Annotated in this window: 54 protein-coding genes (1 of these 54 cut by a window edge); 21 read left to right on the top strand and 33 right to left on the bottom strand. The window is 63.9% G+C overall.

The window, feature by feature from the left end; translation table 11 throughout:
• Positions 1–60: 60 nt before the first annotated feature.
• Both AC25Y4_RS09610 and AC25Y4_RS09605 read left to right on the top strand, forming a co-directional pair.
• Positions 61–387: a hypothetical protein gene (locus AC25Y4_RS09610; protein ID WP_488120165.1), complete on the top strand. Its 327-nt coding sequence runs from the start codon at positions 61–63 to the stop codon at positions 385–387.
• A 9-nt stretch (positions 388–396) separates the two neighbouring features.
• A complete protein-coding gene (locus AC25Y4_RS09605) occupies positions 397–1,362 on the top strand; it encodes an ROK family protein (protein WP_488120164.1) in 966 nt (321 codons plus the stop codon).
• Between the two features lie 152 nt (positions 1,363–1,514).
• On the opposite strand, the gene AC25Y4_RS09600 is transcribed toward AC25Y4_RS09605, so the two are convergent.
• On the bottom strand, positions 1,515–2,297 hold the full coding sequence (locus tag AC25Y4_RS09600) for an alpha/beta fold hydrolase (RefSeq protein WP_488120163.1): 783 nt from the start codon (positions 2,295–2,297) through the stop codon (positions 1,515–1,517).
• Positions 2,298–2,453: 156 nt separating this feature from the next.
• On the bottom strand, positions 2,454–3,677 hold the full coding sequence (locus AC25Y4_RS09595) for a CynX/NimT family MFS transporter (RefSeq protein WP_488120162.1): 1,224 nt from the start codon (positions 3,675–3,677) through the stop codon (positions 2,454–2,456).
• A gap of 22 nt (positions 3,678–3,699) precedes the next feature.
• Between AC25Y4_RS09595 and AC25Y4_RS09590 the strand changes: the two genes are divergently transcribed.
• Positions 3,700–4,362 carry a maleylpyruvate isomerase family mycothiol-dependent enzyme gene (locus AC25Y4_RS09590; RefSeq protein ID WP_488120161.1) on the top strand — a complete coding sequence of 221 codons (663 nt, stop codon included), beginning with the start codon at positions 3,700–3,702 and terminating at the stop codon, positions 4,360–4,362.
• 232 nt (positions 4,363–4,594) lie between these two features.
• On the opposite strand, the gene AC25Y4_RS09585 is transcribed toward AC25Y4_RS09590, so the two are convergent.
• Genes AC25Y4_RS09585 through AC25Y4_RS09565 form a run of 5 tightly spaced genes read right to left on the bottom strand, consistent with a single transcriptional unit; the run spans position 4,595 to position 8,064 of the window.
• The gene (locus tag AC25Y4_RS09585; RefSeq protein WP_488120160.1) at positions 4,595–5,527 is read right to left on the bottom strand and encodes a bifunctional riboflavin kinase/FAD synthetase; all 933 of its coding nucleotides are present in this window, start codon (positions 5,525–5,527) and stop codon (positions 4,595–4,597) included.
• The gene (locus tag AC25Y4_RS09580; RefSeq protein ID WP_488120159.1) at positions 5,527–5,970 is read right to left on the bottom strand and encodes a hypothetical protein; all 444 of its coding nucleotides are present in this window, start codon (positions 5,968–5,970) and stop codon (positions 5,527–5,529) included. The genes AC25Y4_RS09585 and AC25Y4_RS09580 overlap by 1 nt, the downstream gene beginning before the upstream one ends.
• Before the next feature lie 38 nt (positions 5,971–6,008).
• Entirely contained in the window at positions 6,009–6,377 is a 369-nt protein-coding gene (locus AC25Y4_RS09575; RefSeq protein ID WP_488120158.1) for a hypothetical protein, read from the bottom strand.
• A complete protein-coding gene (gene truB, locus AC25Y4_RS09570) occupies positions 6,374–7,426 on the bottom strand; it encodes a tRNA pseudouridine(55) synthase TruB (RefSeq protein WP_488120157.1) in 1,053 nt (350 codons plus the stop codon). Before truB ends, AC25Y4_RS09575 begins: the two co-directional genes overlap by 4 nt.
• Entirely contained in the window at positions 7,423–8,064 is a 642-nt protein-coding gene (locus AC25Y4_RS09565) for a TetR/AcrR family transcriptional regulator (RefSeq protein ID WP_488120156.1), read from the bottom strand. The genes truB and AC25Y4_RS09565 overlap by 4 nt, the downstream gene beginning before the upstream one ends.
• 70 nt (positions 8,065–8,134) lie before the next feature.
• Between AC25Y4_RS09565 and AC25Y4_RS09560 the strand changes: the two genes are divergently transcribed.
• Complete coding sequence (locus tag AC25Y4_RS09560) at positions 8,135–9,586, top strand: DHA2 family efflux MFS transporter permease subunit (protein ID WP_488120155.1); 1,452 nt, start codon at positions 8,135–8,137, stop codon at positions 9,584–9,586.
• Here the strand turns inward: AC25Y4_RS09560 and AC25Y4_RS09555 are convergent.
• Together AC25Y4_RS09555 and AC25Y4_RS09550 are read right to left on the bottom strand one after the other, a co-directional pair.
• Complete coding sequence (locus AC25Y4_RS09555) at positions 9,583–9,939, bottom strand: TraR/DksA family transcriptional regulator (RefSeq protein WP_488120154.1); 357 nt, start codon at positions 9,937–9,939, stop codon at positions 9,583–9,585. The two genes, AC25Y4_RS09560 and AC25Y4_RS09555, sit on opposite strands and share 4 nt — an antisense overlap.
• A gap of 168 nt (positions 9,940–10,107) precedes the next feature.
• A complete protein-coding gene (locus tag AC25Y4_RS09550; protein WP_488120153.1) occupies positions 10,108–10,971 on the bottom strand; it encodes a helix-turn-helix domain-containing protein in 864 nt (287 codons plus the stop codon).
• A gap of 102 nt (positions 10,972–11,073) precedes the next feature.
• On the opposite strand from AC25Y4_RS09550, the gene AC25Y4_RS09545 reads away from it, so the two are divergent.
• Positions 11,074–11,766 (top strand): SDR family NAD(P)-dependent oxidoreductase, encoded by a 693-nt coding sequence (locus AC25Y4_RS09545; protein WP_488120152.1) that lies wholly within the window; start codon positions 11,074–11,076, stop codon positions 11,764–11,766.
• Between the two features lie 74 nt (positions 11,767–11,840).
• On the opposite strand, the gene AC25Y4_RS09540 is transcribed toward AC25Y4_RS09545, so the two are convergent.
• Positions 11,841–12,449 carry a GNAT family N-acetyltransferase gene (locus tag AC25Y4_RS09540; RefSeq protein ID WP_488120151.1) on the bottom strand — a complete coding sequence of 203 codons (609 nt, stop codon included), beginning with the start codon at positions 12,447–12,449 and terminating at the stop codon, positions 11,841–11,843.
• 221 nt (positions 12,450–12,670) lie between these two features.
• On the opposite strand from AC25Y4_RS09540, the gene AC25Y4_RS09535 reads away from it, so the two are divergent.
• The 5 genes from AC25Y4_RS09535 (at position 12,671) to AC25Y4_RS09515 (ending at position 16,325) form a co-directional block, all read left to right on the top strand.
• Complete coding sequence (locus AC25Y4_RS09535; protein WP_488120150.1) at positions 12,671–13,294, top strand: YdeI/OmpD-associated family protein; 624 nt, start codon at positions 12,671–12,673, stop codon at positions 13,292–13,294.
• Between the two features lie 70 nt (positions 13,295–13,364).
• Positions 13,365–13,892: a GNAT family N-acetyltransferase gene (locus tag AC25Y4_RS09530; RefSeq protein ID WP_488120149.1), complete on the top strand. Its 528-nt coding sequence runs from the start codon at positions 13,365–13,367 to the stop codon at positions 13,890–13,892.
• A gap of 136 nt (positions 13,893–14,028) precedes the next feature.
• Positions 14,029–14,727, top strand: a complete 699-nt coding sequence (locus AC25Y4_RS09525; RefSeq protein ID WP_488120148.1) for a helix-turn-helix transcriptional regulator — start codon at positions 14,029–14,031, stop codon at positions 14,725–14,727.
• A 100-nt stretch (positions 14,728–14,827) separates the two neighbouring features.
• Entirely contained in the window at positions 14,828–15,235 is a 408-nt protein-coding gene (locus tag AC25Y4_RS09520) for a VOC family protein (protein WP_488120147.1), read from the top strand.
• A 91-nt stretch (positions 15,236–15,326) separates the two neighbouring features.
• Positions 15,327–16,325 (top strand): ketopantoate reductase family protein, encoded by a 999-nt coding sequence (locus AC25Y4_RS09515; RefSeq protein ID WP_488120146.1) that lies wholly within the window; start codon positions 15,327–15,329, stop codon positions 16,323–16,325.
• Between the two features lie 110 nt (positions 16,326–16,435).
• Here the strand turns inward: AC25Y4_RS09515 and AC25Y4_RS09510 are convergent, their stop codons facing one another.
• Entirely contained in the window at positions 16,436–17,038 is a 603-nt protein-coding gene (locus AC25Y4_RS09510) for a nucleoside/nucleotide kinase family protein (RefSeq protein WP_488120145.1), read from the bottom strand.
• Between the two features lie 50 nt (positions 17,039–17,088).
• Here AC25Y4_RS09510 and AC25Y4_RS09505 point away from each other — a divergent pair, with 50 nt between their 5' ends.
• On the top strand, positions 17,089–18,000 hold the full coding sequence (locus AC25Y4_RS09505) for an HhH-GPD family protein (RefSeq protein WP_488120466.1): 912 nt from the start codon (positions 17,089–17,091) through the stop codon (positions 17,998–18,000).
• A gap of 252 nt (positions 18,001–18,252) precedes the next feature.
• Positions 18,253–18,540, top strand: a complete 288-nt coding sequence (locus tag AC25Y4_RS09500; RefSeq protein ID WP_488120144.1) for a hypothetical protein — start codon at positions 18,253–18,255, stop codon at positions 18,538–18,540.
• Between the two features lie 85 nt (positions 18,541–18,625).
• Here AC25Y4_RS09500 and rbfA read toward each other — a convergent pair whose 3' ends face one another.
• From rbfA to nusA, 4 genes are all read right to left on the bottom strand, one after another.
• A complete protein-coding gene (gene rbfA / locus AC25Y4_RS09495; RefSeq protein ID WP_488120143.1) occupies positions 18,626–19,138 on the bottom strand; it encodes a 30S ribosome-binding factor RbfA in 513 nt (170 codons plus the stop codon).
• 244 nt (positions 19,139–19,382) lie between these two features.
• Positions 19,383–22,238: a translation initiation factor IF-2 gene (gene infB / locus AC25Y4_RS09490; RefSeq protein WP_488120142.1), complete on the bottom strand. Its 2,856-nt coding sequence runs from the start codon at positions 22,236–22,238 to the stop codon at positions 19,383–19,385.
• 76 nt (positions 22,239–22,314) lie between these two features.
• Positions 22,315–22,572, bottom strand: a complete 258-nt coding sequence (locus AC25Y4_RS09485; protein WP_488120141.1) for a YlxR family protein — start codon at positions 22,570–22,572, stop codon at positions 22,315–22,317.
• Between the two features lie 8 nt (positions 22,573–22,580).
• The gene (nusA, locus tag AC25Y4_RS09480; protein WP_488120140.1) at positions 22,581–23,591 is read right to left on the bottom strand and encodes a transcription termination factor NusA; all 1,011 of its coding nucleotides are present in this window, start codon (positions 23,589–23,591) and stop codon (positions 22,581–22,583) included.
• 208 nt (positions 23,592–23,799) lie between these two features.
• On the opposite strand from nusA, the gene AC25Y4_RS09475 reads away from it, so the two are divergent.
• Entirely contained in the window at positions 23,800–24,726 is a 927-nt protein-coding gene (locus tag AC25Y4_RS09475) for an SPFH domain-containing protein (RefSeq protein ID WP_488120139.1), read from the top strand.
• 381 nt (positions 24,727–25,107) lie between these two features.
• A complete protein-coding gene (locus AC25Y4_RS09470) occupies positions 25,108–25,863 on the top strand; it encodes a DUF1206 domain-containing protein (protein WP_488120138.1) in 756 nt (251 codons plus the stop codon).
• Between the two features lie 82 nt (positions 25,864–25,945).
• Here AC25Y4_RS09470 and AC25Y4_RS09465 read toward each other — a convergent pair whose 3' ends face one another.
• The 6 genes from AC25Y4_RS09465 to AC25Y4_RS09440 form a co-directional block, all read right to left on the bottom strand.
• Positions 25,946–27,727 carry a proline--tRNA ligase gene (locus tag AC25Y4_RS09465; RefSeq protein ID WP_488120137.1) on the bottom strand — a complete coding sequence of 594 codons (1,782 nt, stop codon included), beginning with the start codon at positions 27,725–27,727 and terminating at the stop codon, positions 25,946–25,948.
• 182 nt (positions 27,728–27,909) lie between these two features.
• Complete coding sequence (locus AC25Y4_RS09460) at positions 27,910–29,532, bottom strand: M28 family peptidase (protein ID WP_488120136.1); 1,623 nt, start codon at positions 29,530–29,532, stop codon at positions 27,910–27,912.
• A gap of 221 nt (positions 29,533–29,753) precedes the next feature.
• Positions 29,754–30,914 carry a flavodoxin-dependent (E)-4-hydroxy-3-methylbut-2-enyl-diphosphate synthase gene (gene ispG / locus AC25Y4_RS09455; RefSeq protein ID WP_488120135.1) on the bottom strand — a complete coding sequence of 387 codons (1,161 nt, stop codon included), beginning with the start codon at positions 30,912–30,914 and terminating at the stop codon, positions 29,754–29,756.
• Positions 30,915–30,997: 83 nt separating this feature from the next.
• The gene (locus tag AC25Y4_RS09450; RefSeq protein WP_488120134.1) at positions 30,998–32,098 is read right to left on the bottom strand and encodes an alpha/beta fold hydrolase; all 1,101 of its coding nucleotides are present in this window, start codon (positions 32,096–32,098) and stop codon (positions 30,998–31,000) included.
• Positions 32,095–33,027 (bottom strand): alpha/beta fold hydrolase, encoded by a 933-nt coding sequence (locus AC25Y4_RS09445; RefSeq protein WP_488120133.1) that lies wholly within the window; start codon positions 33,025–33,027, stop codon positions 32,095–32,097. Before AC25Y4_RS09445 ends, AC25Y4_RS09450 begins: the two co-directional genes overlap by 4 nt.
• Complete coding sequence (locus AC25Y4_RS09440) at positions 33,024–33,770, bottom strand: 3-hydroxybutyrate dehydrogenase (protein WP_488120132.1); 747 nt, start codon at positions 33,768–33,770, stop codon at positions 33,024–33,026. The genes AC25Y4_RS09445 and AC25Y4_RS09440 overlap by 4 nt, the downstream gene beginning before the upstream one ends.
• A gap of 204 nt (positions 33,771–33,974) precedes the next feature.
• Between AC25Y4_RS09440 and AC25Y4_RS09435 the strand changes: the two genes are divergently transcribed.
• Together AC25Y4_RS09435 and AC25Y4_RS09430 are read left to right on the top strand one after the other, a co-directional pair.
• Positions 33,975–35,159, top strand: coding sequence for an acetyl-CoA C-acetyltransferase (locus AC25Y4_RS09435; protein ID WP_488120131.1), 1,185 nt, complete (start codon positions 33,975–33,977; stop codon positions 35,157–35,159).
• Between the two features lie 285 nt (positions 35,160–35,444).
• The gene (locus AC25Y4_RS09430; RefSeq protein WP_488120130.1) at positions 35,445–36,995 is read left to right on the top strand and encodes a Mur ligase family protein; all 1,551 of its coding nucleotides are present in this window, start codon (positions 35,445–35,447) and stop codon (positions 36,993–36,995) included.
• A 78-nt stretch (positions 36,996–37,073) separates the two neighbouring features.
• Here the strand turns inward: AC25Y4_RS09430 and AC25Y4_RS09425 are convergent, their stop codons facing one another.
• Entirely contained in the window at positions 37,074–38,066 is a 993-nt protein-coding gene (locus AC25Y4_RS09425; RefSeq protein ID WP_488120129.1) for a DUF1648 domain-containing protein, read from the bottom strand.
• Positions 38,063–38,413: a GntR family transcriptional regulator gene (locus AC25Y4_RS09420; RefSeq protein WP_488120128.1), complete on the bottom strand. Its 351-nt coding sequence runs from the start codon at positions 38,411–38,413 to the stop codon at positions 38,063–38,065. Before AC25Y4_RS09420 ends, AC25Y4_RS09425 begins: the two co-directional genes overlap by 4 nt.
• A gap of 74 nt (positions 38,414–38,487) precedes the next feature.
• On the opposite strand from AC25Y4_RS09420, the gene AC25Y4_RS09415 reads away from it, so the two are divergent.
• The 3 genes from AC25Y4_RS09415 to AC25Y4_RS09405 all read left to right on the top strand — a co-directional run bounded on the left by AC25Y4_RS09415 (position 38,488) and on the right by AC25Y4_RS09405 (position 42,456).
• Positions 38,488–39,006, top strand: coding sequence for a hypothetical protein (locus tag AC25Y4_RS09415; protein WP_488120127.1), 519 nt, complete (start codon positions 38,488–38,490; stop codon positions 39,004–39,006).
• A gap of 51 nt (positions 39,007–39,057) precedes the next feature.
• Positions 39,058–40,653, top strand: coding sequence for an ABC-F family ATP-binding cassette domain-containing protein (locus AC25Y4_RS09410; RefSeq protein WP_488120126.1), 1,596 nt, complete (start codon positions 39,058–39,060; stop codon positions 40,651–40,653).
• A 198-nt stretch (positions 40,654–40,851) separates the two neighbouring features.
• Entirely contained in the window at positions 40,852–42,456 is a 1,605-nt protein-coding gene (locus AC25Y4_RS09405; RefSeq protein ID WP_488120125.1) for an HNH endonuclease signature motif containing protein, read from the top strand.
• 116 nt (positions 42,457–42,572) lie between these two features.
• On the opposite strand, the gene AC25Y4_RS09400 is transcribed toward AC25Y4_RS09405, so the two are convergent.
• The 9 genes from AC25Y4_RS09400 to AC25Y4_RS09360 all read right to left on the bottom strand — a co-directional run bounded on the left by AC25Y4_RS09400 (position 42,573) and on the right by AC25Y4_RS09360 (position 51,031).
• Entirely contained in the window at positions 42,573–43,238 is a 666-nt protein-coding gene (locus AC25Y4_RS09400; RefSeq protein WP_488120124.1) for a response regulator, read from the bottom strand.
• On the bottom strand, positions 43,231–44,490 hold the full coding sequence (locus AC25Y4_RS09395; protein ID WP_488120123.1) for a sensor histidine kinase: 1,260 nt from the start codon (positions 44,488–44,490) through the stop codon (positions 43,231–43,233). The genes AC25Y4_RS09400 and AC25Y4_RS09395 overlap by 8 nt, the downstream gene beginning before the upstream one ends.
• A 167-nt stretch (positions 44,491–44,657) precedes the next feature.
• Positions 44,658–44,795: a hypothetical protein gene (locus AC25Y4_RS09390; protein WP_488120122.1), complete on the bottom strand. Its 138-nt coding sequence runs from the start codon at positions 44,793–44,795 to the stop codon at positions 44,658–44,660.
• Positions 44,796–44,899: 104 nt separating this feature from the next.
• Positions 44,900–45,253: an SHOCT domain-containing protein gene (locus AC25Y4_RS09385; protein ID WP_488120121.1), complete on the bottom strand. Its 354-nt coding sequence runs from the start codon at positions 45,251–45,253 to the stop codon at positions 44,900–44,902.
• 166 nt (positions 45,254–45,419) lie between these two features.
• Entirely contained in the window at positions 45,420–46,160 is a 741-nt protein-coding gene (locus AC25Y4_RS09380; protein WP_488120120.1) for a response regulator, read from the bottom strand.
• Positions 46,157–47,626 carry a sensor histidine kinase gene (locus AC25Y4_RS09375; RefSeq protein WP_488120119.1) on the bottom strand — a complete coding sequence of 490 codons (1,470 nt, stop codon included), beginning with the start codon at positions 47,624–47,626 and terminating at the stop codon, positions 46,157–46,159. The genes AC25Y4_RS09380 and AC25Y4_RS09375 overlap by 4 nt, the downstream gene beginning before the upstream one ends.
• Positions 47,627–47,761: 135 nt before the next feature.
• On the bottom strand, positions 47,762–49,150 hold the full coding sequence (locus AC25Y4_RS09370) for a M50 family metallopeptidase (protein ID WP_488120118.1): 1,389 nt from the start codon (positions 49,148–49,150) through the stop codon (positions 47,762–47,764).
• A gap of 133 nt (positions 49,151–49,283) precedes the next feature.
• Positions 49,284–50,123, bottom strand: coding sequence for an ABC transporter permease subunit (locus AC25Y4_RS09365; RefSeq protein WP_488120117.1), 840 nt, complete (start codon positions 50,121–50,123; stop codon positions 49,284–49,286).
• Positions 50,120–51,031 carry an ABC transporter ATP-binding protein gene (locus AC25Y4_RS09360; RefSeq protein WP_488120116.1) on the bottom strand — a complete coding sequence of 304 codons (912 nt, stop codon included), beginning with the start codon at positions 51,029–51,031 and terminating at the stop codon, positions 50,120–50,122. Before AC25Y4_RS09360 ends, AC25Y4_RS09365 begins: the two co-directional genes overlap by 4 nt.
• A 176-nt stretch (positions 51,032–51,207) precedes the next feature.
• Here AC25Y4_RS09360 and AC25Y4_RS09355 point away from each other — a divergent pair, with 176 nt between their 5' ends.
• Complete coding sequence (locus tag AC25Y4_RS09355) at positions 51,208–52,131, top strand: NAD-dependent epimerase/dehydratase family protein (RefSeq protein WP_488120115.1); 924 nt, start codon at positions 51,208–51,210, stop codon at positions 52,129–52,131.
• Here the strand turns inward: AC25Y4_RS09355 and dxr are convergent.
• Positions 52,128–53,213: a 1-deoxy-D-xylulose-5-phosphate reductoisomerase gene (dxr, locus tag AC25Y4_RS09350; protein ID WP_488120114.1), complete on the bottom strand. Its 1,086-nt coding sequence runs from the start codon at positions 53,211–53,213 to the stop codon at positions 52,128–52,130. The two genes, AC25Y4_RS09355 and dxr, sit on opposite strands and share 4 nt — an antisense overlap.
• A 369-nt stretch (positions 53,214–53,582) precedes the next feature.
• Between dxr and AC25Y4_RS09345 the strand changes: the two genes are divergently transcribed.
• On the top strand, positions 53,583–56,280 hold the 5' portion of the coding sequence (locus AC25Y4_RS09345; RefSeq protein ID WP_488120113.1) for a Pls/PosA family non-ribosomal peptide synthetase. It continues 1,328 nt past the right edge of the window; only the first 2,698 of its 4,026 coding nucleotides appear in the window; its start codon is at positions 53,583–53,585; the stop codon falls past the right edge of the window.

The raw sequence follows: 56,280 nt of genomic DNA, 5'->3' as shown, positions 1-56,280 counted from the left end.
TGGCAAGCAGGGCCGACAACGAAGGTGGTGCTTTCCACGCACGTGCATGACCATGGGGACATGCACATCGAGGACGTAGACGAACGAGACAGCACCTGGGAAATGTGGGAATCAACCTTTCGGGTGTATTTCGCCACCGGACCCTCCCGATCGATCCGCACAGTCGACGTGACAGACGCCACCTTCAGCGAGGTGCATGCCTGGGCGAAAGAATCGGCAGCTGCAGGCGTACTCATCGCAATCGCACTCGTCGGCCGCGACGACCGCGGATTGAAAGGGCTGACCTGGCTTCTCGGGATGGATCCGAATGACTACCCTGAGACGCCGTATCGAGAGCGGATGTTTGCGGAGCTACACGCAAACACGTCGCCGCCGACCACGCCCTAAACTCTGGGGATGCAGACCGAAGCCCCAGCACAGCAGCCAGCGACAACCCGTGGCGCGCTCGCCATTGCCATCGATCTCGGTGGCACCAAGGTCGAGTCCGCCCTCGTCGATGACACTGGTGCGCTGCTTCCGGGAACCCGGGCGCGCGCGGCAACCGGCCCTGCAGCGTCGAGCGCCGACCTGGCTGCGAGCGTGGCATCCGTTGTCAGGAGCGCGCTCAGTGCGCTGCCGGCCAATGCGACACTCGCCGGGATCGGCATCGGCACCGCCGGCCCGATCACCGTGGCCACCGGTGCGGTCTCACCCCTCAACCTTCCCGTCTGGCGCGGCTACCCGCTGCGCGACCTGGTGCAGGAGCTGGCACCGGAGACCACGGTGCGCCTCCGCATGGACGGCCTCTGCATCACGCTCGCCGAGCACTGGGTGGGCGCCGGCATCGGCGTTCAGAACCTCATGGGCATGGTGATCTCTACGGGCATCGGCGGTGGACTCATCCTGAACGGCCAGACTGTCGCTGGCCCGAGCGGCAACGCCGGGCACATCGGACACGTCGAGGTGGGCGGCTTCGACGATGCGTGCGCGTGCGGGGGCCGCGGCTGCCTCGAAGCCGTCGCATCCGGCCCGAATACGGTCGCCTGGGCCAAGCGTCAGGGTTGGGCTGGTCACACCGGCGAAGACCTCGCGGCGGCCTACGCGGCTGGTGACGAGATCGCCCGCGCGGCTGTTCGGCGGAGCGGCACGGCCATCGGCCAGGCCATCTCGTCAGCGACCAACCTGGTCGACCTCGATCGGGTGGCCATTGGCGGCGGCTTCTCACACGTGACGCCCGACCTGTTCGACTTCATCCGGGAGGCGATCGAGCGGCGAACGGAATTCGAGTTCGCGCGTCGCGTGGAGGTAGTACCGTCGTCGCTCTCAGGCGAAGGCCCGCTCATCGGGGCCGCGGCGCTGATTCATCGCGCAGCGCTCGTATAGGTCAACGGCTGCGCGACGCGGATACAGGATGCGCGGTCTAAAACCGGCCGATTCTTCCTGTTTTCGGTGACAATCCGCCGATTCATCCTGTATTCGAGACACGGCAGCAGACTGCCGATGCGGATGCGCACGCCGACTGCCGAGGCAGGTGCCTAAACCTCCTGGCCGAACCACTGGGCCAGCACCGGGGCCAGCACGTCATCTGACACATTGTGGTCCTGGCCCTGCAGGATGACGTAGGTCGCCTCCGGAACATACTGCGCGATGGTGCGCGCGGCATTGCCCGCCCAGGCTGGACTCGCTTCGCCCGCGATCGCAAGAGTGGGCACGGTGACCTTCTCCAACCGGTCGGTCGGCGCCACTCCCCCATTGCCGAGGGCCACGTCGTAGGGAAGCGTGTGCGCCATGGCAGCCATCGACGGGAAGTACGGCGACTGCTTCACCTGGTCGATCATCTGCGGCGGCATGCCGACCAGCGCCATGAACTCCGCCGCGGCCTCGTCGCGGTGGCCATTCTCAACCAGGGAGCGAAGCTTCTCGGCAGCCTCGGCTGTCGGTCCGTCCTGGCCGGCATACGGCGGCTCGTAGACGGCCAGCTTCTGCATGGCCGCTCCTCGCGCCGAACTCTCGAGCGCGATGGCTCCGCCCGATGAGTGCCCGTAGACGAACGCGTCACCGCCCGTGGCCGCCAGGATTGCGGCCAGATCCTGAACTTCCCACTCGATGTCGTAGTCGCCGGCGTCGCGTGTGCCGCCGCTGTCGCCGCGCCCTCGCCTGTCGTAGCAATAGACCGTGAATCTGTCGCTCAGCAATGCGGCCAGGCCACTCGCCGACATCCGTGTGTTGAATGCACCGCCAATGATCACGAGCGGCAAGCCGCTGCCGGATCGGTCGAATGCGATGGCCGTGCCGTCGGCCGAATGAACGGTTTCCATGCTTCTTGCTCCCACCCGGCGCCCGTGCGCCTGAGGCACAGGGTACTCAGGGTCGATGCGCTTGGGGGCTCACGCGGCAAAGTTCAGAGAGCGACGAGAGGGATTTCGAGACGCTCGCTGGGGCTCGCTCCTCAATCGACGGGGAGAGCGGATGCCTTAACTCGGGATGCGCAGTTCGTCTTCCAGCATGTGCGGGCGCGAGATGACGGCGCCGGCGATGGCCACGACAAGGGCGGTGACGATGAGCACGACGAGCGGCCAGGTCCAGCCACCCGTCAGTTCGTGCAGGATGCCGACGGCCAGCGGGCCGAGCGCCCCGATGGTGTATCCGACGCTCTGGGCGAAGCCGCTCAGTGCCACTGCGCCGTCATGCGTGCGCGTACGCAGGTTGATGAGAACGAGCACCAGCGGGAAGAGCATCGGACCCAGTCCCGCGAAGAGGACCCAGAGCCACGTGAGCGATTCTGGCGCGAGCATCAGCCCGAGGTATCCCAGCACGAAACACAGCGCACCCGTGTAGACCAGAATGCCAACGTTGCGGATGCGCGCGGTGAGAATCGGAATGATCAGCGAGCAGGGAATGCCCATCGCGGCATAGAGCGACAGCAGCGTCCCGGCCTGCGCCGCGCTCACCCCCGCGCTCTGCATCAACAGCTCCGGCAGCCAGGCGAACATCGCGTAGGCGTTGAGAGAGGATGCGGCGAAAACGATGGCGATCGCCCAGGCGATGGACGAGTGCCAGATCTTCCCGAGTATCTGTGGCTCGGCCTCATCGATGGCCGTCGCCTGCTCAGGGGACGCGCGACGCTTGGTGATCATCGCGATCCACGGCACGAGTGCCACGAGAGCGAGCACCGACCAGAGGCCGAGGGATACACGCCACCCGGCCGACTCAGCGACCGGAACGGCGACGAGCGGTGGCACGAGAGTGCTGAAGGCAAGCACCGTGGCATAGAGGGACGTGAGCAGGCCGACCCTGTCGGGGAAGTATTTCTTCACCAACGGTGGCAGCAGCACGTTTCCGGCACCCATTCCGGCGAAGGTGATGATGCTGCCGATCAGCAGCACAGCCAATGACTCGGTCAGTCCCCTGAGGAGGTGCCCGAGCATGATCGCGCAGAGGGCGACGATCAGAACCTTCTCAAGCCCGAACTTTCGAGCGAGCACGGGCGTGAAAATGCCGAAGAACGCGAAGCAGACCGGCGGCAGCATGCCGAGAACGGCGACTGCGGTTGTGCTCAACGGCACATCGACGTTAATCTCCGACACGATCGGCGACAGCGCTGTGACAGCGGTACGAAGATTTGCAGCGACAAGCAGAATGCCGAGCAGCGCAAGTGTTCGACCTGCCCAGAGAGCGCGGGCAGGTTTTTCGATCACTGATGAAGTCTAGGCTGATGCCATGGCCAATTTCGCCAACTATCTTCCGCTGAGCCTCCGCGCGCACAGCGACGAATCACGGGTGAACTCGAACTGGTGCGGGCACACCGCCGCCACGCTCGGGGCCATTGCCGACATCCTGTCCGGGCTGACGCCTGAGCAGTGGGAGACGCCGAGTCTCTGCGACGGCTGGCGAGTACGGGATGTCGCCGGCCACCTCGTGTGGCGCACCGGCAGCTCAACGCGGACAATGCTCGGCAGCGGCATCCGTGCCTACGTCGGGCACCACGTGAACCCGAACAAAGCCATCGACGATCTCAGCCGTCGCGCGGCAGAGGCAGAGCCGGCTGAGCTGATCGCCCGCATCCGTGGCATCGCCGCCGACAAAGCTGCCGGCCGTGGTCGCACCGGCATCGGTGAACTCACCGAGGCCGTCGTGCACGGCATCGACCTGGCAGAGCCACTCGGCATCACGCTGAGAGTCGCTCCCGCAGCATCCGGTGCCGTGGCACTCAGGCGTAGCCTCATCACCCCCACCGAGATCAAGGCCGTCCTCCGCACTCGCACGCTGGTCGCAACGGATGCCGGCTGGAGCGTTGGCACCGGCGCCACCCTGGAGCGCACGGCCCAGCAGCACCTGGTGTTCTTGTTCGGGCGCGAAAAAGGACCGCTCCCCATTCATTGAGTCCGCTGGTCGAGGAAGGTGCGAGCCTGCAAGCCCCTATCTCGCCCGTACCGAGTGCATAACTCCTGCAGATTCGGCGAGAGGAGCCGGAACTGGCGCTTCACAGCGGGATACGGGCAAAGTGCAGGAGTTATGCACAAAAGTCTCGAGACCCGAACGAGCCGCGCTGCGTGCCGGAACGACCTGCGGGTTTCACGACGACCGCGAGCGGCCTCCGCACCAGCGACGGGAGCTACGCGGAGAGGACTGCGCGCACCTTGTCAACGTCGTCGGCCATCTGCGCGATCAGCGGGTCGATGCCGGTGAATGCGACCATGCCGCGGATACGGTCTACGAACGACACGTCGACCACGTGGTCGTAGAGATCGATGTCTTCATCGAGTACGTATGCCTCGACCTGTTTGTGCGGAACACCCTCAAAAGTTGGGTTGTTGCCAACGGAAATCGCTGCCGGGTAGCGGATGCCGGCATCCGTCAGCCAGCCGGCATACACACCGTCTTCGGGAATGAGGCCCTCAGACTCCGGTGAGAGGTTGGCCGTCGGGTAGCCCAGATCGCGGCCGCGGGCTGCACCGTGAACGACAACGCCGCGCACCGTCGGAAGGTGGCCGAGAAGGGTGCTCGCCGCACGCACATCCCCGTTGGCCAGTAGTTCGCGAATCCATGTCGACGACACCCTGCGCGTCGAATCAGGCTTCACATCATCGATGAGGTGCACCGTGTAGCCGTACTCGGTGCCGAGGTGCTGAAGCAGGGCGACGTCGCCGGCGCCCTTCCCTCCGAAGCGAAAATCAGACCCGACCAGTACGTGTGTGGCGTGCAGCGATCGCACGATGATGCTCTCAATGAACTCGCGCGGGGGCAGCGCGGCGAAATCCGCGGTGAAGGCGAGAACCACGGTCGCATCGAGGCCGGTCTCGGCCAGCAGATCGAGCTTCTGATCGGTGCTCACCAGGGACTTCGGGCACGCGTGCGGCGCCAACACCGCAAGCGGGTTACGGTCGAACGTCACAGCAACGGATGCCAGTCCATCACGGTCGGCAAGCGCTTTGAGCTCGCCGATAACCGCGCGGTGGCCAGCGTGAACGCCGTCGAATTTCCCGATGCTGATCGCGGATGCTGGCCAGTCTGCCGGGATGTCTTCGATTCCGTTGAAGATCTGCATCAGAGCGTCGAACGCTTCGTTCGACCTGGCAGCGGGTGCTTGGCCAGCCACCACATGCCGAGGATGGGCAGGACCAGTGGGATGAAGAGGTAACCACGGCCGAAGACCGACCACACGGTGTCGTGCGGGAAGAGCGCTGGGTCAACGAGGCTGAGGGTGCCGACCACGAGAACGCCAAGCAGTTCGAATCCGATGGTGATCCAGGCGATCCGGTACCAGACACCCCCGCGGGCGATCAACGCGACAGTGGCGAGGATGTAGACGACAGCAGCCAGCGCTGAGAGCGAATACGCGAGCGGAGCCTCATCGAATTTGGCGATGATCTGTACGACAGAACGCCCGGTGGCGGCCAGCGCCAGGATGCCGTACACCGCAATCAGGAGTCGGCCAATGCCCGTCGCTCGAGTTGACGGGGCGCCTAATTCAGTCTTCAGTTCAGTCATCGCCTTGTAATTATCTCAGTATCGGGATGCGCCACAAATCAGGCGGCCTGCACAGTCCAAATCTGCAGCATCCGGTAGAGCATGACGCCCACCGACAGGCAAGCGACCCCCAGAATAACGGTGCTCCACCTGTTGCGTTCGATCAGCGCCCAGAACCCGGCCGCGATCGGCAGCAGGATGGCACTGATCAGGTACACGTAGAACTCGAGAGGGCTACCGGTGGGAGCATTCCCAACGGCTGGCGCCACCAGGGCAATGACCAACTGCACGATGAGCAGCACCTCAACGAGAAGCGTTGCACCCATGGTCAGGTCGGTGGGCTTTCGCCCGATCAGGCCAAGGACGACGCACAGCACTCCGGCTGCGCCGGCGATGGCGAACTGGGCCCAGGTGAACCATTCGATCATTCTGCGGATACCTCTGTTGTCGTGGTGGTGGTGGTTGGTGGGTCAGTGTGAGCGCTCGGCTCGGCTGGGGTACTCGCCTCGGGTGGCGTGCTCGGCTCGGCTGGCGCGCTTGCTTCGTCTGGCGGGAAGTTCACCAGGACTCTGGACGTAGAGCCCTTGCGCTCAATGAGCCCGACGAGGCGCCCGTCAGGCGCGAGCGCGGCGATGGGAGCGGATGCAGGCAACGCGGCATCCAGTTCGATGCGCTTGCCGTGGCCGAGGTCGATCGTCTGTTCGTCGGTGAGGTCCAGCCGCGGGAAGAGCAGGGTGGCTGCCTCTGCCGGAGGGATGAGGGCTGTGGACACGTCCAGATCGTCCAGGGTCGGTGCATCGGCGACGTGGAACGGGCCGATGCGGGTGCGCCGGAGGGCGGTGAGGTGTCCCCCAACGCCGAGCGCTGCACCAAGGTCGCGGGCGAGCGCCCTGATGTAGGTGCCAGACGAACAAACGACCCGCACCTCCAGGTCGAGGAAGCCGTCGACGCTGGTCGATGACAGCACCTCGAAGGCACTGACCGTGACCGGGCGCTTGGGCAGCTGAACGTCTTCGCCGGCCCGGACGAGTGCGTACGCGCGCTTGCCATCGACCTTGATCGCGCTGACAGAGCTCGGCGCCTGTTCGATGTCGCCGGTGAGCGTCGCAATCTCAGCGTGGATGGCGTCAGTGCCGATCGCGGCCATAGCGCCGGGAGCCGCGCTCTCCAGCAACTCACCTTCGGCGTCATCCGTTGTGGTGGATGCGCCGAGCCTGATTGTGGCGAGGTATTCCTTGTCGAGCCCGACAATGTAGGTGAGCAGCCTGGTCGACGAGTTGATGCCGAGGATCAGGAGCCCGGTCGCCATGGGGTCGAGCGTGCCGGCGTGGCCGACCTTGCGCGTGTTGGCCAGGCGGCGGGTGCGGGCGACGGCGTCATGGCTCGTCCAGCCCTGGGTCTTGTCAATCAGCACGATTCCGCTGGCGGTCGACTGTACGCGCGGCGTTGATCGTTGTTGCTGTTTGTGAGTTCTCATGCACGGCCCTCCGGTTCGCAGGCGACACCCATCACGAGGTCGAGCTTGGTGCGGAACGTCGCGCGCATCAGTTCGTTCGCGGTGTCGTCGTCATTGAACATATCGGGGAGCCGAAGCGCCAGGAGCGTGTTGAACATCATGCCCTGCGCCAGGAATTCCATGGTCGCTTCCGGGTCAAACCCTGCCTCGTCGCGCAGCAGGCGATAGATGGAGAGGAACCCGGAGCGTGCCCTGGCGCCGATCACAGGCTCGTGACCGGAGATGAACGCCTGCATGAGTGAGAGCAGGATGCCGCGATCTTCGATCAGGTCGACATAGGTTGCCGCGAGGCGCGCTACCAAGACGTCGTTGCGGGTTTCATCGGTCGGGGTCGGTTCGGCCAATGCTGCACGGAAGGCGCTAGTCAGCTTCCCCAGCGCACGCTCAAGCACCTCGACGAACAGGTTCTCCTTGGTGCCGAACATCCGCACGACGTATGGCTGGCTGATGCCTGCAGCCTGCGCCACCTGGTCGGTTGTCGCGCCGGAATAGCCGCGCTCCCCGAACACCTGGCTGGCGGCGCCAAGGATTTGTTCGCGGCGCTGGACGGCGGGAATTCGCTCCGTGCCCGCGGATTTCTCAACTTTTGTCTCACTCACACTTGACATGTTATCAGTCGATTACTAGCGTGGCATCTTGTAATCATTCAATTACAACGAAGGATCCCCGATGTCTCCCCAGTCCGCCAGACGCGTGCCTATTTGGCTCGCCGTGGTCGCATCCGCCCTGCCGATGTTCATGGCCACCCTCGACAACCTCGTGGTCACGAGCGCGCTCCCCGTCATCTCGCGCGACCTGTCAGCATCCATTGAAGAGCTGCAATGGGTCATGAATGCCTACTCGCTGAGCTTTGCCACCTTCATGCTCATGGCTGTCGCCCTCGGTGATCGTTTCGGCCGCCGCAGCGTGTTCCTGGTCGGCATCGGTGTCTTCACCGTTGCATCGGCGCTCAGCGCCCTCGCCGTCGAACCCTGGATGCTCATCGGCGCCCGCGCGCTGCAGGGTGTCGGAGCCGCTGCGCTCATGCCGCTGTCGCTGACGTTGCTGGTCGGCTCGGTCAGTGATCGGCTTCGCCCGGCGGCGATCGGTATCTGGGGTGGCATTGCCGGTCTTGGTGTCGCTCTCGGCCCACTCGTCGGCGGCGCCGTCGTTGAAGGGTGGAATTGGCAGGCCATCTTCTGGCTGAACGTGCCGCTCGGCATCATCTCCGTTCCGCTGGTGCTGTTCGCCCTGCCGAACAGTTTTGGAGCACGGGTGCGCGCCGACGTGATTGGACTGCTTCTGGCCGGTGTCGCCGTCTTCGGGCTGGTCTACGGCATCGTGCGCGGCAACGAAGCCGGCTGGGCAAGCGGCGAGGTACTCACGGCACTCATCGGGGGCGCCATACTGCTGGTCGCATTCGTGGTGTGGGAGTCGCGAGCAAGCGCTCCCCTGCTTCCGCTCCGCCTCTTTCGGGACCGCAGCTTCACCGTCGCGAACCTCGTGGGTGTCACGTTCAGCTTCGGCATCTTCGGCTCGATCTTCATCCTGATTCAGTTCCTGCAGGTTGTTCAGGGGCACTCACCTCTTGAAGCCGGCCTCATGACCATGCCGTGGACCCTCGCACCGATGGTCATCGCCCCGCTGACCGGTTTCCTCAGCCCGCGAACCGGCACCCGGCTGCCGCTGGTGATCGGGCTGTCGTTCCTGACAGTCGCGATGTTCTGGTTGGCGACCACAATGTCGGCGACGGTGGAATACACCGAATTGTTGCCCGGCTTCATCCTGGCCGGAATCGGAATGGGCCTCGTCTTTGCGCCGAGCTCGACTGCGGTACTGGTGAACATGGCTCCGGCAGATCATGCCAAGGCATCCGGCACCAACTCAACGCTGCGCGAGATCGGGGTCGCGCTCGGTGTTGCCGTTCTCACCGCGGTGTTCACCGGTGCAGGCGGGGAACTCACCCCCACCGGCTACGTCGACGCTGCGATTCCCGCCGTCTTCGTTGGCAGCGCCGTACTTGCGGTGGCAGCCGTCATCGCCCTGTTCATGCCGTCCAAGCGCGTGGCTCAGCGGATCGTTGCGGCGAGAGCCTTGAGCGAGGAGAGCGCCGCGCGTCCCCTGGCTGATGCCGCTGTCTAGCGCCCCAGCCGCTCAGCACACGGGACACAGAATTCGGCGAACGGCCGCACCTTGAGCCGCTCGACTGGAATCGGGTTTCCGCAACTCGCGCACCGCCCGTAGGTGCCGGCTTCCAGGCGCGCGATGGCATCGTCGACCTGTTGCAGCTCTAACCGGGCGGCATCAGAGAGCCCCGTCAGCCGCGACCACTCCGCCGACAGCGGCGCCCCGTCTGGATCATGCTCGTCGTCATCGTTCGCGCCCTCCCTGTCGTGGGTGAGGGTAGCAAGCATCGCCGTTATGGAGGTGAGCCTCGTGGTCGCCTCCTCGCGCAGATTATCCAGGACCGCGCGCATCCGCTCGTCAACGTCCATGCCTCCACTCTAGGCACGCCGCCTGACACCTGCCCGGCGTGGCCGTGAGAGCACCGAGCGGCACCGCAACAGCCTTGGCGACTTCTCTACCCGCTGCTTCGGGTCGCGCAGCTCATCGCACGTAGACGTTATCTGCTCTCGGCTCCGCTAGTCCCGCCGCACTCGTCGTCAGTCTGCGCGAACGGCCGCAGTCACGGCAGACACGCGCAAGAAGTCGAGCTTGTCGGCGGCCTCGGATCCGGTGGCGGCCGTGTACGCGACTATCCGCAGGTCGGTGCCTGCGACGCTCAGCACGTCGCAATCGAGCTCAAGATCCCCGACAACGTCACTGTGCACCACTTTTCGCTCCGACTGGTGCTCGCCCACGACCCCGCACTCCCACAGTTCCCGGAACCTTTCGCTCGACGCCAGCAGCTCGTTGACCAACGCCTTCACCGCGCGATCGCCGGGGTATCGTCCGTGCACCCGGCGGAGGTCGCCCACGAGAGATGCTTCAAAGGCGTCGATACTGATCGACCGGCTGACGATTCTCCCGCTGTCTCCCAGTGCTGTCCCCGTGAAACGCGACCGCAAGAGATTCGGCCGCCCCGTTCCGGAACGAACGGGCTCGCCGAGAAGCGCCGCCCAGAGCGGACTCCAAGTCACGAGGTCCCATGAGGCGGTGAACACCGCCACCGGAATCTCCCCGAGGCGGGCAACCAGGCGCTGCACACCGGGCGGGATGTGCGATGGCACGTCGCCCGGCGACGGTGGAAGGAGGCCGGCGATGACAAAGAGGTGATCTCGCTCGGCGTTGTTGAGCTGGAGCGCACGGGCGAGCGCCGCTGCGACCTGGGCGGACGGCCGCCGGGATCGTCCCTGCTCGAGGCGCACGATGTAGTCGACGCTCAAGCCGGCAAGGGCTGCCAGCTCTTCGCGCCGTAGGCCCGCCGCTCGCCGGGCGTCGTCGGCGGGAAACCCCACATCGATGGGCGATAAACGGTCGCGCCACGAGCGGAGGAGCGCGCCGAGGTCACTGTGTGGATCCTGCATGGAGTCAGTCTGACAGTGCCTGCAGCATCCTGCGTGGTACTCCCAGTCCACCTGTTCACCCGGGCCACGACAACCGGATCGTCGCCGCTACAAACTCGAAGCATGACAACAACACTGATCACCGGAGCCAACAAGGGCCTCGGCTATGAAACCGCTCGCCGCCTCATCGAGGCCGGGCACGAAGTATGGATGGGCGCGCGCGACGAGGTGCGCGGCCAACAGGCAGCGGATGCCCTCGGCGGCCGGTTCGTACAGCTCGATGTGACGAGCGATACATCCGTCAGCAGCGCCGCGAAGACAATCGCGGATGCCGGTGGCCTCGATGTTTTGATCAACAACGCTGGCATCTCTGGCCCCCTCAAGACAGCCGCGGACCTGACGGCAGCCGACGCCTTAGCGGTCTACGGCACCAACGTCGTTGGCATCGTCCGCATGACTGCTGCTTTCGTTCCCATCCTTCGCGCCTCGAGTGCGCCCACCATCGTCAATGTGACCAGCGGCTTGGGATCATTTGCTTTCGTGAATGATCCCGAGTGGATTTACGCGAAGTTCACCGCCCCGCTCTACACATCCTCGAAGTCCGCCGTCACGATGCTCACCATGCAGTACGCCAAAGCGCTCCCGGAGATGCGCATCAATGCCGCCGATCCCGGCTACACCGCGACCGATTTCAACGGCAGCACCGGTACGCAGACCGTGCAGGAAGGAACCGACGCGATCGTTGAGCTGGCCACCCGTGGCGGCAGCGGCCCGACAGGAACGTTCATCGATCGCTCCGGCGTCGTCCCCTTCTAACGATTGAGTCAACGTCCATACGTTCTGGGCACGCCGGCCCAGTCTCATGTCAGAGACCGTTGGGGTCTTTATACCTAGATGACAGTGTCGGTGTGAATACCGAGCAGGCCGCCTGCGCCAGCATCCGACCGGAGCGAGCGAAAGCCGAGCCGCTGATAGAACGCTTGCGCGCCGGTATTTCCTGGCGACACATCTAGGTGGACTCCTGGGACGCCACGTTCGCGAAGCTCGGCGAGCAGGGTGCGGATCAGCTGCCGACCGAATCCCTGCCCCTGCAGTTCCGGAAGCAGGTCGATATGCAGATGTGCGGGGTACTCGTCCAGTTCGGGGATCATCATCCGATCCGGCTGCATGCCCATCCCGACGATATCGAGCGGTGCTGTCGCCAGCGGCACCGCTCGGGCGTACTTCGCAGCGAATCCGGGCAACCACTCGGTGCGATAACGCTCGATGAACGCGCCTGTGTTCGCCGTTGCGACGATGTAGCCGTCGACTCGTGCGCCCGTGTCGACGACGAACGCAAGTTCAGGCTCGAGCTCGACGTATGGAAGTACGAAAATGTCGGCGAGCAGGTCGTCGCTGACGTGCATGCCCGTTGCATCGGTCCCAGAGTCGCCCGTTTTCAGGCAGATCTCGGCGACAGCGGAACGATCGGACGCTCGATATCTGCGAATCTCAGGCACGCCTCCATAGTGGCATGTGGGCCTCAGACACAGTGGGATTCATGGGATTCACTGGCATGAGCCTGCGCGCGTGGCCGCAGCTACGGCGGAGACGCTGACCTGGGGATCCCCTTTACCGAGTTCTTCGAGACGGTGTCGATTTCGCGTCGTGCCGTTCGACCTATGGGGTGAGGTCGCACTGCTACCTTTCGGAATCACAGACCCCAAGGAGAATAGCCAAAATGCCACTCACGAATACTGACCCAAAAGTCACGGAATACATCGAAACGTCCGAGGAGTTTGCCAGGCCAATTCTTATTCATCTTCGAGAGCAGATACACAAGCACTGCCCCGACGTGGTGGAGTCAATCAAGTGGGCTAACCCACATTTTGACTACAAAGGTGATTTTATGTGCGTCCTGGAATCAGCTAAAAGCCACTGTTCACTCACATTCATAAAGTCTGAATTCATGACGGATCCCCGGTTCGCGGGCGGCAAAAAGGTAAAGCCGGGCCAGCGATTCATGAGCAGAATCACAAGTCTGTCCGACCTGCCTTCGGACGAAGAACTCGCAGGCTTTATCAAGCAAGCGGTGGATCTGAATGACAGGGGCGTCAAGCTCGATAAGACAGCTAAAGCTGCACCGAACAGCACACCAATAGAAACTCCTGCATTCTTCTTAGACGCACTGTCGACAAACGTCGCTGCCAAGCAAGTCTTCGAGAACCAATCAGCCTCATTCCGCAAGGAATATATCATTTGGCTTGAAAGTGCAAAGACGGCCGCCACGCGACAACGGCGAATAGATGAAGCCCTGGAATGGATCGCTGAAGGTAAGCGTCGATTCTGGAAATACGACAAATAGGGCACGAGGCGCATCTGCTTCGATTCCCCGGCAACCCGTCTATGTCGGTGCCACCGACTATGTTCGAGCCATGAATAGTCTTGTTGAGTTGCGGCCATGGGCGGCCGATGATTTGCCGGTGTTGCAGCGCAGCAACACCCCTCAGATGACCACGTTCCTCGGCGGTCCTGAATCCCAGGAGCAGCTTCTGAAACGTCAGGCGAAGTTCCTTCGTATGTGGGACGAGGGTGAAGCCTGCATGTTCACGATCAGGGCCGACTCCGAGGACGAGCCAGTCGGGTCCGTCGGATATTGGAAAACGACGTGGGCAAACGTGGACGTCTACGAATCCGGATGGAGCATCGCGACCCGCTACCAGGGACACGGGTATGCGTCTCTGGCTCTGCGGGCGTGTCTACAACACGCGGCGGACTTCGGCGACCGGCAGGACGTGCTCGCGTTCCCTCGAATCGACAACGCGGCGTCGAACTCGCTCTGCAGATCTGTCGGCTTTGACTTCCGGTCTGAGGAGGACTTCGAGTACCCCAAAGGGAATCCGATCAGGGTAAACGCGTGGTCGTATGACTTGGCTGCGCTCCGGGAGGAGGGTCCGCGCTGATGCCTGAATCGCAGCCGACTCGGTGGTGCTCCACTTGCGTCGGGACAGAACCATCGGCAACCTAGGCTGGACGCATGCGAAATGCAGTTACCGACACCGGAGCGCTTCGTAGTGCGTTCGCCACCCCTCCCGTTCGATGAATCGAACTGACCGTTTGTACGCACTCGTGGAGGAGTTGCGTGTCGTCGCCCCTCGCCCCCGCAGCGGTCGGTGGCTCGCTGACCGGTTCGAGGTGAGCCTGCGGACTGTCGAGCGTGACATCAGCGCCCTTCAGCAAGCTGGCACACCGATCTGGGCAGAGCCCGGCCGAACCGGCGGATATTGCCTTGATCGCCAGAAGACGCTGCCGCCGATCAATTTCACCCCGCCAGAGGCCGTCGCGATGGCCGTCGCGCTCGAAAGCCTGGCCGGTTCCCCGTTCCAGCAGGCAGCGCAAACCGCTCTCCGCAAGTTGGTCGCTGCCATGCAGGAGACCGACGCCGACGCCGCCCGCGACCTCGCATCGCGAGTGCATCTGCTCGGCTCAGCTTCGGCTCTTTCACCGATCCCTTCTCTGATCGCAGACGCGCTCTCCGCCGGGCGCGTGCTCAGGATCAGCTACCAAGACAAAGACGGTGTCATCACGTCGCGGGAGGTCGAGCCCCTCGGCTATGTCGGAACGCCGACGAACTGGTACCTGATCGGCTGGTGTCGTCTTCGTGACGGAATCCGAGCATTGCGAACAGACCGCATCCTGTCGAGCGTTGCGACGGCAGAGAACCCCGCAGCGAGGACGCTCCGGACGGAGGATCTCGACATCCCCTACGGCGACATCAGGCAACTGCATCTGATGTGACATCACGAAAGTTTCTCGCGCTAAACACCGACAGGGGGTTGTCGCCGGCGTCCTCCAGCATGGGACGTGCCGGCATTCATCCGGCAGAAACGGAACCCTCATGAACCTCGTCTCCATCCGCCTCATCACCGACGACGTCCCCGCGCTGGCCAGCTTCTATGAGCACGTCACCGGCGGTACGGCAGTGCACCTGAATGAGCACTTCGCCGAAGTGCGCACCCCCTCCGCAACGGTCGCGATAGGCAGCACCGCTACCGTCGGGCTCTTCGGGCCTGGGTCGGCACGGCCGGCCGACAACCACACGGCGATCATCGAGTTTCTCGTGGACGACGTCGACCAGGAATTCCAGCAACTGCAGAACTGGATCACCACGTTCGTGAACGAACCTACGACCATGCCGTGGGGCAACCGCTCCTTGCTATTCCGCGACCCTGACGGGAATTTGATCAACCTCTTCACCCCGGTCACTGCCGCAGCGATTGAGAAGTTCGCGACATTCGCACGGTAGTTTCAGACGCCCTGTGGCCGCAACCGATGCCCACGGGGCGCCCCGCTCGAGATGGCGCGGTGGAGAACCATCGGCAACCTAGGCTGGACGCATGCGAATTGCTGTGATCGGCGCGGGAGCGCTTGGCGGTACATTCGCCACCCTTCTCGAGCGGGCCGGCCACCAGGTCACCGTCACAGCACGTGGAGCCAGCCTGGCCGCAATCCGGGCCGACGGCATCCGTCTCACGGGCGAATACGGCGAGACGCACGGCCATCCTCTCGCCGTTGAAACGTTGACGGAGACGCCCGACCTCGCACTGGTGTGCACGAAAGCGCAGGACGCGGCGGCGGCAATCGAGGCTAATGCCGCCGCGCTCGGCACCGCACCCGTCGTCGTCGTGCAGAACGGGCTGGCCGGCGTTGCCACCGCCAAGGCGCTGCTGCCGGACTCCGACTGCTTCGGCGCCCTGGTCATCATCGCCGCCAACTACACCGAGCCCGGCGTGGTTCGCGTCACGACGGCCGCCCCGACCTACATCGGGCGCGGGACAGGGCCAGCGGATGCCGCCACCCAACATTGGGCAGGCGTGCTTTCCGCCGCCGTTCCCACCATCGCGATCGGCAATTTCGTCGGCGCGCAGTGGACGAAGCTGATCGTCAACATGCTGAACGGCATCCCGGCGATCACCGGCATGAGCGTGCAGGACGTGGTCGACAACCGCGAACTACGGCGGGTGATGACGGCCAGCATGCGAGAGGCTGTGCGGGTGGGGATGGCGAATGGCGTGCACTTCGGCTCTATCCAGTCACTCAGCGACAGGTCGCTGCGAACGTTTTCGCGCAGTCCGCTCTGGGCGGGCCAGATCGTGCCGCTCCTCATGCGCAAGCGCATGGGCGATGTGCCGAACCTCGGCTCAACCCAGCAGAGCCTGCGCCGCGGCCAGCTAACCGAGATCGATTTCCTGAACGGGGCTGTCGTGCAAGAGGCCAGGCGGGCGGGCATGCAGGCACCGGTCAACGCACTGATCACCGCGATGGTGCACGAGGTTGAGCAGGCTGGGGAGTCACTCTCCCCGACTGAGGTGGTTCGTCGGTACAGGTCGCTCTAGCGGGCAGGCGCTGAGTGAGCGGGCGTTCCCCACAGGCATCCGCTCTCAGTGAGCAGGCATCCGCTCTCAGCCAGCAGCACGCAGAGCAGGCACGCTGACCGCACGTGCTGTCAGCAGCTGTCGCGGAACAGGCGACGCGGTGCGGCGGGATCCGCGTTGTCAACGAGGGCGTTGGCCAGGGCATCCGGGTTCACCTCGGCCAGATACAGTTCGTCAGCCTCGGTCTCTGCCCCGCTGTCGACGCGGATGCTGTACGCCCAGAGATCGCGAAGCTCGCGCCGGAGCATGAAGTCGCCGTCAACGATCAGCGTCGCGTCGAGTGGGGCCGTCTGCCAGGTCGGTTCGATCCAGGTGTCACGGTCAGGGTCGAACGACTGCGTGACGAAACTCGTGGTCACGCCCATCCGGAATGGTTCGGTCAGCACCCGGCGAAATGTCGCATAGTCGTGCCCGTAGCGATAGGTGCGCTCAGCTGAGGCCCCGCCAAATCTGTCCTGTTCCTCGCGCGAGCGCTGGAAATACGTCATCGAGGCCCTGAAGACAGGGTGCTCTCGTTCTTCGAAAACCTCGGCCAGGTCATCGGCAAATGCAGTGCGACCGGAGCCAGCTGCCCCATCGACAGCGACGATGCTGCGACCCCTGCCGTAGTTGTGCAGGATCTCCGTGGACAGTGCGCGGAGGAACTCGACGCGGGGCGTGGAAACGAGCTTCATGAATCGAGCCTAGGTTAGAGATGATGAAAGGCATATCCAACCCCGCTGGCATGGCCCCTTCCCCCACCATTGATGCGGCCGCCCCCGGCTCCTCCCCCATCGCACCCGGCATCATCGCCTGGTTCAGGGACAACGCGCGCGACCTCCCCTGGCGCCGTGACGGCTTCACGGCCTGGGGCACCCTGGTGAGTGAGTTCATGCTGCAGCAGACGCCGGTCAGCAGGGTCATCCCCCGACTCGAGGAGTGGCTCACCCGATGGCCGACTCCTGCCGCGCTGGCCGCTGAACCGCCGGGCGCCGCTGTGCGCGCCTGGGCTAGCCTCGGCTACCCGCGCCGCGCACTCTGGCTGCACGCTGCGGCCGTTGAGATCACCGAACGCCACGGCGGGATCGTGCCACACGATGTCGATGACCTGCTGGCACTGACCGGTGTCGGCGACTACACGGCCCGCGCCGTTGCCGTTTTTGCCTATGGGCACCGGCATCCGGTTGTTGACACCAATACCAGGCGGGTCATGGCCCGGGCGGTGAGCGGCCAGGCAGAGCCCGCCCCGCCGTCGCGCACCAGGGACCTCGAGATGATGAGCGCGCTGCTCCCCGCCGACCGGAATGCGGCCGCCGCATTCAACGCTGGAATCATGGAGCTCGGCGCCATCGTGTGCACCGCGAAATCACCGGCCTGCGACGCGTGCCCCATCGCGAACAGCTGCGCGTGGCGTGCGGCTGGCTACCCGACCTACGACGGCCCGCGAAAGGCCATCCAGAAGAAGTTCGAGGGCAGTGACAGGCAGGTGCGCGGCCTGATCATGGCTGAGCTCCGTTCCACCCACAGGCCTGTGACGGATGCCGAGATCGATGGGCTCTGGCCAGACGACGTGCAGCGCGCCCGCGCCCTTGCCGGGCTGATCAGCGACGGACTCGCGGTCCCTGCGCCGACGGGTGGATACGTGCTTCCGCACTAGGTTCTTCAGCCCTAGGTTCGTCAGCCCAAGATTCTGCGGCATAGGTTCGTCGGCACTCGGCACGAGGTTCGTCGACATTTTGGGTCTAGCGCCCAACCTTGCACTGCCGTCATAATCATGGCAATGCGCTGACCTTCATGGTGTGCGCAATGATCGCGCCAACCCGAAGGGCCGATGTGAACCACATTCAATGTAGAACGTGTGCACCCCAAACATCTTGTGCTGTGGCGCTTGGTGCCGATAGTCCATCCCGTGGCAACAGTGCAAACCATGATGACCGTCCGCACCATGACAACCGGCCTGGTGCCCGCAATGGGTAAGGCGTGGGAAGAGGTGCTGGCCACGCTCACCGGCCTGGTCGTTCTTCTGGTCTTCGGCGGAGTCTTCATGGGGGCCAGAAGCCCCCGGATCATTTCTGCGCTGCAATTCGACGACATGCAGGCGTTCATCGTCATGGTTGCGGCGGCCACAGTATTCGTCGGCGCATCCGTCACAACCATCGCCACGGTGGTCGGCACAGCGACGAGGCGAAGGCGCTAGCCATCGCCACCGGCGCTGTCAGGTTCGAAAAAGCGGCAGGAAGCTCAGTGCCTCCTGCCGCTTGACATCGACTGTCATCGCCTTGTTACGGGGCGACGTGCTTTCCAGTCGGTGCAGAATCGTCTTCGTCGGTCTCTTCGATGGCGTCATCGTCGGAGTCGGCGTCGTCTTGGTCGTAGTCGCGCGGCTTCACGTACGGGTCGGCGTCGCCGGCGTACTGTGCGGCCTCTGCGAGCTGGCCGACCTCTGTGTCGCGCTCACGCGCTTCACGGAGGAGCTCTTCGATGAGCTTGGCGTTCTCCGGAATGGCGTCTGCAATGAACTCGATCGACGGAGTGAGTCGTGCGGTGATGTTCTTGCCCACCTCGCTGCGCATCATGCCGGTTGCAGCCTTGAGGGCTGCGGCACTGTCTGCGCGCTCTTCGTCGGTGCCGTACACCGTGTAGAAGACCGACGCGTGCTGCAGGTCGCCCGTCACCTTGACATCCGTGATGGTCACGAAGCCGAGGCGGGGATCGCGGAGGCCGCGCTCGAGCCGCTTGGCGATGATGACCTTGATGCGGTCGGCCATTTTACTGGCGCGTGCCTGGTCTACCATGTGTTCGCTCCTTCTGTTGGCGGCCGTGAGCCGCCGTTCTTAAGCTTTTCAAGCCTTTCAGCTCTTAAGCTTTTCAGCTCTTGAGCTTTTCAGCTTTTCATCCCTCCCGCCGTCTAATGACGGGAGACAATCTGCGGTTGATGTCGCAGCTCGATCCCCTGAAAAGGGAATCGGGGTAGGGGTCCCCGCTCTCTTCCCTTTTCAGGGGATCGAGCGGAGACCCACTACCCACACACCGGAGTCATTAGACCCGCGGCTTCTCCTTCATTTCGATCGTCTCGATCTCGTCGCCGATCTGGATGTCGTTGAACTTGCCAAGGCCGATACCAGCCTCGAAGTCCGTACGAACCTCGGTGACGTCGTCCTTGAAACGACGCAGCGATTCGATGGCCAGGTTGTCTCCGACGACGATGCCGTCGCGGATGACACGAGCCTTCGCGTTGCGGGTAATCGTTCCAGAGCGCACGATGACACCGGCGATGTTTCCGAACTTGGAGGAACGGAATACCTCGCGGATTTCGGCGACACCACTCTGGACCTCTTCGTACTCCGGCTTGAGCATGCCCTTGAGGGAGTTCTCAATGTCCTCGAGTGCCGAGTAGATGACCGAGTAGAAGCGCACGTCGACACCTTCACGGGCAGCGCGTTCGCGAGCCTTCGTGTCGGGGCGAACGTTGAATCCGATGATGATGGCGTTGTCGACGGTGGCGAGGTTGACGTCGCTCTCCGTGACAGCACCGACACCGCGGTGGATGATGCGCAGCTGCACTGAGTCGTCGACCTCGATCTTGAGGAGCGACTCTTCCAGTGCTTCAACAGCACCGGAAACGTCACCCTTGATGATGAGGTTGAGCGATTCGACCTTGCCCTCTTCGAGTGCACGGGTGAAGTCTTCGAGGCTGATGCGCTTGCGGGCCTTGGCCAGCAGTGCGTTGCGCTCGGCAGCTTCACGCTTCTCAGCGATCTGGCGGGCGGTGCGGTCTTCTTCGATAACGAGGAAGGTGTCACCGGCGCGAGGAACGCTGGAGAGTCCCTGAACCTGAACCGGACGAGACGGCGTGGCTTCGAGGACGGTTGCACCGTTCTCGTCTGCCATCGCACGAACGCGACCATAAGCCGTGCCCGCGACGATTGCGTCTCCGACGCGCAGCGTTCCCGACTGGATGAGCACGGTTGCAACAGCACCGCGACCCTTGTCGAGCTTGGCTTCGATCGCGACACCACGTGCATCCTTGTTCGGGTTTGCACGCATGTCGAGGCCAGCGTCAGCGGTGAGCAACACAGCGTCGAGGAGTTCCTGGATGCCGATGTTGTTGCGAGCCGACACGTCAACGAACATGACGTCTCCACCGTATTCTTCGGCGACGAGGCCGAATTCGGTGAGCTGCTGGCGAACCTTCTGCGGGTTGGCGTCTGCCTTGTCGATCTTGTTCACTGCAACCACGATCGGCACGTTGGCGGCCTGTGCGTGGTTGAGCGCTTCAATCGTCTGCGGCATGATGCCGTCGTCTGCTGCGACCACGAGGATCGCAATGTCGGTCACCTGCGCACCACGAGCACGCATGGCGGTGAACGCCTCGTGACCAGGGGTGTCAATGAAGGTGATCGGACGTTCGACGCCCTCGTGCTCAGCAACGACCTGGTACGCACCGATGTGCTGCGTGATGCCGCCGGCTTCGCCTTCGACAACCTTCGAGTTGCGGATGGCGTCGAGCAGGCGAGTCTTACCGTGGTCGACGTGACCCATGACGGTCACGACGGGCGGACGAGGCTCAAGCTGTTCGTCAGTCTCTTCAGCCAGTTCTTCATCGAGGTCGATGTCGAAGGTGAGGAGCAGTTCGCGGTCTTCGTCTTCCGGCGAGACCATCTGGATCTTGTAGCCCAGCTCTTCACCGAGCACGCCGAATGTCGCCTCATCGAGGGACTCTGTCGCCGTTGCCATCTCACCGAGGTGGAACAGCACGGTAACGAGGTTTCCGGGGCTGGCGTCAATCTTGTCGGCGAAGTCCGTGATGGATGCTCCGCGACGCAGACGAACAACGGTGCCGCCATCGCCACGGGGTACGCTCACGCCACCCAGCGACGGAGCTTCGCGAAGCTCGAATTCAGCCCTCTTCGTACGCTTCGACTTGCGAGCCTTGCTCTTGCCGCCACCGCGACCGAATGCACCAGCGGTTCCACCACCGGGTCCACGACCACGGCCACCGCCGCCGCCGCCACCGGCCGGACGCGGAGCGCCGAAACCGGGGGTTGCGCCGGGGGTTGCACCCGGACGGGAGAAGCCTGGACGCGCTGCGCCACCTGCTCCAGGAGCGCCACCGGGGCGCTGGAAGCCACCCGGACGCTGGCCGAAGCCGGTCGGGCGCTGGCCCTGGCCTGGTCCACCCGGACGCGGTGCGCCCGGACGGGGTGCTGCTGGGCGTGGGATGTTGCTCGGGGTCGGCGTCGGACGCTGACCCATGCCCTGTGCACTGGCGAACGGGTTGTTACCCGGACGAGCAGCTGGACGCTGGCCCATGCCCTGGTTGCTGGCGAACGGGTTGTTACCCGGACGAGCAGACGGGGGCTTCGGGATGCTGCCGCCAGGCTTTGCAGCCGGCGTCGCAGACTTGCCTGCAGGTGCGGCCGGAGCCGCGCCTTCGGGCGCCTCGGTAGCCGCAGCCTTGTCGGCAGCGGCGGCCTTCTCTGCAGCAGCAGCCTTCTCCTCAGCCTGTGCCTGGCGCTCTGCGACAGTCAGCGGGGCTGCGGGAGTGGGAACCTCAACCGCGGGAGCAGCATCGGCAGGTGCCGGTGCTTCTTCAACGGGTGTTGGTGCCGGCTTGGCCGACGGACGAGCGCCTGGCTTGACGCCGGTGCTCGGCTTCTTGGGGCCTGGCGTTGCCGCCGGGGCCGCAGGAGTCGCTGCATCAGCGGCAGGAGCCGCTGTGCCCGTTACTCCGTCGGCCTCGAGCGCGGCACGAAGGCGCCGGGCAACGGGAGGCTCAACACTGGAGGACGGTCCCTTGACGAACTCGCCCATCTCTTTCAATTTTGCAAGGGCTACCTTGCTGTCAACTCCGAGGTCGCTTGCGATCTCGTGGACGCGTGGTTTTGCAGCCACAATTCTCCTGTTCCGGGCCTGCACCCGGAAAGGGGCAGACCGTTAGTAACGGACGGGTCTCATTTCGAGCCGCTCATTAGTTATCCATTAGCCAATTCAGCCTGTTCTCTAGGTGTCTCGCGTCCAGGGATCTGGTCACGCGAAGGGCACGCCCGAAAGCGCGTCGCCTTACGGCCTCCTGAAAGCACGACATCGTCGGATGCAGCCACGCACCACGCCCAGGGAGTGTGGCGGTTTCATCCACCACAAGCTCTGATTCCCGGGCAACGACCCTCAATAGCGAGGAGCGAGGTGCGCGCAGACGGCATCCAATGCACGTTCTAACGGCTTCCATCGTACCCCCTATTCGGCATCCTCCAGAATGCTGTCAGGTTGGATGTCAATTTTGGCACCGGTCAGCTTGGCCGCGAGGCGGGCATTCTGGCCTTCCTTGCCGATGGCGAGCGACAGCTGGTAGTCGGGCACGAGTGCCCTGACCGCCTTGATCGACTCGTCGATGACATAGGCGCTCGTCACCTTGGCCGGCGACAATGCGCTGGCCACGAAGGTCGCGAGATCGGCGGAGAAATCGACGATGTCGATCTTCTCGTTGTTCAGTTCAGTGGTGACCGCGCGAACACGCTGTCCCAGCTCACCGATGCATGCGCCCTTGGCATTGACGCCAGGCTCTGTGGCGCGCACAGCGATCTTGGTGCGGTGCCCGGCTTCCCTGGCAAGGGACACGATCTCGACAACGCCGTTGGCAATCTCCGGCACCTCGAGCGCAAAAAGCTTGCGCACGAGCGACGGGTGTGTGCGCGACACGGTGATCTGCGGACCCTTCAGTCCCCTGCTCACACTTGTCACGTATACGCGGATGCGCTGGCCGTGCTCGTAGCTCTCGCCAGGAACCTGCTCTTCGGGGGGCAGGATCGCTTCGACGGTGCCGAGGTCGACGTGAATCATGCGAGGGTTCGGGCCCTGCTGGATCACGCCGGCGATGATGTCGCCTTCGCGGCTCTTGAATTCGCCGAGTACTGCGTCGTCAGCCAGATCGCGCAAGCGCTGGTTGATGACCTGCTTTGCGGCGAATGCCGCAATGCGACCAAAGTCGCTGGGGTCGTCGACGGCTTCGCCGATGACGTTTCCCTCTTCGTCGTGCTCTGGAACGTAAATCGATACGTGTCCGGTCTTGCGGTCGAGTTCGACGCGCGCACCCGGTTCTTCGCTCACTGCCTGCTTCATGTGCTCACCCGGGTGGATGTGCTTGAGGTATGCGGTCAGGATGGCTTGTTCAATGATCTGCGCGAGCTCCTCAAATGGGATCTCTTTCTCGCGCTCCATAAGCCGCAACATACTGAGGTCGATGTCCATGGCCGGCCTCCTCTATTCAAATTGTGCCGCCGCGAAACTGCGCGGGGGGCTTCTCTCTACGGTACCGGATTCTTGAGGGGGTCGTCACCCACAGGCGGCTGTCTGCGGCACTCTCGGGCGATTCTCTGGCGGTTCGTGTGGCGTATTGCGCCTGACTGCCCGACGCCATAAAGTGATATCACTTTACTTACACGACGAGCGGAGCACGATGAGCATCTTGAGCGACACCCCCACGGTCGAGACGGTCCCGGTGGGCCACGACGGCGTGCGCGTCGAGATCGAGGAACGCCGCGCCGCGTCGGTGCCGGGCGGCGTGGGACTTCTCGCCGCGCTCGCCTCGCTCGCCATCGGGATTGGGCTCCTTGTCATCGGCAACGAGTCGGGCTTGCTGGTCGTACTGGCCCTCATCTTCCTGGCCGCGTTCGTGGTGCTGTTGTCATCCCTGATCATTGTGCAACCGGGGCAGACCAAGGTTGTGCAATTCTTCGGGCGCTATATCGGAACAGTGCGCCAGCCCGGAATGTCGATGGTGGTGCCGTTCTCGAACCGCCACAGCGTTAGTGTGCGGGTACGCAACTTCGAGACGAATCTCCTGAAGGTCAACGACGCCGACGGCAGCCCCGTCGAAATCGCCGCGATCGTTGTCTGGCAGGTTGCCGACACATCGAAGGCTACTTATGCAGTCGACAACTACGTAGATTTCGTGTCGGTCCAGGCCGAGTCAGCGTTGCGCCACACGGCGACGACGCACCCGTACGACGGAACAGAAAGCGGCGGCACCTCGCTCCGCGGCTCAACCGATCAGGTTGCCAAAGAACTGGCATTCGAGGTCGCAGAACGCATCTCACTCGCCGGTGTCGAAATCGTCGAAGTGCGCATCAGCCACCTCGCCTACGCGCCAGAAGTGGCACAGGCAATGCTCCGCCGCCAACAGGCCAATGCCGTCGTCGCCGCGCGTACCCGCATCGTGGAGGGCGCCGTCGGCATGGTCGAACTGGCGCTGAACAAGTTGAGTGAAAACAACATCGTCGAGTTGGACGACGAGCGAAAGGCCGCGATGGTCAGCAACCTTATGGTCGTGCTCTGCAGCGACCAGCCCGCCTCCCCCATCGTGAACACCGGGACGTTGTACTAGCTGTGACCCGAGAGCGTAAGCAACTCCTGCTGCGCATCGACCCGGCACTCCACGACGCGCTGGCCCGGTGGGCGGCTGATGACCTGCACAGCGTCAACGCGCAGATTGAGATGATCCTGCGTCAAGCGCTCGTGAGGGCGGGCCGCGCACCGTCGAACCTCAGCCCACCTAATCCGCGGGGGCGTCCGCGGAAGGATCAGCCCGACCCGTAAGTGGGGCTGCCCACATCGCGGGACGGACCCCAACAGGCCCAGGCGGTGCGTAGAGGCGCGCTGGTCGGGCTACCCTAAGGACGTGAAGGACAAATCGGTGCGCAGATCCGCGAAGGCGGCGAAAGCAGCGACGAAAGCCGTAGCCAGGCGCGCCGAACAGCGAACACCGATGAGAGTCCTGACGCGTGCCGGGATCGCAACCATCGGCCTCCTGCACATCATGATCGGCTCAATCTCTCTCGGCATAGCGACGGGTGCAACGAGCGGTGAGGCAGACCAGTCGGGTGCGCTCAGGCAGATTTCGGCCATCCCTGGTGGCGTGGTGCTGCTCTGGGCCGTCATGGTCGGCATGCTGGCGCTCTGCGCCTGGGAGATCCTCACTGCACTGCTGGCTACCAAGCAGTCCGCGCTCCGCCGCTGGGGTTTCCGCGTCGTTGAGCTCGGCAAGGGCGTCGGCTATCTGGTCATCGCCGCAACAGCGTTCACGTTCGCCAGGGGCGAGTCGACGAGCACTGCGGAGATCATCAGGAAGACGAGCACCCGACTGCTTGACCTCCCCGGCGGCGGCGTCATCATCGTCATCGTCGGCCTGATCGTGATCGCCACCGGAGTTTCTTTCGCGGTCAGCGGCGTCACCGCTCGTTTCAGTTCCGCCATTCGGGTGCCAGATGGCGTGGGCGGCATTGCGACGATGGCGCTCGGAATCCTCGGATACACGACAAAGGGCCTCGCCCTCTGCCTCGTCGGTGTCGTCTTCGTGCTGGCCCCATTCACCACCGACCGGGATCGCGTCAGCGGAATGGACGGCGCATTCAAAGCGCTCCTTGAGCTTCCCTTCGGCGACACGACACTGGCCGTCATCGGCGCCGGCTTGATCGCATACGGCATCTTCTTCGTGCTGCGCGCCCGGCTGGTTCGCCTCTAACGTCGCGCAAAAAACCGCAGGTGCGGACGGCATTCTCTCGAATGCCGACCGCGCCTGCGGTTCTGTTGGTGCGAGGTTCTGCTTAGCCGAGGCGTGCGGCGACGTCTGCGATGGCCACCTGTTCGCGCTCGCCCGTCCTGCGATCCCAGAACTCGACGATTCCGTCGGCAGCACCGCGTCCGACGATAACCAGGTTCGGGATGCCGATCAGTTCTGCGTCACCGAACTTCACGCCGGGCGACACCTTGCGGCGGTCGTCGTAGAGCACGTCGCGGCCGGTGGCCTCGATTGCTGCGACAACGTTCTCAGAGGTCTCGAAGACGATCTCGTCACGCCCGGTAGCGATGACCTGCACGTCGAACGGCGACACCGACTCTGGCCAGATCAGGCCCTTCTCGTCGTTGTTCAGCTCGGCGATGATCGCGAGGATGCGGGTCACGCCGATGCCGTACGAACCCATCGTGACGGTGACGAGCTTGCCGTTCTCATCGAGCACCTTGAGGCCGAGCGCCTCTGCGTACTTGCGTCCGAGCTGGAAGACGTGGCCGATCTCCATACCGCGGGCGATCTCCACAGGGCCTGAGCCGTCTGGGGCAGGATCGCCGGCGCGTACCTCTGCAGCTTCGACGGTGCCATCAGCCTGGAAGTCACGACCGGCAACGAGGCCGAAGACGTGCTTGCCGGTCTCGTTGGCTCCGGTGATCCACTCTGTGCCATCGACGACGCGGGGGTCGACCAGGAAACGGATGCCGGTGCTCGACTTCTCGCCCAGCACGGCGCCGGCCGGTGACCACGGGCCGATGTAGCCCTTCACCAGGCCAGGGTTGCCCTCGAGCTTGTCGAGGCGCGCGAAGTCGGCTTCGGTTGCCGCTTCGGCTTCTGCCGGAGCGAAGGCGACCTCGACACGCTTGAGGTCGACGTCGCGGTCACCAGGGATACCGATGATCACGAGTTCGCGGGTGCCATCCGGCTGCACGAGCGCGAGAACGACGTTCTTCAGCGTGTCGGCTGCGGTCCACTCCCTGCCATCTGGGCGCGGGTGGTTCGCGTTGGCGCTGTCGACCAGCGTCTGGATGGTCGGGGTGTCTGGCGTGTCGAAGATCTCCGCTGCCGGCAGGCCGTCCCAGCTGCGTGCGGGAGGGGCCAGCGTCGTGAATGCCTCGACGTTGGCGGCGTATCCGCCGGCCGAACGCACGAAGCTGTCCTCGCCGACGACGGTCGGGTGCAGGAACTCTTCGCTCTTCGAGCCACCCATGGCACCGGCATCCGCTTTGACGATCACGTATTCGAGGCCGAGGCGGGTGAAGATGCGCTCGTAGGCGTCGCGCTGGGCCTGGTAGCTGGCGTCGAGGCCGGCATCTGTGTAGTCGAAGGAGTATGCGTCCTTCATGGTGAACTCGCGGCCACGCAGCAGACCGGCACGGGGTCGTGCTTCGTCGCGGTACTTGTCCTGGATCTGATAGATCGACAGGGGAAGGTCTTTGTAGCTGTTGTACAGGTCCTTCACGAGGAGCGTAAAGACCTCTTCGTGGGTGGGGGCCAGCAGCAGGTCGGAGCCCTTGCGGTCCTGCAGGCGGAACAGACCGTCGCCGTATTCATCCCAGCGGCCGGTGACCTCGTACGGCTCGCGCGGCAAGAGCGCAGGGAAGTGCACTTCGTGCGCGCCGGCGTTGGCCATCTCTTCGCGAACGATCGCCTCGATCTTGCCCTTCACCCGCAGGCCAAGCGGGAGCCAGGCGAAAATACCTGGCGCCTGGCGGCGGATGTAGCCGGCCCGCACGAGCAGGCGGTGGCTGGTCACCTCTGCATCAGAGGGGTCTTCGCGAAGGGTTCGGAGGAAATAGTTGGAGAGGCGTGTAGGCACGCCTTCTACTTTAGCTTCCCCGCTGCGCGGCCCCGGCTGGATGACCGTGATGGACTCACGGCGGGCTCGCAATGAGCCATGGCCCAGACGTGCGCGAGTCCGGTCGGCTGTGTACCGGCCGACCGGACCCGCGGTCATTCAGCGCTTACTCAGCACAGACTCGGTGCTGGCTCAGCACTCGCTCATCGGAGCTGCTTGCTCCCCCAGTAATCGAGGTCGTCAACCGAGATCTGCGGTGACGGAGCAACCCGGCTGCCGTCTTCGAAGAACCCGGTCTTGGTGAGCGCGAGCGTCATCACGGCGTGCGCTGCCGCATCGCCGAGCTCGTTCAATGCCGCGGTGCTCAGGTTCGTGATGTCGTCACAGGCCTGGTGATAGCAGGGGTCAAGTGGCGCTCCCGCTGTTCCACCGAACACTGCGGCTTGCTCCTCGGTCTTCAACTCCTCTGCCCCGCTGAAGAGTCCGCCGGCCGGGATGCCCGCAGCGATGAACGGCCCGTAGTCTGAGCGGCCGTCAAAAGCTGTCGGGGCACTCGCCAGTCCCACCTTGGCGAAGTAGTCGTTGAAGATGGCTTCGATCTGCGCGGATCCGGGAGGGCCTGACAGACCATCGGGATCTGCGGAGCCATCACCGTCGTAGACGAAGCGCACATAGTTGGTCGACCCGAGCATGTCGAAGTTCAGATTCGCGTAGATCTCGGCCAACTGGTCATCGGTGAGGGTGTCGACGTAATGCGTGGATCCAAGCAGGCCGGATTCCTCGGCTCCCCAGAACGCGTACCGCATTTGTTGCTGCGGCTTAATGTTCTGCTTCGCCATCTGGATCGCGGTCTCCAACGTCACGCTGGTACCGCTGCCGTTGTCGTTGATTCCTGCCCCTGCAAGTACGGAGTCAAGGTGAGCACCCACAACGACCACCCTGTCGGGGGTGACCTCTGGAGTGGAGCCGCCGCCGTTGCCGTGGTTGCCCTTCTTGCCCTTGTCTTTGCCCTTACCCTTGTCGTTCTTGTCATTCTTGGCCTTCGGGGCGTCGGCCAGGATGTTCGTGGTGGTGCGTGTCTCTGCGATGACCTCGGCGTGCACGGCCACGGTGACCGGCCCGACCAGTGATGCCTCATACAGCGCAGCGCCATCCGCGTAGCTCAGGCCAACCACCGGGATGGCCACCGGCCCACCGAGCGTCACGCCGGTGAGCAGATCGGTTCGCCCAGGGTTGCCTTCGTTGAAGACCACTGCGGCGTCGTACCCAGCTTCGATCGCGGCGGCGACCTTCTCGGCAAACGTGCATGTTCCGCGCTGGATCAGTGCGACCTGCGGCTCCGTCGCTGATGCGGGCACGTAGTCGGTGACCAGGCATCCTGAGGCCGAACTTGGCACCTCTGTGGCAGGGATCACGACGTTCGTCGTTGGCACGATTGCGCCGACGACATCGCCGCTCCCCGAGTATTCCAGTGTCGCGGTTTCATAGTCGGTCGGAGTAGGTGACACCTGGCTCAGCGTGGCAGGGGTGACCTCCTCGTAGTACGGGAAGTCGAACTTCTGCTCCGTCACCTTGTAGCCGGCGCGGGTCAGCTGGCTCTTCACATATGCCGCTGATGCCTCATAGCCGGGAGTGCCGGAGGCCCTGGTGCCTCCGTTGTTGTTCGCAATCCGCTGCAGCGCTCTTTCATGCTGCAGGATGCCATTCACCGTCACTGCCTTCAGCAGCTTGTCGGTATTGATGTCGTCGACAGCCACCGCCGTCGTCGCCGGGACTATGACGGCCGCGATGACCAGCCCGGTGAGAACAATTGCTCTACCTCGCACGATTTCCTCCGATCGGCCCTGCGGGGGCCGTTTCACCTGAGGAGAGCGCCCCGGCCGGGGCGCTCTTCCACTGGGGAGAGTGCCCCCGACCGGGGACTTTGGTTCTCGCCGTTATCGGATCGTTATCGAAACTGTGAAAACGCTGGGAGCCATGCGGAGGCGGGGTGAAATCGGACTGGCGCGCTAGTTCGAGCCGACAGTGTTAGTTCGAGCCGACAGCGTTAGTTCGAGCCGACGGTGACGACGGGCTGACCGACGCTCGTGTCGCTGGCAGGCATCTCGGCCGCCAGGCGGTTCGCCTCTTCGATCAGCGTCGCAACGATTTCCGCTTCAGGGACGGTCTTGATGACCTGCCCCTTCACGAAGATCTGGCCCTTGCCATTTCCGGATGCCACGCCGAGGTCTGCTTCGCGCGCCTCGCCTGGTCCGTTCACAACGCAGCCCATCACGGCAACGCGCAGCGGTACCGTCATGCCTTCAAGGCCATCCGTCACGTCGTTGGCAAGCTTGTAGACGTCAACCTGGGCACGACCACAGCTCGGGCACGACACGATTTCAAGCTTGCGCTCACGCAGGTTCAGCGACTGCAGGATCTGCAGGCCGACCTTGATCTCCTCCACAGGCGGTGCGGACAGCGAGACGCGGATGGTATCGCCGATGCCTTCTGACAGAAGGATGCCGAACGCCGTTGCGCTCTTGATGGTGCCCTGGAACGACGGTCCGGCCTCTGTAACGCCGAGGTGCAACGGCCAGTCACCGCGCTCGGCGAGCAGGCGGTATGCCTTCACCATGATGATCGGGTCGTTGTGCTTGACCGAGATCTTGAAATCGTGGAAATCGTGCTCTTCGAACAGGCTGGCTTCCCAGACGGCACTCTCGACGAGCGCCTCAGGGGTGGCCTTGCCGTACTTCTGCAGCAGGCTCGGCTCGAGCGAACCGGCGTTGACGCCGATACGAATCGAGACGCCAGCGGCTTTGGCCGCTGCCGCGATCTTGCCAACCTGGTCGTCGAACTTGCGGATATTGCCCGGGTTCACGCGCACGGCAGCACAACCGGCGTCGATCGCCGCGAACACGTAGTTCGGCTGGAAGTGAATGTCGGCGATCACGGGGATCTGGCTCTTCTTCGCGATGATCGGAAGAGCTTCAGCGTCGTCACGGCTTGGCACTGCGACGCGAACGATGTCGCATCCGGATGCGGTCAGCTCGGCGATCTGTTGCAGGGTCGCGTTGATGTTCGGGGTCGGGGTCGTCGTCATCGATTGGACGCTGACTGGCGCGTCACCGCCGACAAGGACCTTACCGACTTTGATCTGACGGGTCTTACGTCTGGGAGCGAGTACCTCAGGTACTTTGGGCATCCCTAAGTTGATTGCAGCCACGGAACCTAGCTTACGCGTGTGCACAGCTGGCATCCTGAACGCGCGCAAAGCGCACGAGCGTCCGGGCTCGTTAGGACACGGGCTCACGCAGATGGATCCAGTTCGTCGGCACCGCTGTAAACACGTGCAACGTGCTCGGCCAATGCGGCTACGAACATGTCCGGATATTCCAGGTGCGGCGAATGGCCGCACTCGGCGAACTCGATTTCTGTCACCTCTCCCCCGGCTGCTCGATAGCCGTCAAGCACGGCGCGCGTCTGGGTGATCATGGGCTGTGCCGGCGCGACATCCGCTCCCGGCCAGCCGGGGATGACGCCCAACTGCCCCAGGGAGTTGAGGTCGAAGACGGAATTGTCGCTCACGATGACGTCGTCTGTGCCATGCACCCACAGGATGGCTGGTTTGTCGTCGAGTCCGACGATCCCACTGGCATCGAAATACTGCGGCGCCATCGTGTTCAGCACGCCGAGCGTTCCTGGAGCGAAGCCGGGCCAGTGCGCCGATGGCACAGAATCGCCCGGGTAATTTGCGGGTCCGGTTGCCGTCGTCAGCATCGATTCAACCCAGATGTCGTCGTACTCAGAGGAGAACGGTGGCTTCACGTACGCGGTCTGATACACGGCCAACGGTGATGTCGCCGAATCCGCTGTCCGGTCACCGGCTTCCAGCCTGGCCACGAACTCGGGGTTCGCGCCGCCCGCCCCTGTTCCGGCGTCGTCGTCGGTCAGCCGAGTGCCGGACGTCCCGGTTGTTCCGCCGAATCCATAGGGAGACACCGGCGCCTGCAGCGTCACAGATTCCACACGACCAGGGTGCTCCAACAGGAACTGCAGGACAACGCCGCCACCCATGCTCCAGCCGACCAGGTGCGCGCGCGCAATCCCGAGCTCGTCGAGCACAGCCAGGACGTCGTCGGAAAAGTCTCCCAGTCCGCGAGTTGCGTCAACGGGCAGGGTCTCGCTCGCGCCGAAGCCGCGCAGGTCGATGGCGAGAGCGCGGATGTCAGCGGGAAGCGTCAGCATGACCTGCTGCCAGAACAAAGCGGATGAGACGTTCCCGTGGATGAATACCAGGGTGGACGCAGGTTCAAGCGGGGAGCTGCTCGCTCGTTCAAGCACCCCGGCGCTCAGCCGGGACGTCGGCACGATGAGCTGGGTGATGCCGTCGAGAATCGTCTTCCTCATGGCGCGTGAACCTTTCTGACTGTGTCGGGTTGGGATAACTGGGCAGTGAGAACGGATGCCACGGCATCCGCTCCCGCCCTTGTCATGATGATGCTGTAATGATTTGTGTCATCAACGGTGTGCATGCCGATACCGGGTAGCTGTGCAGCGAACGCGTCGAAGTCCGCAGCGCTGTACAAGCCGCTGGGTTCATCCATCAATCCCCGCGGCGAGCGCAGGAAATCGACCATGGGTCGCAGGGACCGAAGAGCCTCCGCATATCCGTCAGAGCCGTCGAGCTGCATGACGTCCTCTGCCATGGCGGCAACCCTGGTTGACGGGTGCAGTTCCGGCTCATCGCCGTCCAGATCGTAGTCGCTGTATGCCTCAACTTCGGGCGACCAGATATCAGCGAACGCCGGGTGTGCGCGCCAAAACTGCCTGTATGCCTCACGGCTCACAAATGTTCGGGTCAGACGTTCGGCGGCGGGCCCCAGCATCGCCGTTGGATCGACACCAGCTGGCCTGGGAATCGGCAAGCCACCGTCAACCAGAACGAGTGCCTGGGCCAGGCCCGGATACAGGTCAGCACATCGAACAGCGACGAAAGCACCCATCGAGTGCCCGACAACGCGGACACGCGGCACGTCGATGGCGGCCAGTAACGCCGCAATGTCCCTCGCGTGCTGCCGCAGGCCATACGGGCCTGATAGCCCGTTGCTGCGTCCGCGACCGCGGAGGTCTGGCGCGATGATGCGGGCGCCAGGCAGCGCCTCGGAGAGGAATTGCCAGGCCATGTGGGAGGCGGTGATGCCGTGGATGGCGAGGATCGGCAGCTCATCAGCGCCGAGCCCGCTGAGCCCGCCGGCAATGGCGCCTCCCGGCTCCCAGATTGCGCCGGACAGCATCCCGCCATCGATCGGCACCCTAAACGGTGAGCGAGTGCTCATCTGGCACTCCACCCGCCATCCATCATGTGACTGGCGCCCGTGATCATCCCGGCATCCGGTCCTGCGAGGAAGAGCGCGAGACGTGCCACCTCCTCGGGTTCGACGAGGCGTTTGACCACACTTTCAGTGAGCATCACGGTGGACACGACGTCTGCCTCCGAAATGCCGTGCAGTCGCGCCTGCGCCGGCAGCTGGGCCTCGATCAGGGGCGTACGCACGTACGTCGGATTGATGGAGTTGCTGGTCACCCCGTGAGGCCCACCCTCAAGCGCTGTCACCTTGGAGAGGCCTTCCAGCCCATGCTTGGCCGCGACATAGGCAGATTTGAACGCCGATGCGCGCACACCGTGAACACTGGACACGTTGATGACCCGGCCGAAGCCCTGCCGGTACATGTGCGGAAGCGCCGCGCGAATCAGCAGGAACGGCGCCTCAAGCATCACGGTCAGCATGAAGGAGAATGTGGTTGGGTCGAAGTCCTCGATCGGGCTGACGTGCTGCATCCCGGCGTTGTTCACCAGGATGTCGCAGTCGAGAGTGAGGGATGCCAGCGCCTCCGTATCTGACAGGTCGACCTGCCACGCACGTGCGCCGAGTTCATCGGCCAGGGCGCTCGCTCCGTCGCCGTTCACGTCGGCAATCGTGACCATCGCACCCGCTTCGGCAAACCGTCTCGCAATCGCGGCCCCAATGCCGCTGGCTCCCCCGGTGATGAGTGCGGACCGGCCATTCAGGTCTGTCATGGTGTGCAGCCTTCCCCGCCGAGTGGCGTGTGCCCCTGCGCCAGTGCGGGAACTCAGTGATCACCAGTGATCATCCGTGAGGCAAAACTCCCAGCAGCCAGCGCTACTGTCAAGAGGCAATCAAGCGGCATGACATCATTTCTTCACTGGTGCAGTTGCAGCTGTAAACCTTCACCTCTTATCCATGACAAAGGAGTCATCACAATGAGCGCAACCGACGTCGTCATCCTGGCCGGTTCACGCACCCCACAGGGTCGCATCAACGGACAGCTTGCCGCGCTCACCGCCGTGCAGCTCGGAGCAGCCGCAATCACCGGTGCGCTTGCCCGCGCCGGCGTTGCCCCAGAGCAGGTCGACGCCGTACTCATGGGACAGGTGCTCCAGGCCGGTTGCGGCCAGAATCCGGCCAGGCAGAGCGCGATCGCTGCCGGCATCCCCTGGCACGTTCCGTCGATGACGCTCAACAAGGTCTGCCTGTCTGGGCTGGCTGCCGTGGTGGACGCGGCCAGGCTCATCCGTTTAGGAGAAGCCAGCGTTGTCGTCGCCGGTGGCCAGGAATCGATGACCCACGCCCCGCACCTGCTGCCTGGCTCCCGGCAGGGCTGGCCGTACGGCGCCGTCACCGCCTTCGACCATGCCGCCCATGATGGACTGACGGATGCCTTCGACGGCCTCTCCATGGGCCTGTCCACCGAGACGGTCAATGGCAGGCTCGGCATCAATCGGGTGAGCCAGGACAGGATCGCCGCTGTGTCGCACCAGCGCGCGGCACGAGCATCCGCTGCCGGTGTTTTCGACGACGAGATCACGCCATTGTCCGTGCCGCAGAGACGCGGTGAGCCGATTGTTATCAGCGCCGATGAAGGGGTGCGCGGCGACAGCACCGTCGACACTCTCGGAAAGCTGCGCCCGGCATTCACAACGGATGGAACCATCACTGCGGGCAATTCCTCGCCACTGTCGGACGGCGCGAGTGCTCTGGTACTGGCAAACCGTGAGTGGGCAGAAGCGCACGGGCTCACGTGGCTGGCCGTCGCCCAGGCATCCGGTCATGTCGCAGGACCCGACAATTCGCTGCACTCCCAGCCGGCACACGCCATCTCACACGCTCTCACGCGCCAGGGCTGGACCACGAGCGATCTCGATTTCGTGGAGATCAACGAGGCCTTCGCCGCAGTCTCGTACCAGTCGACGATCGATCTCGGCCTCGACAGCGACCAAGTCAACATCCATGGCGGAGCAATTGCGATCGGCCACCCCATCGGTGCCTCTGGCGCGCGGCTGGCACTGCACGCAGCACTCGAACTCTCAAGGCGGGGGGCGGGCAAGGCTGCAGTCGCGCTTTGCGGCGGTGGCGGCCAGGGCGACGCGTTGCTGCTGTCACGCTGACGCACGTCATTGTCTTCGCTGTCACGCTGACGCACCGCGTTGTGTGAATCGGCGTTGTTTGAATTGGCGCACTTTCTGGGTGGGCCTACCCGCTCATCCGTGTGAACTGACGCCTCTTTCGCGGCTCAGCCGCCCTGTCATTCCGCCGCGCCCACTCCGGCGCCGGCCGCCCGCTCCCCTTGTCGCACTGCTGAGCGCGGTGATACTGTCCGACACTCTCGGGGTGAGAATTCCCACATCGTTCGGGGCAGACCGGGAGGGGTTTGATCGGCAGGGGGTTCGGGCATGGCACTCGAAAGCATCCCCCCTGTCATTCGGCCCCGCACGCCTCCGCGCATCCGGCTGGCCGACCTCGCCGCACACGTCGGGTCTCGGCATGCGGCTGATGACGTTGCGACGATAGTGACGGGCATCGCCCTCTCGACCAGGACCGTGCAGCCCGGCGACCTGTTTGTTGCCCTGCCAGGAAAGAACGGCCATGGCGCCGAATTCAGCGACCGTGCGGTGCAGGCCGGCGCGGTCGCCGTGCTCACCGATGCGGCAGGCGAAATGGCGGTGCTGGCAGCAGGCGTGCCATACATCGTGAGCGACAATCTGCGAGATCGGCTCGGCGAGCTCAGCGCATTCCTCTACAGCACACACGAGAACGCCCCGACCCTGTTCGGCATCACGGGAACGAACGGCAAGACCACGACGACTCACGTTCTTGAGGCTGCCCTGCGGCAGATGGGAATCGTCACTGGCCTCTCAAGCACGGCCGAGCGTCATATCAACGACGAGATCTTCGTTTCCCAGCTGACGACACCGGAGGCCACCGACGTCCATGCGCTGCTGGCTCGGATGGCGGAAGAGCGCGTGGAGGCTGCCGTGCTCGAAGTGAGCGCACAGGGCCTCACCCACTCCCGCGTCGACGGCATCCTCTTTGACTGCGTTGGCTTCACCAACCTCTCGATCGACCACCTCGACGACTACGGCACGATGGACACCTACTTCGAAGCCAAGGAGATGCTGTTCAGTCCGGCTCGAGCGCGCGTCGGTGTTGCGAGCCTGGAGACGCCGTGGGGCGCCCGGCTGATGTCTGGGCATGGGATCCCTGTCACGTCGATCTCCGCCGACGCCGGCAACGACCCCGACTGGCAGTTGGAGATTCTCGAGGTGCTGCCGGAGGCAACCCGCTTCCGTGTGCAGAACAGGGCAGGGGAGGCCGTTGAGACATCGGTCGCCCTGCTCGGTGACCATCTCGTAGCGGATGCCGGGCTTGCGATTGCGATGATCGTCACGGCCGGCTACCCCATCTCCCAGGTCGCGGCTGCGTTGCAAGACGGAATCGACGTGTACATTCCCGGCCGCACCGAGAGCGTGTCAGGGCCAACAGGACCGCGGGTATACGTGGACTTCGGCCACAGCTCAGACGCGTTCGAGAAGACGCTCCGGGCCGTAAGGGCTGTGACCCAGGGCCGCGTCATCATGCTGTTCGGCGCCGACGGCGACCGCGACCCGCACAAACGCCCCGAAATGGCCAGGGTCGCCGCCGCCAACTCCGACATCGTCGTCATCACCGACCATCACCCGCGCTTTGAAGACCCGGCCAGCATCCGCCGAATGCTGCTGGATGCCGCCAGGGAGGCTTTCCCCCACAAGCAGATCGTGGAGGTGTCGCCACCGGAGGCCGCCATCGACTACGTGGTCGACCTCGCCGATGCCGACGACGCGATCCTCTGGGCAGGACCTGGGCACCAGGACTACCGCGACATCAGGGGCGTGCGCACGCCGTACTCTGCGCGCGCACTGGCCAGGGAAGCACTCACGCGACACGGGTGGCCGGCGTCGGGCTGAGGTGCGCCCCTGCCCAGCTGCTCCGTTCGCACACGGCGTCGGGGCGGCATCCGCTCATTCAGGGCTGTGTATGAGCCCTCAGGGCGTCGGCTGGCCGGCAATGGCCAGCAGCACACCGGCGCCGGTGCGCGCGTCGTCGACGGTGACCACGAAACGCTTACCGTTCGCCTTCGTCACTTCGATGGCTTCGCCGCCCCGCAGGATGATTCCGCTTCGCCCTTGAGCACCGAAACGGTAGCCCCATCCCCCGAAGTCAGCCATCGGCACGATGTCGACGACCTGCACGTCGCGGATCTCTGACACGGGAATTTTCACCCGAGGCCAACCGAGCATGCTGCGCACGACAAGACCGCGGCGGTCGGCGCTCACCCGCCAGACCGTAGTCGTCGCGGCGAGGACCAGCACGAGCACGAGGGTTGCCATTCCGAAGAGCGCAGTGCCGCCTGAGGTCACAACCGCGACGATCAGCGACACCAATGCCACCAGGATCACCGCTGAGATCAAGACGAGCACACCAGGGGCCATGCGCGCGCTGCGTGACCAGGCCACGCGCTCACCAGGAGCAAGCCGGATCGCTGTCGGCTCTTCGCCCTCTGGGAGGGAGTCATCGGCGGCGGGCAGCAGCAGCCAGGCGATGCCGGCGACGACGAGGCCGATGCCAGCGCCGGCGAGAAGCCAGAGGACGGGATCGCCCGCGTCAGCGGCATCCGCTAGCCCGCGCTGGATCCAGGCTGAACCGGCGACGCCGACGCTCAGGAGAACGCTGAGCCACACGCCCATCACGACAACGAATTTCTGGTTGAAGCCGGGCTGGCCGGTGGAACGCGCGCTCAAGAGGGAACCGAGAGCGATCGCGCAGAACAGGACGGTGATGCCGAGGGGTATGAAAACGAGAGCCCACGCTGAACCGAATCCGTCGGGGCCGGAGCCGTTCCAGTGGGTTGCGACAGGGTTGGGGAGGTCTGGAATCCACGTGATCATCAGGATCGACGACGCGAGAGCGATCACGACCGGCACGACTCCCCCGATCACGACGAAGCGCCTGGTCGTGGATACGGATGCTGCGGTCATTGGTATGCCTCTCTGATGATGGCCAGGAGTGCCGAACGTGACACCCCAACGGCGCGGGCCTCTGCGACAACCGAGCTGACCGCTGTGGTCAGGCCGGCATAGTCGGCCACTCGCTCCGTGACGGTCGCTCCCCTGCCGGGGCGCAGTTCAATCAGTCCCTCGTCGCGGAGCGTTTGATACGCCCGCAACACGGTGTGCAGATTGACGTCGAGAGAGTGCGCGAGTTCTCGCGCGGACGGAAGTCGTTCGCCTGCCTGCAGCGACCCATCAATGGCTGCTGCACGGATGCTCGTTGACAGCTGCTCAAAGAGGGGAACCTCTGAGAACGGATCGACTCGAACTAACATGAGTCCATCCTATTGTTCTAGTTGTAATAGAACAACCGGTAGGGCTGCATCCCCTTCTCGTCTAGTCTTCCGGCATGGGGGAAATACATAAAGCCAGCACTGTCGCTCGCAACTGGATCCGGCGGCCGACCGTGATTCTGGCTGCATCAGTAGGCATCTTGCTGGCCGCAATGGTCGCTGTCAGCCTGAACACCCGGACGGATCGCCCAACGACGGAAGCCGGAGTCTCCGCGGAGGTGAGCGTCGAACTAGATGCCATGGAAAACTCGCTTCCGGCCGAGGCACACGCACACTCAACGGAGGAACGCACGACCGAACCGTGCCCGGATGGCGGCGGCGGGATGCAGGCGGCCTTCACCCGCACCATCACCGTCACCGCCGAGTTCGATCGGCTGGCCTGGCTGAACGAACTCTCCAGCCGCTACGAGGCCAAGCGCTGGTCGACGTCATCCACCATGAATCCGGGCAGCGGGTACCACACCGTCACGGCGGTCGGTCCGCTCCTCCTGATCTACAAGATCACCGAGCGGATGCCGGCCGACGAGCCCCACATCGTCATCACTGCCAGCTCACGCTGCACCGGAGGTTTGTAGACTCGTCTCTGGCCGCAGACCATAGAGCCTGCGCCCGAGAGGACAGCAGTAATGAGCCTGATCAGGCTGCACGATGTAAGCATCCGTTTTGAGAACACACAGATTTTGCGGGAAGCCTTTTTCCGGCTCGAGCCTGGCGACCGAGTTGGCATGATTGGCAAGAACGGGTCTGGCAAGTCGACGATCCTGAAGCTGATCCTTGAGCAGGTGATGCCAGACTCCGGCACGGTCACCGTGGAATCCGGTACGAAGATCGGGTACTTCTCCCAGTTCTCCGAACTCGACGGCACCGCAACGATTCTCGAGGTGCTCGACGAGCTGTTCGTCGACATCAAGGCGATCGAGGCCGAGCTGGCGTCGATCGATGTCGCGATTGCGGCCGACCCGTCTGGCGGCGCAGAACTCGACCGGTTGATCATGCGCCAGGCCGAGCTGTTCGAAGACATGGACCGCCTCGACGGCTGGGACTACACGCGCCGCATCGACACGGCGCTCACCACTCTCGGCTTCAACGAGGCGCACCGGGTGTGCGCTATCGACGAGCTGTCTGGCGGATGGCGCAACCGTGCGGCCCTCGCCAAGATCCTGCTGGAGCGCCCTGACGTGCTGCTGCTCGACGAGCCCACCAACTTCCTCGATGTCGCCGGCGTCGAATGGCTTGAGGCCTGGTTCCGCGACTTCCGCGGCGCGGCAGTCATCGTCTCGCATGACCGGAAATTCCTGGATGCCGTTGTCACTCGCATCATCGAAGTTGAGAACTTCCACCTGCATGAGTACCCGGGCAATTTCGGCGAATACGTGGTGCAGAAGCAGTTCAAGCTGAAGACGCTTGAAGCGCAGTTCGTGCACGAATCAGAGCTGCTGGCGTTCGAAGCGGAGGGCATCGCCGATCGCCGTGAGGCAACAAAGGCGGCGAGTCGCAAGCTCGGCAGCCAGCTGGCGACGATCAAGAAGTCGCGTGCGCCACGCCCCGTCGACCAGATCATCACCGAGATCTACGGCGGGCTGCACATCAAGGACGTGCTCTGCCGCGTCGAATCGCTCAGCAAGTCCTACGGCGCCAAGACGCTGTTCAACGACCTCACATTTGAGATCCGTCGCGGCAACCGCTTCGTGGTGCTTGGCTCAAACGGCAGCGGCAAGTCGACGCTGCTCAAGGTCTTGACCGGCGAAGAGAAAGCGGATGCCGGCACGGTCAGCTGGGCCAGCGGCTCCGGAGTCGTGTCGTACAACCAGATGCTCGCGGATCTCGACCCTGACGACACCGTCACCCACGCCGTGAACGCGCTGCCGGGCAGCCTCGCCTTCACCGCCACGCGCAAATCGGTGAACAGGTTCCTGGCGATGTTCCAGTTCTCAGAGGCAGACCTCAAGCAGAAGATCGGCAACCTCTCCGGAGGCCAGCGCGCACGCGTCGCGATGGCGCAGTGCCTGTTGTCTGGCGCATCCGTTCTGCTGCTCGATGAACCGACCAACCACCTCGACATGTCGAGCACCCAGGTGATGGAGCGAGCACTGCTGCACTTCCCCGGCGCGATTGTGGTTGTCAGCCACGACAGGTTCTTCACCGAGAAGGTGGCCAACCGGCACCTGGTGTTTGGCGGCGCGGATGCCGGTCTGGGCGAGATCGAGGTGCGCGCGGCGTAGGCGGCGGGGTCTGGTTGCGCTGGGGGCCCGTTGCTCTCGAGGCCGATTGTTCTCGGGGCTTCTCGGGGCCGATTGTTCTCGGCATCGGGCTGGAGCGGGGTTCGAGGGCACCTCCTCCACAGAACGCCTGTTCGATAGTTCTGCACAGATTACCGAAAGACACTAGAACTAAGTTTCCCTCAGTTCTAGTGTGGAGGTATGGAATCATTCGTCGATGAGCGGCCGGGCCAGCAGGCCCCACCGCTGCCGTATCAGCAGCAACCGCCCCCGCATGATCAGGCCATCGCGCAGCTCCCAGAGCAACTGGTGAACGTCGCAACGGAGGTCGCCCAGCTCGGTGACTGTGCGGCATCCTTCGCCGCGCATAGCGACACCCGGTTGATGCAGGGCCAGGATCAGATTACGGCGCTCCGCCGACACGTCGACCGATACGCCGCCTGGATGGCAGGTGAGATCGCTCGTCGTTCGAGCCACGATCTTGGCTATGCGGGCCTTGCGCAGCGCAATGGTTTCCTCACCCCCGAAGCGATGATCCAGGCGACGTCCGGTGGCACGCGAACGGATGCCGCGAAACTTGTCGCCGTCGGCACACTGCTGAACCAGACCGAGGCTGCCGAAGAGCTCCAACAGCAGGATCCAGGTTCACCGTTCGCGGAGTTGCCCTGGCTGGCAAGCGTTGCGGGAGCCGTGCGCACCGGCGCACTCTCTGTGGACGCAGCGGATGCGATCCGAAAGGGCTTGGGCGACATCGACCCCGGGGTTCCCGCAGAGAAGCTTGCCGCAGCAGCGCGGTTCTTGCAGGACGAGGCCGGCACGTTGAACGCCGACCAGCTGCTTCGCCGGGCTCGCCACCTGCGCGACGAGCTCGACGCCGATGGCATCGCTCGCCGTGAGAGAACTCAACGCGACGCGCGCAGCTTCCGCATTTGGAAGCAGCCAGACGGCATGTATCGCGTCTCCGCGCTGCTCTCCCCTGAAGATGGACGCCTGGTCGAAACGATCATCGACGAGGCCACCTCACCGCGACGCGGCGGACCCCGGTTCGTCGACAAAGAACTGGCCGAACGCGCTCAAGAGCTCCGCAACGACGAGCGTTCGACCGAGCAGATCGCGGCCGACACCATTCTCGCTCTGCTTCAGATCGCTGTTGAAGCCGATCCGAACACCGTGTTCTTCGGCCGCCGTCCAACCGTCAGGATCCTTGTCACCGAGAAGGCACTGCATGAACACCAGTCCCACGGGAGCGGCGGTGGTGATGATGATGATGGTGGTGGTGGTGGTGCTCGCACAGGCATAGGAAGTGGCACTGGCACTGGCACTGGCACTGGCACTGGCACTGGCACTGGCACTGGCAGCAGTGACACAGAGCGGGCTGGCCACGGGACGATCGAGGGCCATCCCGACCCAGTCTCGATGGAAACCGTCGAGCGACTCCTGTGCGCAGGCTACACAGGCATCAAGTTCGATGACGACGGGCAATGCGTGAACGTCGGGCGCAACCAACGCCTCTTCACCGAGAGGCAGCGCATCGGGCTTGCTGCTCGCGACGGAGGCTGCCGATGGCCTGGTTGCGACAGACCCACTTCCTGGACTGAAGCACACCACATCGACCATTGGGGTGCCGACAACGGCAAGACCGACATCGCAGACGGAGTACTTCTCTGCCGCGGACACCATTTGCTCCTGCACAACAATCATTGGCACATAACCCGCGACGGCAACAACTACTGGCTGATTCCACCCAGAGCTATCGACCCGGGCCAGTCTCCGATCCCGATGCCGAGCAAGCGCCCACCATCGTGAACCGGAACCGGGACCGGAACCGGAACCAGAACGGGAACGGAAACGGGAACGGAAACGGGAACGGAAACGGGAATGGGAGTTGGAGTGGCAGCGGCTCGACTCGACTCGACTCGGTACTAGGCCACGACAAGCTTGTTCTCGTACGCGAACACCACAACATGAACACGACTGCGCAACTCCAACTTCTGGAACACCGCACGAACGTGTGTCTTCACCGTCGCCGCACTGAGATAGACAGCATCGGCAATCTCCGCATTGCTCAAGCCGCGCGCCACCAGGAGAAACACTTCCCGTTCGCGCGGAGTGAGTTTATCGAGGACAGCCTGACGTGGGCTCGTCACCGACGATCGACTGAATTGCTCGATGACACCCATCGCCTCGACGCCACCCGGAAGTCGCTGCCCCGACTGCGCATCCCGAATTGCAGCCAACACCGTATCGGGGTCAGCATCCTTCGTCAGAAAGGCACTCGCGCCAACTCGCAATGCACCATAGACAGCTTCATCGTTGCTGGTCGTTGTCAACACGATCACCCGTGGTCGCTCGTCAGCGATACCGCTTGCGAGAATCTGCTTGGTGGCATCCAGGCCATTCAACACCGGCATTCTGAGGTCCATGAGAATGACATCAGGCTGCTCGCGATCATTGAGTCGCACCGCTTCTTCGCCATTAAGCGCGGTGCCAACGCACTCCATATCGGTTTGAGCCTCGATCAACATGCCGAGGCCTGCCGAAAAGAGCGGCTGATCATCGACCACCGCGACGCGAATGAGCTCAGACATTCGTCAGCTCACCCTCGATGGTCGGCTGCTCGATCGACATGATGTCATGGGCAGGAATGAACGCAGTGACGACGAAAGTGCCGTCCTCCTCCGAATACTCGGCCGTAAGCCAGCCGCCAGCCAACCGCGCACGCTCCCGCATCCCTTCAACGCCTACGCCACGTGTCGCAACGCTGGTGGAGTCGACCAACGGCAGGTCTCCACTCGACGTGACGAGCAACGCCAACCCAGGACCGCGCCAATCAAGGACAACGGCTACCCTGCTCGCCGTCCCCGAATGTTTGAGCGCGTTGGTGAGACACTCCTGGACAATTCGAAATACGGCCAGTTCATGCATGCGCTGCAGGTCACGGCGCTCCCCCATCACGCGCATCGTGGCCGCCATTCCGAGATCACCCATGTGCTCGACGAGCGGTTCCAGATCGGCAATGGATGCTGCAGGGGTCAGGGAATCCGCATCATCCTGAATGCGCGCCACCAGCTCTCGCACCTCCACTAGAGCAGTGCGTCCCACAGTTGCGATGTTGCCCAACGACTCCGCTGCCACCCCTGGACGAACGGATTGCAACGCAAGCGCGCCCTGTGCCTGCGACACGATGACGGCCAGCGAATGAGCAAGCGCATCATGCACATCACGAGAGATACGCGCGCGATCCTGCGCCAGCCGCAACTCAAAGCTGGTCTCCTCGATTTGGCTATTCGCTGAACGAAGCTCGTCACCGACGCGCAACGCACGCGCAATCGCGGCCCCTGCGTAACCAAGCGCCCACGCCGCAATGTAGAGCCCGAATGCGCCCAGGCTCAGAGTCAGCATCTCCGCCACTGCCGGCTTCGACAAGTCCGGCTGCCCGGTCCACGACATCCAACCGATGGAACCGCCCGGATAGAACATGTTCACTGCAACGAGTGTCGATGCCATGGCGCCAACCGGGATGGCCAGGTATCGAATGACTCCGCGCGCACACCACCCAACGAAAAATGCGGCAAAGGCCGCGGCGAGATACGTCGGCCAACTTGTGCTCGTTGGCGGGGCGAGCCACCCGAACAGCTGGAAGGCAGGTACCGCGAACAGGATCGCCACTGACGCGACGGGAATCCAGGCAGAGACCGCAACAGAGACCGCCAGCAACCCAAGAACGACATACTCGCCAGCAGTCGCTCTGCCAGCTTCCGCAAGGATCCACAACCCCAAAAAGACGATGGCAACGGATGGCGCGGCCCACACTCTGAGCAGTTTCCGCAAGTTCTTCATGACGTCACCCTAGAGTCCGGTGTCGCCGTCTGACCCTCATCCGCGCTCGAATTCATCCGAAGTGATGAGAATGAGTCGCGCATCGGTTGGCATCATCGACGATGTAGCGCCGGTGACAGCGAAAACTCCGCAGCCCCCGCTCACGGGGACTGCGGAGCACAGGACTACTACGACTCCTTCTTGATATGCGTTACCGCATCGGAATCGTCGATCATCGTGCCCTTTGCACGCTTATCGGCGCGCTTCTGCTTGATGGTCTTGCCCTGCTTTTTATTCAGGTGCCGGTGAGGCGACTTGTCTGGCATATGAACCTCCAAACTGTGTGGGCCTCGCGTGACCCCCACGATCAATTGATCCCCGATTGCAACGTACGCCTCTTTGCTTGAGATCGAAAGTGAACTCAAATGACCTACTGCGCCGGCGTTTGTCCATCCGGACGATTCGCCCTCAGCACCTCGAGCCTGGCTCGATACTCCACTTCACCGATATCTCCCTGCGCAAACCGTTCAGCGAGGGTGCGCTCGGCAGATCGAGCCGCAGCACCCGGCCCAGCGACCTCAGCCCAATGCTGCGGACCGCCGTAATAGCCCGGTCCCCCCGGACCGACCCAACCCCGGCGCCAGCGACGACCAAAGATTGAAAAGATGATGACAAAGAACAAGATCCAGAACAGCGGAATCAACAGGAAGAACCAGCCGAATCCGCCGCCCCAACCCCACCCTGGATGAGCTGCTACGCCCAAAATGACCGCACTCGTGAGCATGATGTGTCCAATCGCTTGTGGTTGGCCCACCGCCGCGGTAGATCCGCTGCCGATGAACCCTGTCACTCCAGAATTGCCATTGCTCGACCGTTTCGAATCTGCCCCAGGGAGACACTTCCACTACTCCATTGGGAGTATGCGCTCGACTCGGTTCGGCTCAGCTCGACTATTCGACCTGACCGACCAGGCCGGTCTCATACGCGACGATCACCAGTTGCACACGATCACGCGCCGCCAGCTTGCCCATGATCCGAGACACATGCGTCTTCGCCGTCAACGGACTGAGAAACAACCGCTCGCCGATCTCGGCATTCGTCAGCCCATGTCCGACCAGCGCAAGCACCTCCCGCTCCCGCTCTGTCAGCACCTCGATCGCTGAGGTATCGGCAGGAGCAACGGCGACACCGACGCCAGAGATGTCGGTTGAGCTGCCCATAGAGCCGCCAGCCGGACCGCCAACAGTTCTACGTCCAGACGCACCTGCAGCGGCCATCCGCTGCAGCAATCGCCTGGTCACACTCGGCGACAACAGGCCATCACCGGCGGCAACCACCCGCACCGCCCTGATCAACTCGGCCGGCTCGGTGTCCTTGACCAGAAACCCGCTTGCTCCCGCACGAATCGCATGCGCGACATACTCATCGAGCTCAAAGGTCGTCACCACCACCACATGCGTTGCACCGAGGGTCGGATTGGCAACGATCTGCTCCGTCGCCCACAGACCATCGCCGTCCGGCATCCGAATATCCATGAGCACAACATCGGGTTTCGTCTCATCCACAACACGCACCGCCTGTCGCCCCGTCGCAGCCTCCCCCACCACCTCGAGATCAGGCTCCGATTCGAGCAACGCCCGAAAGCCAGCCCTGATCAAGTGCTGGTCATCGGCAATCACGACCCGAATCACTGAACTGCCCAGCTTCGAGCCCGCGGTTCAGGACGTTGCGGCAACCGAGCCGTGATGTGAAATCCATCGCGATCACCGAAGCCGACCTGCAAACTGCCGCCCAGAAGCTCAGCGCGCTCACGCATTCCGAGCAGACCGCCGCCGTGCACGATGGCATCACTGGCGGCATCCGCTGTGCCGTCATCCGTCACCGTGAGCAGGTATTCGCCACGATCAAAGCCCAGATAAACGGATGCCCCAGAGCCGTTTGAATGCCGCAGAACGTTCGTGAGCGCCTCCTGGCAGATGCGATAGATGGCCAGCTGGGTGGCAGCGGATGCCGCTGATTCGGCCTCGAGCGCCGTCACATAGGTGACGGTCATCCCCTGGGCCCTGAAGGAATCGATCAAGGCAGGCAACGCAGCGAAGTCAGGCTCAGGAGTCAGCGGAGCATTCGGCCGCATCTGGCCGCCAGCACGATCGTCGGCGCCACCAATGTGCCTATCGGCAGCGCTCGATAAGCCACCCGCGGCACTGCCTTTGCCGCCATCGCTGTTGCCGCCGGCGCCGCTGCTTCCGGTGCCGCCACTCGTGGCTCCCTCAGCGCCCGCTGCGCCGTCTGCGCCATCAGAGCGCAGGATCCCCAACACCGAACGCACCTCATCGAGTGCGTTCTTGCTCGAGTCCTTGATATTGGCCAGCGCCTCGGCCGCCTTCTCAGGCTGGCTATCGATCAGATGCAAACCGACCCCCGCTTGCACATTGATCTGCGACAGCGAATGAGCAAGCACATCATGCAGCTCTCGGGCAATGCGCACACGTTCACGCTGCTCAGCCGACATCCGCCTGTCATCGGCCAGGCGTCGAAACTCGCGGAAGCGTTCGCGCCGAGCGCGCGCCATCTCGCCGATTCCCATGGCGAAGGCCAGGGCTAGTGTCAGCACGGCAACGCGAACAGGCGCGAACTCGAGACCGAACACACTGGCCAGCACGATGGTGGCCACCCACACCGCGGCAACGCTTGCGTACACCCAGATGCGTGCACCCCGCACGATCCCGAGCGCAATTGCGAAGCCAAGCGCAAGATATGGCGTTCCAATATCCGGTCGAACCAGCAGTAGCGCTGCAGCCGCCAGCGCCGTCACGACGACGACGGGACCGGGGAACCTGCGCGCACCGATCAACGCCAGCGGACCGATGAGTGCAAGGGCAATCGCCAGTGCTCCGCCGGAGCGATCGGGGAATCGAGCTGCAAAGAAAATCGCAGCCGGCACCTGCACCAGGAACGAGAGCACCACAGGAATCCAGAGCCGGAACCCCGGCGACAACCACGGGCCAGACGACCAACCGTTGGCTGGTCCACCCTGCCAGCCCGCACCAGGCGCACCTCCCACGCTGCCAGCACCGCTCGCACCGTAGCCGCTGGCACCGCGCCGCTCAGCGGCACGCTGGTGCCAGCTGAAATCCGGAGGCCGGGATTGAGGCATACCCCGATGCTACGTCCGCATGGTGAGCGAAGCCTGTCCGGAGCGCATCATCCGGCCAGAGACCGGCCAGATTACTCCCCGTGGAGTAGTGGCGGAGGAGTAATCGCGGAGTAGTCGAGGCGCTGTCGGTGCGAACTAGCCGAACAGGTTAATCGGCTTCACGATGTCTGCGTAGATGAGCAGCAAGCTCATACCACCGAGGATGATGACGACCGCAAACGTCAGCGGCATCAGCTTGGCGGTGTCGACCGGCCCCGGATCCTTGCGCTTGAACAGCTTCGCGAACGTGCGACGGATGCCTTCCCACAGCGCTCCGGCCACGTGTCCACCGTCAAGCGGCATCAGCGGCACCAGGTTGAACACGAACAAAGCGATGTTCAGCGAGGCGAGCAGTCCGATCATGGTCGCGGCCTTGTCGGCGACCGGAATGGTGTCGATGCTTGCGATTTCGCCAGCCACCCGGCCGACGCCAACCACGCTGATGGGACCATTCGGGTCACGCTCGCCAGGGCCGAATGCTGCGTTGGCGACATCGACAAGGCGCTCAGGCAGGTTGAGGATCATGTGCACAACGCCGCCGACGTTCTCGCCGACAGCGGGCAGAACCGCGGTGACCGGCTGCCGCACCATTTCGGCTGCCGCACCGATGCCCACGAAGCCGACTTCCTGGGTCTCAGATTCGCCGGATTCATTCTTGACGACGTTGCCTGTGGCATCCGTCACATAGCGTTCGGTGAGCTTCGGGGTGAGCGCGAGTGTCACATCATTGCCGTCGCGCTCAACGACGACGCTGAGCTCCTGGCCTGGAGAGTTGCGGATGATCTCCGTTGACTGTTCCCAGCTGGTGATCTCGGTACCGTTGATGCTCACCAGACGATCGCCCGGCTGGATGCCGGCAGCTGCGCCCGGTGCGGCCTCCGCAGAGGAATCGCAGGTCTGCGTTGAACTGGCGGCGGGAATCACACAGGCAGAGACACTGCCGACGGTGGTGGACGACTGGGCGGTACCGAAGCCCATGAGCAGCACCGCGTACAGCACGATGGCGATCAGCAGGTTCATGAACGGGCCGCCGAGCATGACGACAACGCGCTTCCACACCGGAAGCTTGTAGAACGCGCGGTGCTCTTCGCCTTCACCAATGGTCTCGGCGCTGGCCTGCCTGGCCTCTTCGACCATGGTGCTGACGGCGCCAGCCTTCTTGGTCTCTGCGCCGTCGACGCCACCCTCTTGAACGAGGGTATTGAAGAAACCGGTGCTGGCGCTCCGCGCTTCGCCACCATCCTTGGGCGGGAACATCCCGATCATCGAAATGTAGCCGCCAAGCGGAATGGCTTTGACGCCATATTCGGTCTCGCCCTTGCGCTTCGACCACAGCGTCGGGCCGAACCCGATCATGTACTGGGTCACCTTGACCCCGAACAGCTTTGCGGGAACCAGGTGCCCTATTTCGTGCAGGCCGATGGATACGGCGAGGCCAATGACGATGATGGCAACGCCCAGGATGAATAGCAGCACGGATTCCACAGCATCAGCGTATCCGCAGAATGCTTGGAAGCTGCTGGCCGTTCACCGAACGGCTCCGCTGGCCACAACGCGAAAACCTCTCTCCCGCCGACACTGCTGTCGGCGGGAGAGAGGGTGGGTGTGGCAGCTGCCGCTACGCGTCCCTGCGCTTCAACAGCACAGCACCGGCCGCCAGTGCGACGAACGCCCAGACGAGCGTGACCACGATCTGCTGCCAGGTGTCGAGGGGGCTCTCGCCGGTGAAGGCAGACTGGCCAAAGGATGACATGCCGGCATTCATCATGAGGTAGGGACCAGCATCCGCCATCCACTGAAGTCCGGCTATCGCGAAGGTCAGCGGCAGAATCAGGATCAGGCCGACAGCCGTCGCGATTCCGCCGGCGCTACTGCGCACGATTGTGCCGAGCCCCAGAGCGAACAGCGACACAACAGCCAGGTAGAGCGCAGACGCCAGGATCGGCGTGTAGACGTCTGGGTTGGCGAGGCTGGCCTCGATACCCTTGGTCGCCAGGATCGGCGCTGCAATGGCGTATGCACCGACGGAGCTCACCAGCCCAATAACGAACGACGAGACGAACAGCACAACCGCTTTGGCGAACAGGGCCGGCAAGCGGCGCGGAACTGCCGTGAGCGTCGACTTGATCATGCCGGTCATGTATTCGCCGCTGATGACGAGTACGCCGAGCACCGCGATCACCAGCTGGCCGAAGAAGGTGCCGAATGTCGCTGCCTGCACCAGCATGCTTGTCTGCACCTCAGCTGGAAGATCCTGGACGTACTCTGCGCTCAGGCTGATCGACATCAGGAAAGCCAGCCCGACAGACATCAGCACGACTATCGCAAACGACCACACGGTTGAGCGCAGCGTCGTGAGCTTGATCAACTCAGAGCGGAGAACCCGGCCAAAAGTGACGCCGGTCTTCTCCGGGCGGGCGGGCGTGAAGGCGGTACGGGGGGTCAATGTGGCGGTCATCGTGCAAGCTCCGTTTTGTACTCGACGTCGTCTTCAGTCAACGACAGGTATGCCTCTTCGAGCGAGGCGGTGACAGGGGTGAGTTCGTGCAGCGCGATACCGGCCTGAGCAGCAGCCTCGCCGATCTGCGCTGCAGCCAGGCCGGTGATGTTGAGGAGGTCGGCCTGCGTGCTGGTGACGGTGACATCCGCGCTGGCGATCAACCTCGCGAGATCGCCGGCCCTCGGCGTACGCACGGTAACGGATGTTCCGGTCGCGGCAGCCAGGATCTCAGCGACGGGCGCATCAGCGACAACACGGCCGCGGCCCAGCACGATGAGGTGGTCGGCCGTCTGCGCCATTTCGCTCATGAGGTGGGAGGACAAGAAGACGGTGCGACCCTCTGCGGCAAGCTGCCGTGACAGCTGGCGCACCCACAGCACACCCTCTGGATCGAGGCCGTTGACTGGCTCATCAAAGATCAGCGTTGAGGGGTCACCGAGGAGGGCGACGGCGAGGCCGAGGCGCTGACCCATTCCGAGCGAGAAACCGCCGACGCGCTTCTTGGCCACGGATTCGAGGCCGGTCATGGCGATGACCTCGTGGACACGGCGCTGGCTGATGCCATGAGTCGCGGCCATGGCGCGCAGGTGGTTGTAGGCGGTGCGGCCGGTGTGGATGGCCTTCGCGTCAAGCAAAGCCCCGACTTCGTGGAGGGGCGCAGCGTGTTCCGCGTAACGCTTGCCGTTCACCAACGCGGTGCCTGCACTCGGACGGTCAAGACCGACGATCATGCGCATCGTGGTGGACTTGCCCGCACCGTTCGGCCCCAGGAAACCGGTGACCCGTCCTGGCGCAATCGTGAATGTCACATCGTCGACGGCGGTCTTGGCGCCGTACGTCTTGGTCAAGCCCTGAATTTCAATCATGCGTCAAGCCTAGAAATCTGAGCGCACGTTGGCATCCGCCGCAAGGAGGGCGTTCGCGACGGCGCTGTCATACCTGAGTACTACGTGAACGCCTTATGCAACGCGAACGCGGCCAGCAGCAGTCAAATGTGCCGTCTTCATCTAGAGTTCCAAGCAAACCAGTTGAGGAGACAGTCATGGCACATCAACTCGTCGTTGGCGCCGGTCTGATCGGACGCCCTGTCGCCGAGCGGCTCGCCGCACGCGGCGATGACGTCACCATCGCAACCCGCTCGGGCTCACGTGCGGCCGGTGCGACTCCGCTCACGCTCGACGCAAGCGATCCATCGGCGTTCAGCCGGGCAGCCGACGGTGCCGCCACGATCTTCCTCTGCACGAACCCGCCGTATACCGACTGGGAAACCGACTGGCCGCCGATCTTCTCTGCAGCCATTGCTGCGGCATCCAGCAGCGGTGCGAACCTGGTCGTGATGGGCAACCTGTATCCCTATGGTTCGCCGACGGGTGTGATGACCGAGCATTCGCCGGAACGCACCACGGAGAAGAAGGGGCTCATTCGCAAGGCGGGCTGGCAGCAGGTACTTGCGGCGCACCGGCGCGGGGAGATCAAGGCCGTTGAGGTGCGGGCAAGTGATTACTTCGGTCCCGGTTCGGGAGGCACCGCCCACCTCGGCGAGTCCTTCTTTACGGCGGTACTGGCATCCAAGACCGCCCGTGTGGTCGGTACGCCAGCCGTCACCCATAGCTGGAGCTATTTGCCCGATATCGCGACGACGCTGATTGCCGCCGCCGACTATCAGGGTGAATGGGGGCGCATTTGGCATGTGCCGAGCGCCGCGTACAGTCGCAACGAGATCGCCGCCCAGCTGAATGCCATGTACGGCACCAGGGGAAAGGTCTCGGGTTACCCACAGTGGATGCTGCGTGCCCTGGGAATGGCCAGTCCGATGATGCGAGAGATTTCGGCATCGAGCTATCAATTCGTCGTGCCGTTTGTCATTGATGCCACGGAGACGAAAAGAGAGCTGGGCTTGCAAGCTCCCGACTGGGATGCGTCGCTCCGGACGACCGCAGAGAGTTACCGCGAGCCGACGGACTAGTTGCTGCTGCCGATCACCTTGTCTGCCGTGCGCCGCGCCCACTCTTCAGCAGCAGCCATCGACTCCAGGCTCAGCGCACCATCCTGCTCATGTGATTCAACGACAGCCCGCACGGTGTCAACAATGCCGAGGAACGGCAAACGCCCATCGTGGAATGCGGCGACAGCCTGCTCATTGGCGGCATTGAACACCGCTGGATACGTGCCGCCGGCACGACCGACGGTCTTGGCCAGTTCGACTGCGGGGAATGCCGCATCGTCGAGTGGCTCAAAAGTCCAGGACTGTGCAACGGTCCAGTCGATGGGCGCGCCAACAGCACCTACGCGGTTCGGCCAGTCCAGTCCGAGTGAAATGGGCAGACGCATGTCGGGCGGAGACGCCTGGGCGATGGTCGACCCATCGATGAACTCCACCATGGAATGCACGACAGACTGCGGGTGCACCACGACATCAATGCGGTCATAGCCGACATCGAACAAGAGGTGCGCCTCGATGATCTCCAGGCCCTTATTGACCAGGGTCGCCGAATTCGTGGTGACAACCATGCCCATATTCCACGTCGGGTGGGCGAGGGCCTGGGCTGGCGTGACGGATGCCAGCTGCTCACGTGTCCTGCCACGGAATGGTCCACCGGATGCCGTCAGCACCAGCCGACGCACCTCATCCGCTGTCCCTGAGCGCAGCGCCTGCGCGATGGCTGAGTGCTCCGAATCGACGGGCACGATCTGGCCGGGAGCCGCGATTGACTTCACCAGGTCGCCACCCACGATGAGAGATTCCTTGTTCGCCAGCGCGAGCGTACGACCTGCCTGCAGCGCGGCCAGTGTCGGGCCAAGCCCGATGGAACCGGTGATTCCGTTCAGCACGACGTCGGCATCGACATCCCGCACCAGCTGTTCTGCTTCTACGGCGCCAAGCGCGGTGTCGTCGACATGGAACTCCGCTGCCTGCTCGTCGAGCAGGGCACGATTGCTGCCCGCCGCCAGTCCGACCACGTCGAACCGGGTGGGGTTCGCCCTGATCACGTCGAGCGCCTGGGTTCCAATAGAACCGGTTGATCCGAGGATTATTACTCTCTGCACCCTCCCCATGCTAAGCCCGCCTCCGTTTCGGCGCTGGCGAGGTCAGCTCTGGCGCCCCCTTTTGCGAGAGAGTGGCGAGCGGCGTGCGGCGAGCGCGGCAACTGGCAAGCGGCGCACGCGATAGCGCTGGCAGGCGCAGATGCAGCAGCTGCGGCTGCGGCGATGGGCCGCTTGTCCCGTTCACCCGTTGGACACCGAGCACCCCTAGCCTTCGGCGAGCGCCGGTGTTGCGCCAATACTGTGCCAATACCGTGCCGGTGTTGCGCCAGTGCTGTGCCGGCGTGTGCAGGCCAGGAGCGTATTTGCGACATGAACGGTGCAGAGCGCCCGGATTGCGCAATCATGGAAACGGGGAGGACAGGGGAAAGCATGACCGGAGTGGCAGTGACTGATCTGGCGGAGGTGCCCAACCGCGCCACCGGCCTGTTGCTGGCGGGCGATCGTGCGCCAGAACCGCGCACCCTGATCGACATTCTTCGGGAGAGCGCGGAGGCCAATCCACAGGCATCCGCTCTCATCGACGCCGACGGCTCGTTGAGCTACCGGCAGCTGATGCGGCTGGTCACGGCACAAGCGGCCGCACTGATCGCCGCCGGTGTCACGAACGGCGATCGCGTCGGCATCCGTATTCCGTCTGGCTCACGCACCCTGTACGTATCGATCCTGGCCGCCATCGCCGCCGGCGCCAGCTATGTGCCCGTCGACGCCGATGATCCAGACGAACGCGCAGAGCTCGTCTTCGGCGAAGCGGATGTCGTCGGCGTTGTCGGCGCCGATGGCTCGTTCGTCCCGCGCGGGCAGGGCAGCATTCCGGCTGCGGCGGCCTCGGATACAGATACCGCTACGGCTACGGCTACGGCTACGGCTACGGCTACGGCTACGGTGCAGCCACCAGCACCAAGTCCAACGCCAACGCCAACAGGCACGCTCCCCCGCATCACCGACCCCACCCCAGACGACGACGCCTGGGTGATCTTCACCTCTGGCTCGACGGGCGTCCCCAAGGGCGTCGCCGTCTCGCACCGCTCCGCCGCGGCATTCGTCGACGCCGAAGCCAGGCTCTTCCTGCAGCACGACCCCATCGGACCCGGTGACCGCGTGCTCGCCGGCTTGTCGGTTGCCTTCGACGCGTCCTGCGAAGAGATGTGGCTCGCCTGGCGGAACGGCGCATGCCTGGTGCCAGCACCCCGGTCGCTCGTGCGCTCCGGCGTCGACCTTGGTCCCTGGCTCATCACCCACGGCATCACCATCGTCTCAACGGTGCCGACGCTCGCTGGCCTGTGGCCCGTCGAATCGCTCGAGCTGGTGCGCCTGCTTATCTTCGGCGGCGAAGCATGCCCGCCAGAGCTTGCCGAACGCCTCGCCGTCGAAGGCCGTGAAGTCTGGAACACCTACGGGCCAACGGAAGCGACCGTGGTCTCCTGCGCCGCGCTGCTGAACGGCACTCCCCCGATCCGGATCGGACTCCCCCTCGACGGCTGGGACCTCGCCGTCGTTGACGCCGACGGCCAACCGGTCGGTGCAGGCGACGTCGGCGAACTCATCATCGGCGGCGTCGGCCTTGCCCGCTACCTCGACCCCGCCAAAGACGCTGAGAAGTTCGCTCCCTTTCCGAGCCTCGGTTGGGACAGGGCATACCGCTCGGGCGACCTCGTGCGCTACGAACCAGCCGGTCTTCTCTTCCAGGGCCGCGCAGACGACCAGGTCAAGCTCGGCGGACGACGCATTGAACTGGGCGAAATCGATGCCGCACTGGCCGCCATTCCCGGAGTCGGCGGCGCAGCAGCCGTCGTCCAGACGACGCCGGCCGGCAACCACGTGCTCGTCGGCTACCTCGCGCCCACCGACCCAGCGGCGCCTTTCGACACGGATGCCGCCACCCGGCGACTCCGCGATGAACTCCCCGCTGCCCTGGTCCCGCTGCTCGCCATCGTCGACTCACTGCCCACCCGCACGTCGGGCAAAGTTGACCGTGCAGCACTCCCCTGGCCGCTGCCAATGGTCGGTGATGCAGAGGCCAACCTCGCCGGCCTCGGCGAGACAGCGACCTGGCTGGCCAGCCAGTGGAGCGCCATCCTCGGCACGCCGGTAGCCGGACCCGATGATGACTTCTTCGCACACGGCGGCGGGTCGTTGTCTGCTGCACAGCTGGTCTCCGCCATCCGCACCCGTTTTCCCGAAACCACGGTCTCTGACATCTACGACCATCCCCGCATCGGCGCCCTCGCCGTCGAGCTGGACTCCCGGATACCGCGAGAGGCACAGGAACGCCGTACCGTCACGCCGACCCCGCTGAAAACGCAAGTGATACAGACCGTGCTCGGGATTCCCCTGCACGTGATCGTCGGTCTCCGCTGGATCGTCTATCTCGCCATCGTGAACAACCTGCTCGCCCTGACCGGGATCGCCCACTGGGCCGACTCCACGTCCTGGTGGTGGATCCTGGCCGGGTTCATCCTCTTCGTCACCCCAGCCGGTCGCATGACCATCTCGGTCGTTGCCGCCAGGGCGCTGCTCACCGGCGTGAAACCCGGCGACTATCCGCGTGGCGGCGCCGTGCACCTGCGACTGTGGCTCGCCGAACAGGTGGCGCATCTGGTCGGCGCCGCGAACCTGGCCGGAGCGCCCTGGATCAGCTACTACGCCAGGGCCCTCGGCGCCAGGATCGGGCCAGGCGTCGACCTGCATTCACTGCCTCCGGTCACCGGAATGCTCAAGATTGGGGCTGGCGCGTCCATCGAGCCAGAGGTCGACCTGGCCGGCTACTGGCTGGACGGCGACATCCTGCGGCTCGGTGCCGTGCAGATTGGAGCGGATGCCACGATCGGCTCCCGCAGCACGCTGCTGCCGGGCACCCGTATCGGCAGGGGTGCAGAGATTGCGGCCGGCTCCGCCGTTCACGGCCAGGTGCCCGCCGGCCAGCTTTGGGCCGGCTCCCCCGCCGAACGTATCGGCAAGTCACGGAACGACTGGCCAGACGAGCGGCCGCCGATCGGTACCCGCTGGCTCGTCGCCTACGGCGCCGGCTCCGTGGCGCTCTCGACCCTGCCGGTACTCGCCATTGCCG

The sequence above is a fragment of the Leifsonia sp. Y878 genome (genome assembly GCF_057669685.1).
The sequence above is the reverse complement of the archived record's forward strand: the minus strand, read 5'-3'. Positions and strand labels throughout refer to the sequence as shown.

Excerpts from the sequence above, each read along its gene's own strand:
- AC25Y4_RS09610 (WP_488120165.1), top strand. The coding sequence starts at position 61 with ATGCACATCGAGGACGTAGACGAACGAGACAGCACCTGGGAAATGTGG.
- AC25Y4_RS09605 (WP_488120164.1), top strand. The coding sequence starts at position 397 with ATGCAGACCGAAGCCCCAGCACAGCAGCCAGCGACAACCCGTGGCGCG.
- AC25Y4_RS09600 (WP_488120163.1), bottom strand. The coding sequence starts at position 2,297 with ATGGAAACCGTTCATTCGGCCGACGGCACGGCCATCGCATTCGACCGA.
- AC25Y4_RS09590 (WP_488120161.1), top strand. The coding sequence starts at position 3,700 with ATGGCCAATTTCGCCAACTATCTTCCGCTGAGCCTCCGCGCGCACAGC.
- AC25Y4_RS09585 (WP_488120160.1), bottom strand. The coding sequence starts at position 5,527 with ATGCAGATCTTCAACGGAATCGAAGACATCCCGGCAGACTGGCCAGCA.
- AC25Y4_RS09580 (WP_488120159.1), bottom strand. The coding sequence starts at position 5,970 with ATGACTGAACTGAAGACTGAATTAGGCGCCCCGTCAACTCGAGCGACG.
- AC25Y4_RS09575 (WP_488120158.1), bottom strand. The coding sequence starts at position 6,377 with ATGATCGAATGGTTCACCTGGGCCCAGTTCGCCATCGCCGGCGCAGCC.
- truB (WP_488120157.1), bottom strand. The coding sequence starts at position 7,426 with ATGAGAACTCACAAACAGCAACAACGATCAACGCCGCGCGTACAGTCG.
- AC25Y4_RS09560 (WP_488120155.1), top strand. The coding sequence starts at position 8,135 with ATGTCTCCCCAGTCCGCCAGACGCGTGCCTATTTGGCTCGCCGTGGTC.
- AC25Y4_RS09555 (WP_488120154.1), bottom strand. The coding sequence starts at position 9,939 with ATGGACGTTGACGAGCGGATGCGCGCGGTCCTGGATAATCTGCGCGAG.
- AC25Y4_RS09550 (WP_488120153.1), bottom strand. The coding sequence starts at position 10,971 with ATGCAGGATCCACACAGTGACCTCGGCGCGCTCCTCCGCTCGTGGCGC.
- AC25Y4_RS09545 (WP_488120152.1), top strand. The coding sequence starts at position 11,074 with ATGACAACAACACTGATCACCGGAGCCAACAAGGGCCTCGGCTATGAA.
- AC25Y4_RS09535 (WP_488120150.1), top strand. The coding sequence starts at position 12,671 with ATGCCACTCACGAATACTGACCCAAAAGTCACGGAATACATCGAAACG.
- AC25Y4_RS09530 (WP_488120149.1), top strand. The coding sequence starts at position 13,365 with ATGAATAGTCTTGTTGAGTTGCGGCCATGGGCGGCCGATGATTTGCCG.
- AC25Y4_RS09525 (WP_488120148.1), top strand. The coding sequence starts at position 14,029 with ATGAATCGAACTGACCGTTTGTACGCACTCGTGGAGGAGTTGCGTGTC.
- AC25Y4_RS09520 (WP_488120147.1), top strand. The coding sequence starts at position 14,828 with ATGAACCTCGTCTCCATCCGCCTCATCACCGACGACGTCCCCGCGCTG.
- AC25Y4_RS09515 (WP_488120146.1), top strand. The coding sequence starts at position 15,327 with ATGCGAATTGCTGTGATCGGCGCGGGAGCGCTTGGCGGTACATTCGCC.
- AC25Y4_RS09510 (WP_488120145.1), bottom strand. The coding sequence starts at position 17,038 with ATGAAGCTCGTTTCCACGCCCCGCGTCGAGTTCCTCCGCGCACTGTCC.
- AC25Y4_RS09505 (WP_488120466.1), top strand. The coding sequence starts at position 17,089 with ATGGCCCCTTCCCCCACCATTGATGCGGCCGCCCCCGGCTCCTCCCCC.
- rbfA (WP_488120143.1), bottom strand. The coding sequence starts at position 19,138 with ATGGTAGACCAGGCACGCGCCAGTAAAATGGCCGACCGCATCAAGGTC.
- AC25Y4_RS09485 (WP_488120141.1), bottom strand. The coding sequence starts at position 22,572 with ATGGAAGCCGTTAGAACGTGCATTGGATGCCGTCTGCGCGCACCTCGC.
- nusA (WP_488120140.1), bottom strand. The coding sequence starts at position 23,591 with ATGGACATCGACCTCAGTATGTTGCGGCTTATGGAGCGCGAGAAAGAG.
- AC25Y4_RS09475 (WP_488120139.1), top strand. The coding sequence starts at position 23,800 with ATGAGCATCTTGAGCGACACCCCCACGGTCGAGACGGTCCCGGTGGGC.
- AC25Y4_RS09470 (WP_488120138.1), top strand. The coding sequence starts at position 25,108 with ATGAGAGTCCTGACGCGTGCCGGGATCGCAACCATCGGCCTCCTGCAC.
- AC25Y4_RS09450 (WP_488120134.1), bottom strand. The coding sequence starts at position 32,098 with ATGAGGAAGACGATTCTCGACGGCATCACCCAGCTCATCGTGCCGACG.
- AC25Y4_RS09445 (WP_488120133.1), bottom strand. The coding sequence starts at position 33,027 with ATGAGCACTCGCTCACCGTTTAGGGTGCCGATCGATGGCGGGATGCTG.
- AC25Y4_RS09440 (WP_488120132.1), bottom strand. The coding sequence starts at position 33,770 with ATGACAGACCTGAATGGCCGGTCCGCACTCATCACCGGGGGAGCCAGC.
- AC25Y4_RS09435 (WP_488120131.1), top strand. The coding sequence starts at position 33,975 with ATGAGCGCAACCGACGTCGTCATCCTGGCCGGTTCACGCACCCCACAG.
- AC25Y4_RS09430 (WP_488120130.1), top strand. The coding sequence starts at position 35,445 with ATGGCACTCGAAAGCATCCCCCCTGTCATTCGGCCCCGCACGCCTCCG.
- AC25Y4_RS09425 (WP_488120129.1), bottom strand. The coding sequence starts at position 38,066 with ATGACCGCAGCATCCGTATCCACGACCAGGCGCTTCGTCGTGATCGGG.
- AC25Y4_RS09420 (WP_488120128.1), bottom strand. The coding sequence starts at position 38,413 with ATGTTAGTTCGAGTCGATCCGTTCTCAGAGGTTCCCCTCTTTGAGCAG.
- AC25Y4_RS09415 (WP_488120127.1), top strand. The coding sequence starts at position 38,488 with ATGGGGGAAATACATAAAGCCAGCACTGTCGCTCGCAACTGGATCCGG.
- AC25Y4_RS09410 (WP_488120126.1), top strand. The coding sequence starts at position 39,058 with ATGAGCCTGATCAGGCTGCACGATGTAAGCATCCGTTTTGAGAACACA.
- AC25Y4_RS09405 (WP_488120125.1), top strand. The coding sequence starts at position 40,852 with ATGGAATCATTCGTCGATGAGCGGCCGGGCCAGCAGGCCCCACCGCTG.
- AC25Y4_RS09400 (WP_488120124.1), bottom strand. The coding sequence starts at position 43,238 with ATGTCTGAGCTCATTCGCGTCGCGGTGGTCGATGATCAGCCGCTCTTT.
- AC25Y4_RS09395 (WP_488120123.1), bottom strand. The coding sequence starts at position 44,490 with ATGAAGAACTTGCGGAAACTGCTCAGAGTGTGGGCCGCGCCATCCGTT.
- AC25Y4_RS09390 (WP_488120122.1), bottom strand. The coding sequence starts at position 44,795 with ATGCCAGACAAGTCGCCTCACCGGCACCTGAATAAAAAGCAGGGCAAG.
- AC25Y4_RS09385 (WP_488120121.1), bottom strand. The coding sequence starts at position 45,253 with ATGCTCACGAGTGCGGTCATTTTGGGCGTAGCAGCTCATCCAGGGTGG.
- AC25Y4_RS09375 (WP_488120119.1), bottom strand. The coding sequence starts at position 47,626 with ATGCCTCAATCCCGGCCTCCGGATTTCAGCTGGCACCAGCGTGCCGCT.
- AC25Y4_RS09365 (WP_488120117.1), bottom strand. The coding sequence starts at position 50,123 with ATGACCGCCACATTGACCCCCCGTACCGCCTTCACGCCCGCCCGCCCG.
- AC25Y4_RS09360 (WP_488120116.1), bottom strand. The coding sequence starts at position 51,031 with ATGATTGAAATTCAGGGCTTGACCAAGACGTACGGCGCCAAGACCGCC.
- AC25Y4_RS09355 (WP_488120115.1), top strand. The coding sequence starts at position 51,208 with ATGGCACATCAACTCGTCGTTGGCGCCGGTCTGATCGGACGCCCTGTC.